General features: G+C 52.6%; 51 protein-coding genes, 1 tRNA gene and 1 pseudogene (2 of these 53 running past the window's edge). 39 read left to right on the top strand and 14 right to left on the bottom strand.

Annotated elements, in window-relative coordinates; translation table 11 throughout:
* On the bottom strand, positions 1 to 437 hold the 5' end (the start) of the coding sequence (locus tag VHE34_RS17805) for a nicotinate phosphoribosyltransferase (protein ID WP_325590204.1). It extends 982 nt beyond the left edge of the window; 437 of the gene's 1,419 nt are visible here — the first part of the coding sequence; its start codon is at positions 435 to 437; its stop codon lies off the left edge, out of view.
* A gap of 81 nt (positions 438 to 518) precedes the next feature.
* On the opposite strand from VHE34_RS17805, the gene VHE34_RS17800 reads away from it, so the two are divergent.
* Positions 519 to 1,382 (top strand): phosphatidate cytidylyltransferase, encoded by an 864-nt coding sequence (locus tag VHE34_RS17800; RefSeq protein WP_325590203.1) that lies wholly within the window; start codon positions 519 to 521, stop codon positions 1,380 to 1,382.
* Here the strand turns inward: VHE34_RS17800 and VHE34_RS17795 are convergent.
* On the bottom strand, positions 1,367 to 1,750 hold the full coding sequence (locus tag VHE34_RS17795) for a DUF2784 domain-containing protein (RefSeq protein WP_325590202.1): 384 nt from the start codon (positions 1,748 to 1,750) through the stop codon (positions 1,367 to 1,369). The genes VHE34_RS17800 and VHE34_RS17795 overlap by 16 nt on opposite strands.
* 168 nt (positions 1,751 to 1,918) lie before the next feature.
* On the opposite strand from VHE34_RS17795, the gene VHE34_RS17790 reads away from it, so the two are divergent.
* Positions 1,919 to 2,890 carry a ribose-phosphate pyrophosphokinase gene (locus tag VHE34_RS17790; RefSeq protein WP_325590201.1) on the top strand — a complete coding sequence of 324 codons (972 nt, stop codon included), beginning with the start codon at positions 1,919 to 1,921 and terminating at the stop codon, positions 2,888 to 2,890.
* 80 nt (positions 2,891 to 2,970) lie between these two features.
* Positions 2,971 to 3,942 (top strand): hypothetical protein, encoded by a 972-nt coding sequence (locus tag VHE34_RS17785; RefSeq protein WP_325590200.1) that lies wholly within the window; start codon positions 2,971 to 2,973, stop codon positions 3,940 to 3,942.
* A 68-nt stretch (positions 3,943 to 4,010) separates the two neighbouring features.
* Here VHE34_RS17785 and VHE34_RS17780 read toward each other — a convergent pair whose 3' ends face one another.
* The gene (locus tag VHE34_RS17780; protein WP_325590199.1) at positions 4,011 to 4,937 is read right to left on the bottom strand and encodes a LysR family transcriptional regulator; all 927 of its coding nucleotides are present in this window, start codon (positions 4,935 to 4,937) and stop codon (positions 4,011 to 4,013) included.
* An 84-nt stretch (positions 4,938 to 5,021) separates the two neighbouring features.
* On the opposite strand from VHE34_RS17780, the gene VHE34_RS17775 reads away from it, so the two are divergent.
* The 7 genes from VHE34_RS17775 to VHE34_RS17745 all read left to right on the top strand — a co-directional run bounded on the left by VHE34_RS17775 (position 5,022) and on the right by VHE34_RS17745 (position 11,398).
* Positions 5,022 to 6,464, top strand: coding sequence for an NADP-dependent isocitrate dehydrogenase (locus VHE34_RS17775; RefSeq protein ID WP_325590198.1), 1,443 nt, complete (start codon positions 5,022 to 5,024; stop codon positions 6,462 to 6,464).
* Positions 6,465 to 6,492: 28 nt separating this feature from the next.
* Positions 6,493 to 6,762: a hypothetical protein gene (locus VHE34_RS17770; protein ID WP_325590197.1), complete on the top strand. Its 270-nt coding sequence runs from the start codon at positions 6,493 to 6,495 to the stop codon at positions 6,760 to 6,762.
* 29 nt (positions 6,763 to 6,791) lie between these two features.
* Positions 6,792 to 7,619: a DUF6671 family protein gene (locus tag VHE34_RS17765; protein WP_325590196.1), complete on the top strand. Its 828-nt coding sequence runs from the start codon at positions 6,792 to 6,794 to the stop codon at positions 7,617 to 7,619.
* A gap of 306 nt (positions 7,620 to 7,925) precedes the next feature.
* Positions 7,926 to 8,789, top strand: coding sequence for a helix-turn-helix transcriptional regulator (locus VHE34_RS17760; RefSeq protein WP_325590195.1), 864 nt, complete (start codon positions 7,926 to 7,928; stop codon positions 8,787 to 8,789).
* A 362-nt stretch (positions 8,790 to 9,151) separates the two neighbouring features.
* Positions 9,152 to 10,060, top strand: a complete 909-nt coding sequence (locus tag VHE34_RS17755) for an NAD(P)/FAD-dependent oxidoreductase (protein ID WP_325590194.1) — start codon at positions 9,152 to 9,154, stop codon at positions 10,058 to 10,060.
* Between the two features lie 5 nt (positions 10,061 to 10,065).
* A complete protein-coding gene (locus VHE34_RS17750) occupies positions 10,066 to 10,725 on the top strand; it encodes a porin family protein (RefSeq protein ID WP_325590193.1) in 660 nt (219 codons plus the stop codon).
* A gap of 76 nt (positions 10,726 to 10,801) precedes the next feature.
* Complete coding sequence (locus tag VHE34_RS17745; protein WP_325590192.1) at positions 10,802 to 11,398, top strand: short chain dehydrogenase; 597 nt, start codon at positions 10,802 to 10,804, stop codon at positions 11,396 to 11,398.
* 117 nt (positions 11,399 to 11,515) lie between these two features.
* On the opposite strand, the gene VHE34_RS17740 is transcribed toward VHE34_RS17745, so the two are convergent.
* Together VHE34_RS17740 and VHE34_RS17735 are read right to left on the bottom strand one after the other, a co-directional pair.
* Complete coding sequence (locus tag VHE34_RS17740) at positions 11,516 to 11,938, bottom strand: hypothetical protein (RefSeq protein ID WP_325590191.1); 423 nt, start codon at positions 11,936 to 11,938, stop codon at positions 11,516 to 11,518.
* Between the two features lie 18 nt (positions 11,939 to 11,956).
* A complete protein-coding gene (locus VHE34_RS17735; RefSeq protein ID WP_325590190.1) occupies positions 11,957 to 12,100 on the bottom strand; it encodes a hypothetical protein in 144 nt (47 codons plus the stop codon).
* Between the two features lie 525 nt (positions 12,101 to 12,625).
* Here VHE34_RS17735 and VHE34_RS17730 point away from each other — a divergent pair.
* The 4 genes from VHE34_RS17730 to VHE34_RS17720 all read left to right on the top strand — a co-directional run bounded on the left by VHE34_RS17730 (position 12,626) and on the right by VHE34_RS17720 (position 17,158).
* Positions 12,626 to 14,950: a serine hydrolase gene (locus VHE34_RS17730; protein WP_325590189.1), complete on the top strand. Its 2,325-nt coding sequence runs from the start codon at positions 12,626 to 12,628 to the stop codon at positions 14,948 to 14,950.
* A gap of 429 nt (positions 14,951 to 15,379) precedes the next feature.
* Positions 15,380 to 16,534, top strand: a complete 1,155-nt coding sequence (locus VHE34_RS17725; RefSeq protein WP_325590188.1) for an ATP-binding protein — start codon at positions 15,380 to 15,382, stop codon at positions 16,532 to 16,534.
* 75 nt (positions 16,535 to 16,609) lie between these two features.
* Complete coding sequence (locus VHE34_RS31170) at positions 16,610 to 16,852, top strand: transposase domain-containing protein (protein ID WP_414709904.1); 243 nt, start codon at positions 16,610 to 16,612, stop codon at positions 16,850 to 16,852.
* A gap of 102 nt (positions 16,853 to 16,954) precedes the next feature.
* Complete coding sequence (locus VHE34_RS17720) at positions 16,955 to 17,158, top strand: Arm DNA-binding domain-containing protein (RefSeq protein ID WP_325590187.1); 204 nt, start codon at positions 16,955 to 16,957, stop codon at positions 17,156 to 17,158.
* 6 nt (positions 17,159 to 17,164) lie between these two features.
* Here VHE34_RS17720 and VHE34_RS17715 read toward each other — a convergent pair whose 3' ends face one another.
* Complete coding sequence (locus VHE34_RS17715) at positions 17,165 to 17,350, bottom strand: hypothetical protein (protein WP_325590232.1); 186 nt, start codon at positions 17,348 to 17,350, stop codon at positions 17,165 to 17,167.
* A 450-nt stretch (positions 17,351 to 17,800) separates the two neighbouring features.
* Between VHE34_RS17715 and VHE34_RS17710 the strand changes: the two genes are divergently transcribed.
* From VHE34_RS17710 to VHE34_RS31155, 10 genes and pseudogenes are all read left to right on the top strand, one after another.
* Positions 17,801 to 17,929, top strand: coding sequence for a hypothetical protein (locus tag VHE34_RS17710; RefSeq protein WP_325590186.1), 129 nt, complete (start codon positions 17,801 to 17,803; stop codon positions 17,927 to 17,929).
* A 110-nt stretch (positions 17,930 to 18,039) separates the two neighbouring features.
* Entirely contained in the window at positions 18,040 to 18,120 is an 81-nt protein-coding gene (locus VHE34_RS31165; protein ID WP_414709903.1) for a potassium-transporting ATPase subunit F, read from the top strand.
* Between the two features lie 12 nt (positions 18,121 to 18,132).
* Positions 18,133 to 19,848 carry a potassium-transporting ATPase subunit KdpA gene (kdpA, locus tag VHE34_RS17705; RefSeq protein WP_325590185.1) on the top strand — a complete coding sequence of 572 codons (1,716 nt, stop codon included), beginning with the start codon at positions 18,133 to 18,135 and terminating at the stop codon, positions 19,846 to 19,848.
* 21 nt (positions 19,849 to 19,869) lie between these two features.
* Positions 19,870 to 21,924, top strand: coding sequence for a potassium-transporting ATPase subunit KdpB (kdpB, locus tag VHE34_RS17700; RefSeq protein WP_325590184.1), 2,055 nt, complete (start codon positions 19,870 to 19,872; stop codon positions 21,922 to 21,924).
* 18 nt (positions 21,925 to 21,942) lie between these two features.
* A complete protein-coding gene (locus VHE34_RS17695; RefSeq protein WP_325590183.1) occupies positions 21,943 to 22,509 on the top strand; it encodes a K(+)-transporting ATPase subunit C in 567 nt (188 codons plus the stop codon).
* Positions 22,510 to 22,525: 16 nt separating this feature from the next.
* A complete protein-coding gene (locus tag VHE34_RS17690; RefSeq protein WP_325590182.1) occupies positions 22,526 to 23,635 on the top strand; it encodes an outer membrane beta-barrel protein in 1,110 nt (369 codons plus the stop codon).
* Positions 23,636 to 23,683: 48 nt separating this feature from the next.
* Positions 23,684 to 25,408: a sensor histidine kinase gene (locus VHE34_RS17685; RefSeq protein ID WP_325590181.1), complete on the top strand. Its 1,725-nt coding sequence runs from the start codon at positions 23,684 to 23,686 to the stop codon at positions 25,406 to 25,408.
* Complete coding sequence (locus VHE34_RS17680; RefSeq protein WP_325590180.1) at positions 25,405 to 26,757, top strand: sigma-54 dependent transcriptional regulator; 1,353 nt, start codon at positions 25,405 to 25,407, stop codon at positions 26,755 to 26,757. Before VHE34_RS17685 ends, VHE34_RS17680 begins: the two co-directional genes overlap by 4 nt.
* A 16-nt stretch (positions 26,758 to 26,773) precedes the next feature.
* Positions 26,774 to 26,909: pseudogene (locus VHE34_RS31160) on the top strand (IS66 family transposase); the annotation flags it as partial.
* Positions 26,910 to 26,929: 20 nt separating this feature from the next.
* Complete coding sequence (locus VHE34_RS31155; RefSeq protein ID WP_414709902.1) at positions 26,930 to 27,067, top strand: transposase domain-containing protein; 138 nt, start codon at positions 26,930 to 26,932, stop codon at positions 27,065 to 27,067.
* A 679-nt stretch (positions 27,068 to 27,746) separates the two neighbouring features.
* On the opposite strand, the gene VHE34_RS17670 is transcribed toward VHE34_RS31155, so the two are convergent.
* Positions 27,747 to 27,833 (bottom strand) — tRNA-Ser (locus tag VHE34_RS17670).
* A 113-nt stretch (positions 27,834 to 27,946) separates the two neighbouring features.
* On the opposite strand from VHE34_RS17670, the gene VHE34_RS17665 reads away from it, so the two are divergent.
* From VHE34_RS17665 to VHE34_RS17655, 3 genes are all read left to right on the top strand, one after another.
* On the top strand, positions 27,947 to 29,302 hold the full coding sequence (locus VHE34_RS17665) for a sigma-54 dependent transcriptional regulator (protein WP_325590179.1): 1,356 nt from the start codon (positions 27,947 to 27,949) through the stop codon (positions 29,300 to 29,302).
* A gap of 30 nt (positions 29,303 to 29,332) precedes the next feature.
* Positions 29,333 to 31,030, top strand: coding sequence for a sensor histidine kinase (locus VHE34_RS17660; protein WP_325590178.1), 1,698 nt, complete (start codon positions 29,333 to 29,335; stop codon positions 31,028 to 31,030).
* 357 nt (positions 31,031 to 31,387) lie between these two features.
* Positions 31,388 to 32,857 carry a PAS domain-containing protein gene (locus VHE34_RS17655; protein WP_325590177.1) on the top strand — a complete coding sequence of 490 codons (1,470 nt, stop codon included), beginning with the start codon at positions 31,388 to 31,390 and terminating at the stop codon, positions 32,855 to 32,857.
* Between the two features lie 567 nt (positions 32,858 to 33,424).
* Here the strand turns inward: VHE34_RS17655 and VHE34_RS17650 are convergent.
* The gene (locus VHE34_RS17650) at positions 33,425 to 34,495 is read right to left on the bottom strand and encodes a beta-galactosidase domain 4-containing protein (RefSeq protein ID WP_325590176.1); all 1,071 of its coding nucleotides are present in this window, start codon (positions 34,493 to 34,495) and stop codon (positions 33,425 to 33,427) included.
* 107 nt (positions 34,496 to 34,602) lie between these two features.
* Between VHE34_RS17650 and VHE34_RS17645 the strand changes: the two genes are divergently transcribed.
* The 10 genes from VHE34_RS17645 to VHE34_RS17600 all read left to right on the top strand — a co-directional run bounded on the left by VHE34_RS17645 (position 34,603) and on the right by VHE34_RS17600 (position 51,927).
* Entirely contained in the window at positions 34,603 to 35,631 is a 1,029-nt protein-coding gene (locus VHE34_RS17645) for a LacI family DNA-binding transcriptional regulator (RefSeq protein ID WP_325590175.1), read from the top strand.
* Positions 35,632 to 35,714: 83 nt separating this feature from the next.
* Positions 35,715 to 36,290 (top strand): RNA polymerase sigma-70 factor, encoded by a 576-nt coding sequence (locus VHE34_RS17640; RefSeq protein ID WP_325590174.1) that lies wholly within the window; start codon positions 35,715 to 35,717, stop codon positions 36,288 to 36,290.
* 83 nt (positions 36,291 to 36,373) lie between these two features.
* Positions 36,374 to 37,693 carry a FecR family protein gene (locus VHE34_RS17635; protein WP_325590173.1) on the top strand — a complete coding sequence of 440 codons (1,320 nt, stop codon included), beginning with the start codon at positions 36,374 to 36,376 and terminating at the stop codon, positions 37,691 to 37,693.
* A gap of 85 nt (positions 37,694 to 37,778) precedes the next feature.
* The gene (locus tag VHE34_RS17630; RefSeq protein ID WP_325590172.1) at positions 37,779 to 41,183 is read left to right on the top strand and encodes a SusC/RagA family TonB-linked outer membrane protein; all 3,405 of its coding nucleotides are present in this window, start codon (positions 37,779 to 37,781) and stop codon (positions 41,181 to 41,183) included.
* Positions 41,184 to 41,187: 4 nt separating this feature from the next.
* Complete coding sequence (locus VHE34_RS17625) at positions 41,188 to 42,843, top strand: SusD/RagB family nutrient-binding outer membrane lipoprotein (protein ID WP_325590171.1); 1,656 nt, start codon at positions 41,188 to 41,190, stop codon at positions 42,841 to 42,843.
* Between the two features lie 55 nt (positions 42,844 to 42,898).
* Positions 42,899 to 46,150 (top strand): VCBS repeat-containing protein, encoded by a 3,252-nt coding sequence (locus VHE34_RS17620; protein WP_325590170.1) that lies wholly within the window; start codon positions 42,899 to 42,901, stop codon positions 46,148 to 46,150.
* Positions 46,151 to 46,240: 90 nt separating this feature from the next.
* On the top strand, positions 46,241 to 47,608 hold the full coding sequence (locus VHE34_RS17615; RefSeq protein ID WP_325590169.1) for a vanadium-dependent haloperoxidase: 1,368 nt from the start codon (positions 46,241 to 46,243) through the stop codon (positions 47,606 to 47,608).
* An 81-nt stretch (positions 47,609 to 47,689) separates the two neighbouring features.
* Positions 47,690 to 48,901, top strand: coding sequence for an ADP-forming succinate--CoA ligase subunit beta (gene sucC, locus VHE34_RS17610; protein WP_325590168.1), 1,212 nt, complete (start codon positions 47,690 to 47,692; stop codon positions 48,899 to 48,901).
* A gap of 1 nt (position 48,902) precedes the next feature.
* Positions 48,903 to 49,727, top strand: coding sequence for a purine-nucleoside phosphorylase (locus tag VHE34_RS17605; protein ID WP_325590167.1), 825 nt, complete (start codon positions 48,903 to 48,905; stop codon positions 49,725 to 49,727).
* A gap of 136 nt (positions 49,728 to 49,863) precedes the next feature.
* Positions 49,864 to 51,927 (top strand): putative porin, encoded by a 2,064-nt coding sequence (locus tag VHE34_RS17600; RefSeq protein WP_325590166.1) that lies wholly within the window; start codon positions 49,864 to 49,866, stop codon positions 51,925 to 51,927.
* 27 nt (positions 51,928 to 51,954) lie between these two features.
* On the opposite strand, the gene VHE34_RS17595 is transcribed toward VHE34_RS17600, so the two are convergent.
* Together VHE34_RS17595 and VHE34_RS17590 are read right to left on the bottom strand one after the other, a co-directional pair.
* Entirely contained in the window at positions 51,955 to 52,911 is a 957-nt protein-coding gene (locus VHE34_RS17595) for a cation diffusion facilitator family transporter (protein ID WP_325590165.1), read from the bottom strand.
* Positions 52,912 to 52,922: 11 nt separating this feature from the next.
* Positions 52,923 to 53,237: a cupin domain-containing protein gene (locus VHE34_RS17590; RefSeq protein ID WP_325590164.1), complete on the bottom strand. Its 315-nt coding sequence runs from the start codon at positions 53,235 to 53,237 to the stop codon at positions 52,923 to 52,925.
* 171 nt (positions 53,238 to 53,408) lie between these two features.
* On the opposite strand from VHE34_RS17590, the gene VHE34_RS17585 reads away from it, so the two are divergent.
* Positions 53,409 to 53,978, top strand: coding sequence for a hypothetical protein (locus VHE34_RS17585; RefSeq protein WP_325590163.1), 570 nt, complete (start codon positions 53,409 to 53,411; stop codon positions 53,976 to 53,978).
* A gap of 41 nt (positions 53,979 to 54,019) precedes the next feature.
* Here VHE34_RS17585 and VHE34_RS17580 read toward each other — a convergent pair whose 3' ends face one another.
* Entirely contained in the window at positions 54,020 to 54,808 is a 789-nt protein-coding gene (locus VHE34_RS17580) for an SDR family oxidoreductase (protein ID WP_325590162.1), read from the bottom strand.
* A 23-nt stretch (positions 54,809 to 54,831) separates the two neighbouring features.
* Here VHE34_RS17580 and VHE34_RS17575 point away from each other — a divergent pair, with 23 nt between their 5' ends.
* Positions 54,832 to 55,251, top strand: coding sequence for a hypothetical protein (locus VHE34_RS17575; protein ID WP_325590161.1), 420 nt, complete (start codon positions 54,832 to 54,834; stop codon positions 55,249 to 55,251).
* Here the strand turns inward: VHE34_RS17575 and VHE34_RS17570 are convergent.
* The 3 genes in view from VHE34_RS17570 to VHE34_RS17560 are tightly spaced (at most 51 nt apart) and all read right to left on the bottom strand, a layout consistent with a single transcriptional unit that may run on beyond the window.
* The gene (locus tag VHE34_RS17570) at positions 55,194 to 56,396 is read right to left on the bottom strand and encodes a hypothetical protein (RefSeq protein ID WP_325590160.1); all 1,203 of its coding nucleotides are present in this window, start codon (positions 56,394 to 56,396) and stop codon (positions 55,194 to 55,196) included. The two genes, VHE34_RS17575 and VHE34_RS17570, sit on opposite strands and share 58 nt — an antisense overlap.
* Positions 56,397 to 56,447: 51 nt before the next feature.
* Positions 56,448 to 57,305 (bottom strand): type 1 glutamine amidotransferase, encoded by an 858-nt coding sequence (locus VHE34_RS17565; protein ID WP_325590159.1) that lies wholly within the window; start codon positions 57,303 to 57,305, stop codon positions 56,448 to 56,450.
* A 48-nt stretch (positions 57,306 to 57,353) separates the two neighbouring features.
* On the bottom strand, positions 57,354 to 57,671 hold the 3' end of the coding sequence (locus tag VHE34_RS17560; RefSeq protein WP_325590158.1) for a LytTR family DNA-binding domain-containing protein. Its footprint extends 429 nt past the window's final position; only the last 318 of its 747 coding nucleotides appear in the window; the start codon falls outside the window, past its right edge; the stop codon is at positions 57,354 to 57,356.

Genomic DNA, 57,671 nt, shown 5'->3' with positions numbered 1-57,671 from the left:
AGCCGCATACGGGAAGCTTTCGTGGCTATCAGCGATTCGAAGTTCAATAGATTGAGCAGCAAGGTTTCTACCAGTTGCGTTTCGAACAGGGTCCCTTCGACGCGAAGCAGGGGGCTGTTGGGAAATACGACTTCGCCTTCCTGAACAGAATATACGGAGCCGCGAAATCGAAAGCCTCGCAGGAAATCGATATAGGCCGGTCGGAAATGCAGCTTTTGGAGGAAGGCGATATCCGCATCGGTGAAATGCAGGGTCTCCAGAATTTCCAGGAGGTCATGCAGCCCCGAAAACAACACGTATCCGCCGCCATTGGGTATTTTCCGGAAGAAATAGTCAAAATTGGCAGGATCATCTTTTCTGCCTTCCAGGAAATACACTTCCCCCATCGTTAGCTCGTAGAGATCCGTATAGCTTCCGCTGATGGAAAATTGTACCATGTCTCAAAAGTAGCTGATTCCTTTCTTTTGTTTATGATGATTGTGGTCAACCGGTATATTGATCACCCTCATAGAGCCCGTATGAATATTCGCTTACCTTGGGGTTTTTGCAGAGGAGGCTTGAAAGCGGTTATGAATAATCTAACGCAACGGACAATCACCGGAGGCATTTTAGGGCTCCTCATTACGGCTGCAGTATGTTGGAACGCTTATAGTTTTATTTTTTTGATGCTGGTGATCGATCTGCTCAGTTTAGGGGAGTTTTACCGATTGTTTCATAATGCCGGTCTGTCGCCGAGAAAATCTTCCGGCCTTATATTGTCCACAAGCACGCTGCTTACCTGCTTCCTGGTTATGAGTAGAATATGCGGACCGAAGATCTTAATTATTAATATTCCTGCCGCTTTCGGTATTTTTATTTCTGAACTCTTCCGGCAGGGAAAGAATCCCTTTCACAATTTAGCCTTCACCTTTTTAGGCATTCTTTGTATAACCATTCCCCTGTGTTTTTTTATTGGGATAGCCTTCTTTCCGGCCGAATCCGGGATCTATCATTCCAGGATAGTTGTTGGATACTTCTTCCTTCTTTGGGCTAGTGATTCCGGAGCGTATTTCATAGGTAAGGCATTTGGCACTCATGCTTTGTTTAGACGCATTTCACCAAAAAAGACCTGGGAAGGAAGCCTTGGAGGCGCTGTCTGCGCTCTGTTTGTTGCTTACATTCTTTCCCGTTACGCAGCGATTCCGGATGCAACGGCCTGGATGATCATGGCGCTGATAATAGTTGTTATGGGAACATTCGGCGATCTCATAAAATCGATGATGAAAAGAAGCCTGAATCTCAAAGATTCAGGGACAATTCTACCGGGACATGGCGGCATGCTGGACCGTTTCGATACGTTATTGGGTTCCGCGCCGTTTGTGTTTTGTTATCTGATTTTATGACCCTTCCGCCAGTCCCTTATGTTCAGCCATATACTGAGTACGAAGCTTATCAGGAACACCAGGAGAGTCATCTGTTCCACTAAACGCGGATTGAAATTGACGCCGGTAAGTTTCAGCAGGAGGAAGTGGATGTACGATCGACTTTGATCATGGTATCCCAGGCGTCGGCGTATCATCCAATGCCAGTCTGTACATACGCAATATCCCCAGCCGTACCAGATACCCAGTATGAACCAGGAGCAGGCGGTTAACAGGAGGGTAAGAAGATGCCATTTCCTGGTTGCCCGGAATATCCATCCTGTACAATTAAACAGGGTAAAGATGGTGTGAAAGACAAAGAAAAAGATGTTCAGGAAGGGGTACCACATGCTAAACTGGTTGAAACTTAAATGTAAACAAATTTTGGTAAGGACCCCGGATCGGGTGGCATGACCACTGTCACTGTCGCCCTTGACGAATCTCAAATTAAAAGGTTGCTATTTATGCTAATTTTCATTTGTTTTCCCTTTATCGGGTAATTGGTTAAATGAACGAATATGATATTATTTGCGTTGAACAGCAGCCGTGATTTTGGGGAAGCGGTGGCCCTGGAGTTGGATATGTCCCTGGGTGAACATGAGGAAGTTGAATTTGAGGACGGCGAAAATAAGTGCAGACCTTTGGAGAATGTGCGGGGCCGGAATGTATTTGTGATCCAGTCTCTTTATAGTGATAAAACCAGAAGCGTCAATGACAAACTTTGCCGCCTGTTATTTTTTATTTCCGCCCTGAAAGATGCTTCGGCGAAGCACGTTACAGCGATAGTTCCCTATTTGTGTTATGCCCGGAAGGACCGGAAAACAAAGCCGCGGGATCCCATAACCACCCGGTATGTGGCGCAGCTGTTCGAAGCGGCCGGGACAGACCGCATTGTTACCATTGATGTTCATAATATCCAGGCTTTTCAAAACGCCTTTCGTATCCCATCTGAGCACCTGGAAGCCCAAAAAGTATTCGCCGATTTCCTAATCCCGCAAATAGAAAATGATGAGATCGTTATCATGTCGCCCGATATTGGCGGGATCAAGCGAGCCGAACAATTCCAGCGATTAGTAAGCAAACGTCTGCACAAAGACCTGCGGGTGGCATTCATGGAGAAATACCGGAGCAGCGGAGAAGTGTGGGGAGAAGCCGTTGTCGGTGATGTGAAAGGTAAAACGGTAGTCATTATCGATGACCTGGTGAGCACGGGCGGGACGCTCGCGCGTTCAGCCGCCGCCTGTAAGCGACAAGGAGCGAAAAAGGTCGTAGCCGTTGCTACCCACGGCATTTTCACGGGTCAGCCGGATAAGACCCTGGGGGAGGAGGGCCTGGATCAAATTGTAATCACGAATACGATACCGCCGTTCCGGTTGGAAAATACACAAGTGAAGCAAAAGGTGAAAATATTGAGTGTGGCGCCACTTTTTGCCGAAGCGATCAGACGACTGGATGAAGGCGGGTCCATTACCGGTTTGTTGGAAGACTAAATAGGAAGCTAAGGATGAAAAAGATCATAGCAGCTCCGCCTCCGGAAATTACTTTGCCTCTTGGCGAAAAAGTCGCTTTTTTGAAGCAATCCGTTGCTTATCCTCATCCAGTGCACAGCGTCGAAACAAAGGAGACGCATATGTCATGGGTTTTCCTGGCGGGAGAATTCGTTTATAAGTTGAAAAAGCCTGTAAAATACCGCTTCCTGGATCTCAGTATATTGAAATCAAGGCTCAGAAATTGCCGGGAGGAGGTCCGCCTGAATAAACGGCTTGCCAGGGATATTTACCTGGGCATTGTGCCTCTTACCGTCGGGGAGAACGGGAGGTTGACACTAAAGGGAAGAGGCAGGGTCGTGGATTGGCTTGTCAGGATGAAACGATTGCCGGAGGACAGCATGTTAGAGTATGGTATCCGGCATCATACGGTCACCAAAGACCGGGTGAAGCCGGCAGCGGCTTTGCTGGCTGAATTTTACAATAGCTTGCCGGGTATTCATGTAGATCCCCGCCGGTACAGGGCAAGACTCAGGGGGGAGATCTATAGCCTTTACAGAGAATTGATCGATCCTGCTTATCATCTGCCTATACCATTGGTCAGCGTGTTGATAGCCGGTCTGCTGAGATTCCTTACCGAACATGCCTCTTTGCTGGATAATCGGGTTCTGAGCGGAAAGATCAAAGAGACGCATGGCGACCTCCGGCCGGAGCATATCTGCCTTTTCCCCGTCCCCGCTATCATCGATTGCCTGGAATTCAGCCGGGATCTGAGAATACAGGATACCGCTGAAGAACTGTCCTTTTTGGCCATGGAGTGTGAAATGATGGGAGATCCCTCCATAGGGAAAGTATTTTTCGAAATGTATGCGTCGCTGACGTCAGATCGGATAGACGAATCGCTGATTACCTTCTACAAACTCCGGAAGGCCTGCCTACGGGCTTTTCTTGTTGTGAGGCATATAGCAGAGCCTGCTTACCGGAAGGACGGGCAATGGGTTGACAGGGCAAATGCCTATTTACATCTGGCCCGCCAATACTGTGACCGGCTGTAGCAATTCCTCCTCCAGCCCTGCCATTGACAATTGGCGGGATATTCATGGGTCGATGCACTATCCTGAAGTCAATACCGTTCAATCCAGGAAAAATGAGCAGCATAGATCTTTTGCTTATTTTTCTGAATATGTTCCAGGAAGGCGGTTGCCACGACTGACATTTTCTTCGAACGCCGCCATACCAGACGCCAGTGTTCAAGAAGCGGCAATTCCTTGACGGGAATAATTCTTATCTCGCCGTTCTTCAATTCATTTTTCATACTGAGGATAGATTGGATCGAATACCCCAGGCCCGCCATGACGGCCTGCTTTACGGCTTCGTTCGAGGTCAGTTCCATACGCACCTTAGGTACGATTCCCGCCTTTTGAAAGTATTGCTGCATCAGAACCCGGGTGCCCGAACCTTCTTCGCGGAAGATAAGGGGCAGCCCATCGAACACCGACTTATTTGTTCTCCGTGTAGTTTTAATATTGCTGTCTACTGCGCCGGCTAAATATAACTTATTCGGCAGCAGCACTTCCTGGTGCAAGTCCAGTGCCTGGGGCATCACCGATACGAGGGAAAAATCCACTTCGTTGTCTTCAAGGCTTTCGATGACTTTGGATTTATTGGTGACATCCATAATTAGGTCAATTGCCGGATGGGCTTTCAAGAAATCTTTAAGGTAGTAGGGCATTACGTATTTCCCGGTGGAGGCTACCGAAATCTTAAGTTTCCCCGACAATAATCCTTCAAAGCTTTGCGCGCGATAATTGATCTCATCCACCTGTTGCATGATGATACCGGCCATATGATAAAGCTCCCGGCCAAACTCCGTTACGTACAGCTGTCGCCCGATAACTTCCGTAAGCGGGATGGCGAATTGATCCTGCAGATTGCGGAGCTGGACCGATACTGCCGGCTGTGTCATGTGCAATTCCTCGGCGGCCTTGGTGACGCTCTTGTTTTCAACCACAGCCCGGTATATTCTCAGTTGATTAAACGTGTAATGCATAAAAAAATGTTATGGAATCGATGCCAAAGATATATGAATGTATATAAATAATTCCTGCATTTTTGTGATCCAAACTTTTACGAAATGACAAAAATCACCATTGCAAGGGGTGACGGCATCGGCCCCGAAATCATGGACGCCACCCTGAAAATACTACACGCTGCAGGCGCTGAACTTGACATCGAAGAAATCGAGATCGGGGAGAAAGTGTACCTCAGGGGAAATTCCGCCGGCATCGAGCCGAAGGCCTGGGACTCGCTCCGCCGGACGAAGGTGTTTCTAAAAGCGCCGATCACCACGCCCCAGGGCGGCGGTTTTAAAAGCCTGAACGTGACGACCCGGAAAGTATTGGGTCTTTATGCCAATGTCCGGCCTTGCGTATCGTATCACCCCTTTGTCAAGACAAAACATCCCGTGATGGACGTGGTCATCATCCGGGAAAATGAAGAGGATTTGTACGGGGGCATCGAACACCGTCAATCCGAGGAGGTGTACCAATGCCTGAAGCTGATCTCACGGCCAGGCACCGAAAAAATCGTTCGTTATGCCTTCGAGTATGCGAAAGCCTATGGCCGAAAGAAGGTGACCTGCTTCACGAAGGATAATATCATGAAAATGACCGACGGGTTGTTTCACCGCGTGTTTGATGAAATTGGCGCAGAATATCCCGAGATCCAAAAGGAGCATTGGATCGTGGATATCGGGGCCGCAAAACTGGCCGACACGCCGGAGGTCTTCGATGTTATCGTCATGCCGAATTTGTACGGGGACATCCTCAGCGACGTGGCGGCCCAGATAACCGGATCGGTCGGGCTCGCCGGCAGCGCCAATATCGGTGAAGGTTTTGCGATGTTCGAGGCTATCCATGGTTCCGCGCCACGCATCGCGGGGATGAATATGGCTAACCCCTCGGGATTGTTGTTGGGTGCGGTGCAAATGCTTGTCCACATAGGGCAACAAGATGTGGCCGGCCGGATTCAAAATGCCTGGCTAAAGACACTGGAAGACGGTATTCACACGTATGACATTTTTAAGGAAGGGGTTTCAACGGAAAGAAGAGGTACCGCCGATTTCGCTCAAGCGGTGATCGATCGGTTGGGCAAGACACCTTCTTTACTCAAGCCGGTGGCATTTACCAATGCCCTTTCCACCTTCGTCAACCGTCCGGCTGCCCGTCCCGCCGCCAAAAAGGAACTCGCAGGGGTGGATGTTTTCCTGCAGGCTTCCGGAATCAGCCCGGACGATTTGGCCAAAGCGGTGTCACGAGCGTCTGAACACCTGCTTCTCCAGTTGCAGATGATCACCAACCGCGGGACCAAAGTGTGGCCCGATGGCTTTCCCGAGACCTTTTGCACCGACCACTGGAGGTGCCGGTTCAAAACTGGCGAGTCCATGATCGGCTTCCCGTATCAACAGGTGGTCAAGCTTTTGCAGCAGTTGAACGTCGCCAACCTGGATATTCTGAAAACGGAAAATCTTTACCATTTCGACGGGCAACCCGGGTACACGGCCGCCCAGGGTCAATAATGCATCCCACCCAATTAAATCAAACGACATGGAAATAAAACTGATCAGCGGCACATTCACCGTAGAAGAAGCAGAGCTACTGTTAACGGCTATTGTCAACACCAAAATCGCCTTTCACGAAAACAAGATCCGGACGATTCACGAGACCGAGGAGGATATCGAGCATTCCGAAAGGCGGATCATGGCCTTACAGGCAACACTGAGGGAGGCCATCGTGAAAATGAAGCGGAGTGGCCAGACCCATACGGTATTGAATGCGCACATCGAGGTCAATACAACTCCCCGGATTGGACAATAGTCTCCTTTGTTCTTCACCAAACAGACAAGATGTTCACCGGTCGAAAACTGTTGATTGCCACCCAACATGGCAAGGAGCGTGTCATGGCGCCGCTGCTGGCGGAGGCCTTGGGCGTAGTGTGCAGCCCCACCATCGGCCTCGATACGGATCAATTGGGAACCTTTACTGGGGAGATCGAACGGAAGGATGACCCGGTGACGGCAGCGAGGAAGAAGTGTATGCTGGCGATGGACCTGTGCGGTGGCGATCTGGCGGTAGCCAGCGAAGGTTCCTTTGGGATGCACCCTGTGGTGTTTTTCAGTTATGCCGATGAAGAAATCGTTCTGATGAGAGACCGGTTGAATGACCTGGAAATTGTAGCCCGGGAGACCAGCACGGACACCAATTTTGGCGGGGCGGTGGTTTGCAACGACGAGCAATTGCTGGACTTTGCCGGGCGGCACCTGTTCCCTTCCCATGCCTTGATCCTTCGGGCGTCAAAAGACGATCGTGAAACAATCGTCAAGGGAATTACCGATGTGGACACGTTGATGCGGCATTTCCGGCAGCTATGTGCTGTAAACGACAGCGCCTTTGTGGAAACGGATATGCGGGCGATGTACAACCCCACCCGCTTGAGCTTCATCGAAAAGGTCACGAAGAAGTTAATTGAAAAAGTCAGATCTCTTTGTCCACGCTGTAGCTGTCCGGGCTTTGGCAGTACGCAGGCAATACCGGGCCTGGCTTGTGAGCGCTGTGGCTGGCCTACCCGGTCGATCCAATCCTACATTTACGATTGCCGTCGATGCGGATACCGGGAGCAGCGGGAAGTTTCCGGCAGGGAGCAGCCGCAATATTGCGACAATTGCAATCCGTGAGAGGCTGCTACATTGGAAACGAATAGACAAATGCAATGCCTATAGAAATTTCGGCGGTGTGGGAGACAGGAGGTGGCTTAAAAGGATTTGTCTTGCGGAGAGGGAGGGTGTTGAACCTACCTGTCCAAATTCTTGTCTGTAGCGGGTTTCAGTAGAATCCGATCTTTGGGTCTCTAATAGGTCCCTGGAAAAGATTTTGGCAACCTGGTTCAACTGCAGCAAACATATGTCAATTATATTTAATTTAAATTCTTATGCGTAACTTTACAAACGTCCTATAGCGAATTTTGCACAATCTCATTCTCCATGGAGCCAATCCCGATCCGGCGCATCGCCCCAACATCTAAACAACCTTCCACCCCCGGCCGCATAAGCGTAAGGGATTTGAGCGTCGTGATTAATGGTAAAGAATTGAAGCACCAACTTCACAAGCATGATTTCTATTTCATCCTTGGCATTGAACACGGCACTGGAGATCATGAGATTGATTTCAACAATTATAAAATCGAGGGCAATGCTCTTTTTATCCTACGACCCGGTCAAGTCCATCAGCTCCAGCTTTCGGCCGACAGCAAAGGATATATCCTGGAATTCGACTCCTCATTTTATCAGCCGGAAAGCACCAATGCCGAGCACAGATGGAGAAAAGCAACCCGAAAGAACCACTGCCGTGCGGACAATCCCGGTACGAAAAAGCTGCTTTCAATCCTATCACACATTCTCCATGAATATAATGAAAAGCGGGGCGGATATCTGGACGCCATCAAAGCACATTTGGACCTTTTCTTTATAGAATATCTACGTCAAAGTAAGAATGAAGGCCCGCGCCCCGACGCCGCTAGTGACTACACACAGGACCGCTATGAAGATTTTTGCAGGCTGCTGGAAGTAAACATCAAAGAGATAAAAAATGTATCCCGATATGCCAGTATGTTAAACCTCTCAACGTACCAGCTAAATGCAATCACAAAATCTTCCGTTGGAAAGACGGCAAGTGACCTGATCAATGAGCAGATCGTCCTGGAAGCTAAAAGATATTTGCTCGCTACGCCGAATCAAATCAAGGAGATAGCATGGGATTTAGGATTTGAGGACCCTTCCTATTTTATCCGGTTCTTCAAAAAACACACGGGCGATTCGCCTGATTCCTTCCGCAAAAGAGCTAAGTAAAGCCGATCTGTTTCAAAATCGTCCAGTCCTATTACACTTTTGTCCTACCAACACCCCGCAAAGGCGAAATACTTTTGTGTTGAAAAAGCACAAATTAAATGAAGACAAAAGTTCGGCTATTAGCCACCCTTAGAATTTGGGTAGCAATCTATCCGTCCATTACTGTACTACTCTATTGCTTCGGTAAGGACCTGGCCAGGTATCCGCTCCTCTTAAGGACGTTCATATTAACCATTTCTCTAGTGCCATGGATGACGTTCATAGCCATGCCTGGCCTGGAGTATTTCATTAAAATGGTTTCCCGAAGGCGATAGCCAGGGTATTATGCAATCCGGCAAATTTACAATTTTAAAAGATTTACAATGATTCTTGAAGATTTTTATGACGTCATAATCATCGGTGGCAGTTACGCTGGACTTGGTGCAGCCATGGCGCTCGGCAGAGCCTTAAGAAGCGTGTTGGTGGTAGATAATGGCGACCCTTGCAACAAGCAAACGCCCTATTCCCATAATTTTCTAACCCAGGACGGCAAGACTCCCCGGGAGATCACAGGTGTTGCAAAAAGACAGGTGCAAACATACGGCAGCGTCGCCTTTTTTAACGGCATGGCCACCGCAGCCGGAACGACGAAGGAAGGATTCGAAGTAATGGTGGAAACCGGCGAAACTTTTAAGGGAAAAAAATTAGTGCTCGCTACGGGAATAAAAGACATCCTGCCCGCAATCCCCGGGTTTGCAGAAAGCTGGGGGATATCCGTTCTTCACTGTCCCTACTGCCATGGATACGAAGTCAGGCAGCAGAAGACTGGATTGCTTGCCAATGGCGATCTGGCTTATGAAATGTCTGCTCTTTTATCCAATTGGACAGACGATCTTACAGTTTACACGAACGGGCTGTCAACGCTCCGCGAAAGCCAGCTGATAAAGTTGCGGCAAAATAACATAAAGATTGTCGAAACCCGGCTATCGAAGCTGGAGCATCTTGAAGGCTATATATATAACTTGATCTTGGAAGATGGGTCCCAGGAAGCCGCCGACGTGCTTTACGCTAAACTACCTTTCGTTCAACGCTCGACAATACCACTGATACTAGGCTGCTCTTTGACGGAAGAGGGCTACATCAAGACTGACAGTGCTCAAAAGACAACCGTCCCCGGCGTCTTTGCCTGCGGCGATAATGCGAGCAAGATCCGAACAGTGGCGAACGCCGTTGCAATGGGCACTACCACCGGAATCATGGTAAACAAACAATTAATTGAAGAAGAATTCTAATTATTATGAAACATATACTAAAAAAGCTGCTCACGTCCTTCGGACTGATGTTTTTACTTCTAACAGGAACGAGATATTCGTTTGGACAAACCAATCGTTTTTCCGATTCGATCATTTCCACGACGACAAACTTCAACTATGGAAGCCTCAATGCCGCTTTGCGCCCTTATAAATACAATTATACGGGCATTCAGGTAGGAGGATATTGCGAGTCACCGATCTCTGCCAGGTTTTCCCTTGTAAAGGGAGTAGCATTTTCCATTAAGGGCGGAAACCTTTTGGCGAAAAACCAACTTACAGATACCAAATTGACAACCCGATTATATTCCGTCGATGCTCCGGTCCTATTTCGCATGTACTTTAAGCGGGCATATGTCAATTCGGGCGTCTACGCAGGCTATATCCTTGGGGGCCGCATCAAAACGGCTGCCGGTGAGAATACTCCAGCAACATCTACCGCCATTTCATTCGGCAACTCGCCGGGGGAGTTTCACCATTGGGATTTCGGCGCGCTGATCGGAGGTGGCTATAATTTCAATCTGAAAAGGACGGTCCTGACTGCCGATGTGCGATACGGTTATGGACTAGTTTCGATTTCCAGCGATATAAAGCGATACAACAGAATGCTGGGCCTTAGCCTGATCCTTTCACGGACTCGAAATTAGGTTGAAGCATCGCTATTTATCCCTTTCTATTATTTGTTTCGCATACTTTTTACGTAATCAATAAATTAAAACAAAGATGAAGATCGTGATTATTGGTGCCGCAGGCACTATGGGAACTTACCTATCCCAGGCATTTGAGCAGGATCATGAAGTTGTACGTGCAAGCCGCAGTCGCAGCGATATCCAAGTCGATATTACATACCCTGCATCCATTGAGGATATGTATAAAAGGATCGGCTCCTTCGATGCGCTGGTCTCGACCGCTGGTCCTACGTATGTCGGGCCATGGAAGAACCTAACCGATAAGGAGTTTCGTCAGGGTGTGGATGGCAAAATGATGGGGCAGATCAATCTGGTGCTGACAGGCCAGCACTACATCAATCCGAATGGCTCATTTACCCTGATCACGGGCGCTTTGACACATGAGCCACAGAAGAATTTCGCCAACGCGTCGGCTGCAAATGCGGCGGTAGAGGGATTTGTCAGGGGCGCCGCTATCGAACTGGAGAACAGGATACGTATCAACGCTGTCAGTCCAACCGTTTTAGAAAGTTCTCCTCAATATTTTCCGTATTTTCCAGGAGAGGTGCCAGTAACTATGAAGCAGCTTGAGTTTGCGTTTCGGAAAAGCATTTTCGGTGCGGGCACCGGCCAAATTATTAAGCCGTACTAATTTTCATTCCTGAAAGACCAGGTCGTCGCCGGGTGGCGGCGGCCTTATTTTTCAGTGGCCAGTGTCCATCCAACCACGGTCTTTTCAGTAGTACCGGCAGCTCTGTTTCCATGTCTTTTATTTTTTAGCAATGAGCAGCGAATTCACCCCTGAGGTTTGGCTTTTCTCACGATAGAAAGGACAACACGTATTCCCAGTATGGCGGAAATAAAGAATCCGGCAAGGCCAAGGACTGGTATATTCCACAGTTTCGGCGGCATGTTTGCATGAACAAGTTTGGCTGGTGTAGTAGCGGTCCAGCGTAGCTGGGCAAAAATCCTTACCCGTCCGGAATAGCGCGGCCATTTGGTCGTTATGCTGTTGAAACACGTCTAACAGCATCCGCGCCGGCTCTGTTAGCCCGAGCCATTTTTCACGAAAATTTGAGAAATTTACAGCAACACCATCCATCACCATGTCACATTCCATTTGCAAGACCTTGGCCGATAGGGTGTCGAGGTAGAGATTTAGCTGGCACACTTGGTTGGTGTTTCCTTTCAACCGCCCGGCAGTGGCTGATCATTGCGATGGGTTGACGAGTCTTTGGACGCTTTGGTCCAGCCGACGGCCACTGATGGTGATCCGGATGCAGATGGGTACCAGGCCATCACTGTTCTTTTTGGATATTCTAGCGTAGAAGAGGATGCTCATACGATGTTCCATTTTCCACTGTTTATTTGGTTCGTGAATCGGTTTTTTACGTCCGTCACCGAAAGCGGTCGATTGTCGGGAATCGCGGGCTGGGAGGGCCTTTCAGGCGATTCGGCGCCTCAAAGTTGAGGTGCGGAAGAGGGCACCTAATCAGGCTCCTTGAACCTTGAATTCCTTTGATTCAACTTTGAGTGGAAAAATTCAAAAGGGCCCGTAGACCCAGCGTCTTACGAGCCCTTGAAGGCGTTTGAAAATAATCGTAGCGGAGAGGGAGGGATTCGAACTTACTCACTAAAGTTCTTATCTCTAGCGGGTTTCAGGAAACTCATCTGTTACAGGTCCCCAATAGGTCCCTCATTGGGAAAATCCCCTTTTTCGGCAGAAGCCATATTGCTTTCAGTAAACAACCTGCTGTTTGCCAAAAAATGAGAGTTCCCAACGGAAGAATTTCTGATGGCAGGAAGTGCAAAAAAGTTAAAATGTTGTAAAACTTCGCAGACAGGCAACTTACATTGCGGGAATTGCATTCCTTGTGGTATGCGTTACATTCCGTTAGTCGCTTCCGTACTGATGCTTTTATCGGCAACGACGGGTCGCTGCCAGGACCCAATGGTAATTAAAATCCGGGGAATCGTCCGTGACGCCGCTTCCGGTGAACCCATACCTTATGCTTCCATTGGTCTGACGGGAAAAGCGATCGCGACAATGACCAATGAAAAAGGGCAATTCCTATTTAGAATACCCGCTGCTGCAAAAGACGATAGCCTGTCTGTGACCCATATTGGCTTTACGCCCATAATCCTGCCGGTGCGGACTGCAGACACAGGGGAGCGGAAAATAGAACTTAAAGAATCCCCTGGTCAATTGAAAGAAGTTGAGGTAAAACCGCCAAACCCCCTGGAGTTGATCCGGAAAGCCATAGAAAAGATCCCTGCAAATTATCCTGACTCACCATTTTGCCTAACAGGCTTTTATCGACTCGACGGGACAAAAGACGCAAAGATCGTAGACCTCTCAGAGGCGGTATTCAATATCCACATCGATGGCTATCGAGGGAAGAACAACCAATTCCATCTTGTGAAATCACGAATGGATAAAGATCTCACCGCTTTTAACGGCAGCGACCAGGTCAATGTGGGATATAAGCCGAGTGGGATTATGAGTTTCGACTTCAGCCGCCATCTCGATAAATGGGAACTGTTTCAGAAGGAAGCGGCAAAGGAATATCTTTTCAAATACAAAGGGCTGGTAGACTATAACGGAAAAGATGCCTTCTTGATCACCTTCGAAGAAAAGCCGGGTGTTAAGAAGTCGCTGACTGACGGTCGCCTCTATATTGAGGCCGACGACCTTGCATTCCTGGAATTGGACCAGAAGCGGAATCTGCAAGGCTTAAAATATTATGATGAATGGAGCCGGCTCGAGCATCTGGTGTTCAACATGTTTCATATTTCGATAAAGGTATTGTCAGATACGACTAGTATCACCTACCGGAAGAACGGTTCAAGGTATTACCTGAGCCATTGCACCAAGTCCATCGATTATTATATTGCGGGCGGTGACAGGCACTATTTGCTAAATCCGTTGAGCGTTCGGACCAATTATCTGATAACCGGCGTCGATACTGTTAATGTGCAGCCGATCCCCGGGGAGGAAAGCTTGAAGGAGCAAACCAGTATCGAGGGGCAAGCCAAAATACTCAATGATACACGCGACAGCCCCGATCGATCTGATACCGCTGACCGGTTCTGGACCAACTACAATTTGATCGAAGCCGAATTCAACGTGGACTCCGCTATCCGGGTAATCCAATCCAACAATGCCACCCTGAATTATAAGAAGTTGCTCGAGCCTTTGCTGCGAAAATATAAGAGGGACAAGGGTGCTCTCATAGACACTATCATGAACTTTTATCATACAAAAGGCCAATTCAATGGATCAGCTTTGGTGCAATATGAGGGGAAGGTGATTTACGAGAAGGGGTTTGGCTTGGCCGATCCAGCGGTTAATCGTCCGAATACGACAGCCACTCAATTTCGAATCGGTTCCACCTCCAAGCAGTTCACCGCAATGCTGGTCATGCAGTTGGTGAATGAAGGAAAGCTGAGTGTAGATGATAGCGCGGGTAAGTTTCTCCCGGGTTTCAGAAACGGAAAGGTTACGATCCGGCAACTAATGACTCATCAATCCGGCATTCCCAATTATACCGATAGTGAAGAAGTTTTGGCGAAAATAGTGGCGCGCAGATACACGCCTGATGAGCTCGTTTTTCTGTTTTGCAGCGATTCGCTGGAATTCGAACCAGGTACTCGTTTCCACTATACTAATTCCGGGTTTGTCGTTCTGGCAGATATCATCGAGAAGGTAACGGGGAAAAAATATGCGCAGGCTCTGGCTGAACGTATCTTTGTTCCTTTAGGAATGAGCAGTTCCTTTTTTGTATCTGGCGACACGACCAACATTGCCAAAGCATATTCGGGTGGCCAACCCGAAAACCCTTATCCTGTTCAGAACGTGGTTGGCGCCGGCGGTATTACGTCTTCCGCTGAGGATCTTTTGCGTTGGGCCAATGCTTTGTCAGCTAACACCCTGCTGCCAAAGCAAATGATGGATGAGCTATTCAAGCCCCGTGCGGCCTGGGACGAATGGAACGCCTGGTATGGGTACGGCTGGATGATTGACCGGCATTTATTCGCGGCCTCGAATAGACATCTCATCCAATATCACCCCGGCATCGAGTTTGGTTTTCATGACATATTGCTGCGTGAGCCGGATAAAAACGTTGTCATTATTTTGCTCAGCAATATGGGTGATTTCCCACGCTTCGACATGACAGACCTCATTTTAAATGAGTTGAATTGATAGCTATCGCAGTTATGCCTTTCTCTACTTCCTCTACTTATAAATCAAGAAGGCTTTATTTCGCATATGTATACTATATAGGTTCGGAAGAAAATTGCGTCAATAAGAAGCCCCATAGCAAATTGATTGACAATTTGGTATGAGGCCAAGCGGAGAGGGAGGGATTCGAACCTACCTATGCAAACCTTTATCTGTAAAGGGCTTCAGCTGAATCCGATTTTTAGGTCTCTTAAGAGTCCCCGTATCCAGTCTGGAAATGCTGATCCGGGAAGACGAGCGGGTGTTTCGTCGAAGCCCGGTTTATGTTGAACACCGGGTTGCGGGCCGTTGCGATTTGCGGGGGGTGTGGCAACATAATGTATTGTATTGCAATGTGTATTAAATATATTTACAGTTTAGGAATTTGATTCCGAAATTGTAAATTTGCGCATGATTACTCGAATTGCGGCAAAACAAGTAAAGGAATTGAGCGAAAGCTTTAAAGCTATTGCCATTGTCGGCCCCCGACAATCCGGTAAAACAACTCTTGCCAGGGATGTTTTTAATGGCAAACGGTATGTATCGTTCGAGAATCCGGATAACAGAAGATTTATGACAGAAGATCCACGGGGATTTCTTGAAATATATCAGGAAGGCGCCATTTTTGACGAAGCACAACGCGTCCCTGAACTATTCTCTTATCTTCAACAAATATTAGATGAAAATCCCGCGAGGGGTCAATTTATTCTAACCGGCTCAAACAATTTCTTACTCCAAGAAAACATTTCTCAAAGCCTTGCCGGCAGAATTGCCTATATGTACCTTCTGCCGTTTTCTAATAAAGAAGCCGAGACCCTTATGGGAAAAAGGCAGACGTTGGAAGAGGCTATTTTCAAAGGGGGCTACCCCGCCATATACGACAACAATATACCGCCCAACAAGTGGCTGCCGAATTACATAAGTACTTATGTCGAAAGGGATGTTCGCCAAATTAAAAATATCAGCGACCTGGCTACTTTTGAAAAGGTCATCAAACTTTGCGCTGGTCGCATTGGGCAGCTATTAAACATGAGTAGTCTTGCGATTGAAGCAGGTGTAGATAGCAAGACAATTGCTTCCTGGCTAAGCATCTTACAAAGCAGCTTTATTATATACTTATTGCAGCCGCATCATCAGAATTTTCACAAAAGGCTGGTAAAAATGCCCAAGCTATACTTTTACGATACAGGCCTGGTGTGCTCCCTATTAGGAATTGCCCATGTAGACCAAATTCCTCTTCATCCACAAAAAGGAAGTCTCTTCGAAAACTTTGTCATAAATGAACTGGTAAAGGAGCGCTTTAATAATAACGAACCACACAATTTATACTTTTGGCGGGATAATACTGGTAATGAGATAGACATTGTAATTGACAAAGGAACAAGTTTGTATCCAGTAGAAATTAAATCGGGCAAAACAGTTACGTCCGACTATTTTAAGAACTTCGATTTCTGGAACAAAATTACCGGCACAACAGAAGGAACCGTTGTTTACGGTGGAGATCAAATACAAAAACGAAGCAACGGAATTACGATACTTCCCTGGAATGATATAAATACCCTGTAAAATAAAGAGAAAGGATATAGTTAGAGATCGAGCGGACTGGCAAGGAGGCTGTCGCTCCACATCACCGATGGCCGGCTGAAGATCGACAACATCCCGGTAGAGACCAGCATCCGGCCGGTCGCCCTTGGTAGAAAAAATTATCTGTTCGCCGTCTCGCACGATGCCGCCAGAAGAAGCGGCATGCTCTGCAGTCTACTCGGCACCTGCAAAATACACGGCATCGAACCCTACGCGTGGCTTAAAGACGTTCTTCAAAGAATAGCCGACCATCCCACCAACTGGATCCACGAGTTGCTCCTGCATCGGTACAAGGCTTAACTTAAATAACCGCTACAACAATTTTTGCATCCTTGCAAGATGTACTTAGCCGGCTGGATACAGAACAAGGGCAAATCATTTTTCAACCTCAAACAAACGGTTATGCGAACGACACACACTTTCAGTATTGATTTCTTCAAGCGCAGCTGCCACGGCAATAATAAAAGAGGAAAAGCACATATCTACGCCCGGATATGGGTGTTTGGCGAACCTGCGGAAATTTCACTCAAGGAAGAAATTAACGAAAACGATTGGGATTCACAAGCCGGACGAGTGAATGGCAGGTTACATTGGCTAGACCTTTAACAAACTTCAGGGCTTCTTCCGGAGTCGCATTAGGATTGTATCTCCGGATCCTTCAGCTGCCGTGCCATGCTTGCGGGCGATCGCGGGCAACCCTTCGAGCAGTTCGTGCGTCTCTTTTCGGCCATGGGTCTCTACGTATCCGATCTTCACATCGACACCATTTCGAAGCAAGATCTTTGCTTCCAGCAGCATGCGAAAGGTTTTGCCGACGCCGGCGCTCATGCCAATGTAGACCTTGAACTTTCCGCGGCGTGACTGACGGATAAACTCTAAAAAACGTTCGGCTTGTTCTTCTATTTCCGGCTCAGGCAATATGAATGGGTCCCGGCAAATGTAGTAAGACGGTTCGTAATGACTCTCCTGACATAGATCAATTCTTCCAGTGAGCAGGATCAGTGTATTGGCGTTTGATCACAGTTAATTTCAATCATTGTTGTTTTTTTTCCGAATCGGAGAGGTCATTCGGGATCAAATTGAGAGTGGTCTCTCAAATTGATAGGTTTTTCTTCCCTTTCGGCTCTACCTGTCCCCCACCCCCTGAAATTCGGATAATTGCCTGATAATCAGCGCAGGGCATAATCGTTGTCGGACGTCGCGGCCGTTAGGCATTCTTTTGGATCAATACCCCGAAAATTTACTGCCATGGACACCAGGAAAATAAAGGCAAGGGTGGCGGAGATCGTCGTCATTGTATTGGCATGGCTGATGGCACTGTCCCTGCTCTATTTGTTTCTGGTCAAACTGGCGCTGCTCAAAAACATCTTTCACTGAAAAAATGGAACATTTATGTATGCAATCATTCTGTTAGGGGTCTGCCTGGTCTGTTTTTGGATCTTCTTCAAATCGATCGGGTTCTTTGAAAAAATCTAAAAGCCACCATCATGATAACAATACTGTTCATCCTGGCTATCGCCGTTTTTTTCTACCTGTTGTATGTTTTATTGAAACCCGAAAAATTCTAACCCATCCATTATATGAGTACCGAGATCGCAGGCATTTTTGCCTCTTTCCTGATAACCCTGTTACTGGCCATTCCGCTGGGCAGGTATATCGCAAAGGTCTTCGCGGGAGAAAAGACCGTTACTGATTTTTTCATTCCACTTGAACGTTTTATTTACAGGCTCTGTAGCATCGATCCGAAGAAAGGCATGGACTGGAAGGATTTCCTGAAGGCCATGCTGACCATCAACCTGCTTTGGCTGGTCTATGCGTTTGTGCTTACCCTATTCCAGGGTCATTTGCCATTGAACCCGGACAAGAATCCCGATATGACGCCGGACCTGACATTCAATACGGCGATCAGCTTCCTGGTGAACTGCAACCTGCAGGACTATTCCGGCGAAACGGGGGCTACCTATTTAACCCAGCTGTTCGTGATCACCTTCCTGCAGTTTGTCAGCGCGGCTACGGGCATCGCCTGCCTGGTGGCCCTGTTCAATGGCCTTAAAGAGAAGACAACGAAGAACTTGGGGAATTTCTGGGTGATCTTTACCCGGACGATGACCCGTATCCTGCTGCCTATCTCGCTGATCATCGCAGTCATCCTTGCCTTCAACGGCACGCCGACGAGCTATGACGGCAGGGACACGGTCATCACAATGCAGGGAGATACTGTCCAGGTGTCGAGAGGTCCGGCTGCGGGGATGATCGCTATCAAACATTTAGGGACCAATGGCGGCGGATGGTTTGGCGCCAACTCGGCCCACCCCCTGGAAAATCCCAACTATCTCACCAATATGGTAGAGATCATTGCCCAGGTGCTGATCCCGGTGGCCATGATCTTCGCTATGGGCCATTATATCCGGCGGAAAAAATTCGCCGTGGTGGTCTTTGGGATCATGACGGCCGGTATGCTCTGCCTGATGGTGCCGACCGTGCTCGCGGAGATTCGCGGCAACCCGGAGATCGCGCGAATGGGCGTTGTACAGGCTACGGGGGCCATGGAAGGAAAGGAAGTGCGGTTCGGTCCCGCCGCCTCGGGTTATTGGAGCATTCTGACGACAGTCATCTCCACCGGGTCGGTGAATTCCATGCATGACAGCTCGATGCCGTTGTCGGGGCTCATGCAGTTACTGGGAATGCTTGTCAATGCCTTCTACGGCGGTTGCGGGGTGGGTATCCTCAACTACTTTATCTACATCATAATAGCGGTTTTTATAGCCGGGTTGATGATCGGGCGAACGCCCGAGTTCATGGGGCACAAGGTCGAGGCGCGGGAGGTGAAGATCGCCGCCCTCGTCACTATGCTGTCGGCCTTTATCATCAAAGGGTTTACGGCACTGGCTGCCTATTATTTCGTGCACCACGGCAATGCCGACTGGGCAGTGAAGCCGGCCAACTGGCTCAACAATCCGGGTTATCATGGCTTCTCCGAGATGCTGTACCAGTACACTTCCACCAACGCTAATAACGGCAGCGGCTTTGAAGGACTGGCGGACAACAATCCCTTCTGGAACGTCACGGGTGGCCTGGCCATGATCCTCGGGCGTTTCCTGCCGATCATCGGTCCGGTGGCGATCGCCGGGTTGCTGGCTGAGAAGAAATATATCCCGGAGTCCCCGGGTACACTAAAAGTAGATTCCTGGACTTTTGGGGTGATGACCCTTGCCGTGATCATTATCATCACCGCGTTGTCGTATTTCCCGCCGCTGGTGCTGGGCCCCATTGCCGAGTATTTTAGTATGCACTGAAAAATTCCATAAACTATTTATATGTCAAAAAACAATTCTCGTACACTGCTCAGCGGCCCCCTTGTCAAAGAGGCACTGAAGCAATCGGTGATCAAACTGAAACCGGCGGTGATGCTCAAGAATCCGGTCATGTTCACCGTCTACCTGGGGACGATCGTACTTGCGGCAGTCTGTGTGTGGATTCTTGCCGGGGAAAAAGCGCAAGGCAGCTTCGGGTATAATTTCGCTATCTTCCTGATCCTGCTGATAACGGTCCTGTTTGCCAATTTTGCTGAGGCGATTGCCGAAGCAAGGGGCAAAGCGCAGGCCGAAAGTCTTCGCAAAACCAGGGAGGATACACCCGCAAAGAAAATAAGCGACGCAAAAACGAACGGCCAATCCAAGTGGGAGGTCGTGCTGTCTTCGAAATTGAAAAAAGGAGACGTCTTTCTTTGCGAAGCGGGAGATGTGATTCCCATGGACGGCGAGATCATCGAAGGTATTGCGACCATCGACGAATCGGCTATCACCGGGGAGTCGGCGCCTGTCATCCGGGAGTCGGGTGGTGACAGAAATTCTGTTACGGGCGGCACCAAGGTGCTGAGCGACTGGATCAAAGTGCGGGTTACGACCAATCCGGGCGAAAGTTTCCTCGACAAGATGATCGCGTTGGTGGAAGGAGCAAGCCGGCAAAAAACGCCCAATGAGATTGCGCTGACCATTCTGCTGGCCTCGTTCACGATCATCTTCCTGCTGGTTTGCGTTACGCTGAAACCCTATGCCGACTATGCGAATACGCCTATTACGATAGCGGCCTTCATTTCCCTGTATGTGTGCCTTATACCAACCACCATCGGCGGATTGCTCAACGCCATCGGGATTGCAGGCATGGACAGGGCCCTGCGGGCGAATGTGATTGCCAAGAGCGGCAAGGCGGTGGAGACGGCCGGCGACCTGGATACCCTGCTGCTGGACAAGACCGGCACCATCACCATCGGCAACCGGAAGGCCACCAATTTCTATCCCGCTGGAAAAGTCGACGAGCCGGTATTTGTCGAGGCTTGCGTTCTCGCTTCAGTGGCCGATGAGACACCCGAAGGGAAATCCATCGTCGAGCTGGGCAATAGCAAAGGGATCAAGTCGCCCACATTGCAGGCGAATGGGGCCGTTCAGTTCGTACCGTTCTCCGCCGAGACGCGCTTCAGCGGGGTGGATGTGGATGGAATGGTCATCCGGAAGGGGGCTTTCGATGCGATCCTAAGCCAGGTGAAGAAGGCGGGAAAGACCTTCCCCGAGGATACGGAGCAGCAGGTGAAGACCATCTCTTCCAACGGCGGCACCCCGCTGGTGGTAAGCCGGAATTCGGAGGTGCTGGGAGTGATCGAACTGCAGGACATCATCAAGCCGGGCATCAGCGAACGGTTCCAGCGTTTGCGGAAAATGGGGGTCAAGACGGTGATGGTCACCGGTGACAACCCGCTCACGGCCAAATTTATCGCCAACAAGGCCGGCGTGGACGACTTTATTGCCGAGGCGAAGCCGGAGGATAAAATGAACTATATCCGCAAGGAGCAGGCCGGCGGAAAACTGGTGGCGATGATGGGAGACGGGACTAATGATGCGCCTGCGCTGGCCCAGGCTGATGTGGGCGTTGCGATGAACAGCGGAACGCAGGCGGCCAAGGAGGCAGGGAACATGGTGGACCTCGACAACGATCCTACCAAACTGATCGAGATCGTCGAGATCGGCAAGCAGTTGCTGATGACCCGCGGTACACTGACGACGTTCTCCATTGCTAATGACGTAGCCAAATATTTCGCGATCGTGCCGGCCCTGTTCATCACCACTATCCCGACCCTGCAGGCGCTGAACATCATGGGGCTTCGCAGTCCTCAAAGTGCGATCCTGTCGGCCGTGATCTTCAATGCCCTCATTATTCCGCTGCTGATACCGCTGGCCTTGAAAGGCGTGGCCTACCGACCGATCGGCGCGGGTCCGCTGCTGAGGCGAAACCTGCTGATCTATGGGCTTGGCGGCATCATCGCGCCCTTTATCGGAATTAAACTCATCGATATGATCCTTGCCCTGTTTATGTAATCAAAAATCAAGAACAACATGAAAAAGCATATACTGGTTGCTCTGAAGCTCACCGCCGTCTTTATCGTTATCTGCTCGGTGATCTATCCGCTGATCGTTGCAGCCATCGGCAGACTCACTCCCGGCGGGGGGCGCGGCCAAACGCTGTCGGTCAATGGGAAAGTCGTCGGATACGCCAATATCGGCCAGAAGTTCGACCACGATAATTATTTCTGGAGCCGCCCTTCTGCCGTGGGCTTCAATGCCGCAGGGAGCGGCGGAAGTAATAAGGGGCCGAGCAATCCCGACTATCTGAAAGACGTGCAGGCGCATATCGATACGTTCCTGTCACATAACCCGGGTGTTCGGAAAGAAGATATCCCGGCCGAACTGGTGACGTATTCCGGTAGCGGGCTGGACCCCGATCTGTCCCCGGCGGGGGCAAAAGTCCAGGTGGCCCGGATAGCCGCCGCCCGACATATCTCCGAACGGAAATTGACCGAGCTGGTCGACAAATACACAACTCACCCACTCCTGGGCCTCTTCGGACCGGCTAAGGTGAATGTGCTGCAATTGAACATCGCATTGGATGAATTAAAACAATAAAATTATTATGATACCGTTGAGAAAATTTTTGCTGGCGCAAGCCATCGGAATCGCTCTCGCTCTTCCCTTAAGCGCGCAGCAGGCGGCCGATTCGGTCAAGAATATAAATATTAAGAAAGGAAAATTGACCCTTGAAGGATATGTGGATGCCTATTATTCCTATGCTATCAGCCATCCGGTAGATGCCAACCACGCCTATTTTGTTTCGTATAACCGGGATAATGAGATCAATATCAACCTCGCCTATATCAGCCTGAAATATAACTCGGACAGGATCCGGGCCACGTTCACGCCGGGATATGGAACCTATATGAATGCCAACTATGCGTCCGAACGCCAGACTCTGCAAAACCTGCTTGAAGCGAATGTGGGTGTCAAAATCTTCGCCAAAAAGGATATCTGGCTCGACGCGGGCGTGATCAGCTCACCCTACACAAACGAGACGGCCTATTCCTTTGATCAGATCAACTATACGCGGAGCCTGGCTTCCGAGAACGTGCCCTATTATCTGACGGGCGCCAAGCTGACCGTACCCTTCGGCAAATGGACAGCTTATCTTTACGTTTTGAATGGATGGCAGGTGATCCAGGCGCAGCATGATCCGTTGGATTTTGGTTCTCAACTGGAGTTCAAGCCAAACGGCAATTGGGATATCAATTGGAACACCTATATCGGTGATGAACGGTCGGCGGCCAACCCCGGCTATGAGACCCGATGGTTTACCGACGGGTATGCTACGTATACGCCCTCCGACAAATGGAGCTTTTCGGCGGATGCCTATATAGGCTGGCAGCGGAGGATGGAGACGGGCGGATTGAATACGAGGCAGTGGTGGAATGCCAACCTTTGCGCCCGCTATACGTTTGCGCCGGGAAGCTCGTTTTCCGGCAGGGTGGAATATTTTCACGACCCTTACCAGGTGTTGCTTACGCCAGTCACCAACACCTATGGTTTCAAGTTGGGCAGCGCCAGTCTCGGGTATAACCTGGCCGTTACGGACGATGTGCTTTTCCGGCTCGAGGGGCGCTATTTCGGTTCGCCGTCTCAGCTTTATCCGATGCGGGACGGGACGACCGCGAATAAGGATTTGTGGTTGACGGCGGGTATCACGGCTCGTTTCAGGTAATAAGAACCCCGCGGGCGCATCCCGCGGGGTTGTATCTTTGCAATGGGTATGCGCACGAACATAAAGACGAAATTGACGGTGGGATTGATGGTCCTATTTGCCGTGATCCTGGCATTCGGGGGGCTTGGTATTTTTTATGTCAAACGCCTGAGCTCCGACGCCGGCATGATCCTCAAGGACAACCATATCAGTCTCGAATATTGCAACCATATGCTAAAGGCGTTGGACGACCTGCCGGATGATCTTTCGAAAGAAGAGGTTTTTGAGTCCAACCTTAAGCTGGAAGAAAACAATATTACCGAACCGGGCGAATATGAGGCGACGGCGGAAGTAAGGGGCTTGTTCGAGCAGCTAAAGAAGGACCCGAGGGGTTTCCGGGAGTATAAAAGGATGCGCAGGGCGATCCTGACAATAGAAGACGTCAACCAGGTCGCCATTGTTCATAAGAATATCGTCGCGGCCAGGACGGCCATCCAGGCCACTTTTTGGCTGACGGTGATCGTGACCGTGCTGACCGTGGCGGCTCTCGCGTTTATTCTCAACTTCCCGTCCATGATCGCCCGGCCGGTGAAGATCCTCACCGAGGGAATAAAGGAGATCGCCGGCAAGAACTACAGCAAACGGATCGACCTGAAGCGGCATGATGAGTTCGGCGAGCTGGCGGATGCCTTTAATTCGATGGCGGAGAAGCTCGACGAATATGAACACAGCAACCTCGCGGAACTGACCTTCGAGAAGAACAGGGTGGAGGCGATCATCAATAAGATGAATGACGGGATCATCGTGCTGAGCGATAAGCAGCATATCCTGTTCTTCAATACTACTGCGGAGAAGCTGTTTGAACTCCGCGGGAAGAATGTCGTCGGCCGCTATGCGCCAGATGTCGCGCTGGACAATGATCTGTTGAGGGCCCTGCTGCAAAAGGATTCCCGGAAGACATTCCGGATATTCGCCGACAACAAGGAATGTTTTTTTGCAAAGGAATCTGTTCCTATTCAGTCGGAAGATGGCGCCGGCGGCCAGGTTATTTTGCTTCGGAATGTAACCCCCTTCCAGGAACAGGATGCGGCAAAAACGAATTTCATTGCCACCATTTCTCATGAACTGAAGACGCCCCTGTTCGCGCTGAAGGTGGGAACTCAGTTGCTGGACGACAGGCGGCTAGGCGATTTGAACGCCGATCAGACGGAAATCCTGGGAACGATCAAGGGAAATACCGAACGGCTGCTAAAGATCACCGCCGAGCTGCTGAACATGTCGCAAATGGAAACGGGAAAGATGCAGATCAAACTGGAGTCAACTGATCCCGTTGCGATAGTTTTGTCGGCCATAAAAGCCATCACCCTCGAGGCCAATCAAACGGGGTTACAATTGTGTCCGGATATCGAGACGGAACTCCCTGCCGTGAAAATGGATGCGGAAAAGGTCAGTTGGGTATTGATCAATTTGTTATCCAATGCCGTCAAGTATTCGAACAAGGGCGGGCAAATCGAAGTCAAGGTGCGTCGCGGCGAAGGGAAGGTGGAGTTCCAGATCGTGGATCACGGCCGGGGAATTGAAGAAAAATATTTACCACATATCTTTGAAAAATACTTCAAAGTTCCGGGAACCGACGAAAAGACAGGAACGGGTTTAGGATTGGCTATCTCCAAGGAATTCATCGAGGCGCTGGGTGGGACCATTTGGGTTCGGAGCACTCCCGGTAAGGGGAGCACTTTTGGATTTACGCTGATGTCCGAACCCAGGCCGGAACCTGTCAATCTTTTAACATGAGTATTGCAAAAGTGCTGATCGTGGAGGACGAGAACGACGTCCGGCAGCTACTGAAAAGAGTGATCGCTCTGGAAGGGTTCACCATGTTTGAAGCCGCCAGCTGTAAAGCAGCCCTCCGCATATTGGAGACCGAAACCATCGATGTCGTGTTGTGCGATGTGAAATTACCGGATGGCGACGGGGTAGAACTGATCAAACAAATAAAGGCCTTGTTCCCTCGACTGGAGATCATTGTGCTGACCGCCTATGGGAATATTCCGGACAGTGTGCGGGCGATAAAGAATGGGGCTTTCGATTATCTGACAAAGGCGGACGATAACGAACGGATCCTGCCGTTGCTTTACCGGGCCCTGGAGCGGATAAAGCAGGAAAAAAAGGCGTTCCAACTGGAAAAGCAGACGAGTGAAAAATATGCAACGTTCGAGACGATCATCGGCAATACTCCCCGGATCGTAGAAGCGAAAGTGTTGGCACAAATGGCCGCGCCGACGGAAGTGCCGGTGCTGCTGCTGGGCGAAACGGGAAGCGGGAAGGAGATATTCGCCCAGGCGATCCATTCGGCAAGCAGGAGAAGCAAGAAGACCTTCCTTGGTCTCAATTGCAGTGCATTCTCATCCAACTTGCTGGAAAGCGAGCTTTTTGGCTATAAGAGCGGGGCCTTCACCGGAGCCACCAAAGACAAGCGGGGACTGATCGAGGAAGCCAATGGCGGAACCTTGTTCCTGGATGAGATCGGAGAAATGCCGCTGGACTTGCAGGCAAAGCTGCTGAGGCTGTTGGAGACCAGCGAGTTCATCAAGGTGGGGGACACGCATTTGCAGCGGGTGGACATCCGGATAATTGCTGCAACGAACCGCAACCTCGCACAGGACATCAGGGACGGCAAATTCAGGGAAGATCTGTTCTACCGGCTCAATCTCATTACCATCCAGTTGCCGGCATTGAGAGATCGGCAGGCAGATATCCCTTTGTTGGCGGATTATTTCCTGCGCAAGTTGACGAAAGGGGCGTATCCGCATGTTAAAGGCATGTCTGAAAGCTATCTTTCTCATTTGCTGAGGCACGACTGGCGGGGCAATATCCGGGAGTTGAAGAATGTGATCGAGCGCTCGCTCATCCTTTGTAGCGGAGACCGGTTGACCATCGAGAACCTGCCGCTGGAATTGCAGTACACCACACTGAAGACCAAGTCGCCCTCGGCCTTTGATCTGGCCAGAGTGGAACATGAACATATTCAGCGGGTGTTGAAATATACCGGGGGGAATAAGGCCCGGGCGGCCAAACTATTGAATATCGGGATTGCCACTCTGTACAGAAAGCTGGAGGAGGACAAGATGAACGAAAAATGAAGGAATTGATCTTGCCTACAGTATCGAGCGCTGGAATAAGCTGTCACTATATATTACCGATGGCGGGCTGAACATCGACAACAACCCTGTGGAAAATAGTATCCGGCCCGTCGCCCTGGGAAGAAAAAATTACCTGTTCGCCGGCTCGCACGACGCTGCCCGAAGAACCGGCATGCTGTACGGCTTACTCGGCACCTGCAAAATGCACAGCATCGAACCTTATGGCTGGCTGAAAGATGTTCTTGGACGAATAGCAGATCACCCCATCAACAGGATCAACGAGCTGCTACCTCATCGATACAAGGGCTAACATTAAAATCCGCCTACATCAATTTTGGAAACCTGCAAGGTGTACTTGACCGGTTGGATACGCTTTCGGCGTATTATTTGGCGTCTTTAGGCGAGCTGTCTTATCCTCCTTTCTTTCCAGTTCATCGGCAAGATGCTGAATAGGGTTGGCTACGAAAGAGCCGATTTGCACCGCCTCACACAAGCACCAAAATGCCGGGATAGAATTGAATTTCTTAAATTACTTCGTAAGTATGCCGCTTAGGTTCGGGAGAAAATGAATGCATGAAAAAAGCCTCATAAAATATTGAAAATGTTCGTTGCGGAGAGGGAGGGATTGGCTTCGCCGATCCCTTAGATGGGGGGCTTCAATCAAATGGATGTCCGTGAGCTACGCTCACTCCCATTTTTGTTTTGCGCTTTTGCCGGAGCAAGCTCCGCAACGCTCCAAAACAAAAATGCCCCCGGCAAAGCCGGGGGACATCCATTTGATTGGCGGAGAGGGAGGGATTAGCTGCGCCCGCTATCGCGGTGCTCGCTGATCCCTTAGGGGAGGGGCTTAAGACTTCATCATTGGACCTTCAGGCGGCTTTCAGCCGCCTTCGTTTTTTGTTCTCCGCATCCGCTGCGAGCAGAGCTCGCGCGTCTTCTCCGAACAAAAAACCCGCAGCTATCGCTGCGGGTCCAATGATGAAGTCTTGCGGAGAGGGAGGGATTCGAACCCTCGGTACGGTTGCCCGCACAACGGTTTTCGAGACCGCCACAATCGACCGCTCTGCCACCTCTCCGAAGGGGCTGACAATGAGGGTTGTCGGCCGGGTTGCAAATTTAGGTGTTTTGGGTCATTTTTTTGCATTTATCGGGGGAATCGTAGTTTTGCCCCTCAAATCCCCGCTGGAAAATGTCTACCGGAACGGTCCTGATCATCGATGACGAAGAGAAATTACGCAGTCTGCTGGCGCGGATCATCCGGCTGGAAGGGTTGACCGTGCTGGAAGCGGAGACGATCAAGGCGGGGAACCGGCTGCTGGACAAGGAAGACATCGACGTGGTCCTGTGCGACGTCAAGCTGCCGGATGGGAACGGGGTTGAATTTGTCCGGGACCTGAAGATGCGGCACCCAACCGTGGAAACGATCCTGCTGACGGCCTATGGCAATATCGCCGACGGGGTCATGGCTATGAAGAACGGGGCCTTCGACTATATTACGAAGGGTGACGATAACGACAAGATCATCCCGCTGCTGGCGCGGGCGATGGAGAAGGTGCAACTGCAGAAGCGGGTCATCCAGCTGGAACAGCAGGTGGGCAAACGCTATACTTTCGACACCATCCTGGGGCAGTCGCCCCTGATCACCGAGGCCATCGCGCTGGCCAGGAAAGTGGCGCCTACGGAGGCAACGGTGCTGCTGCTGGGCGAGACGGGCACGGGAAAGGAGGTGTTCGCACAGGCGATCCATAACGGCAGCAAACGGGCGGGGAAGCCCTTCATCGCGCTGAACATTAGCGCCTTTGGCAAGGAACTGCTGGAAAGCGAGCTTTTTGGCCATAAGGCGGGGTCCTTTACCAGCGCCACCAAGGACAAAAAGGGGCTTATCGAGGAGGCCAACCAGGGCACGCTTTTTCTGGACGAGATCGGGGAAATGCATATCGACCTTCAGGCGAAGCTGCTGCGGGTGCTGGAAACGAGCGAATTCATAAAAGTGGGCGATACCCGGCCTACGCGAGTCAACGTCCGCATCATCGCGGCGACGAACCGCGACCTGCAAAACGAGGTCAACGAGGGCCGGTTTCGGGATGACCTTTTCTACCGCCTCAACGTGTTCACCATCTCCCTGCCGGCCCTGCGTGACCGGAAGAAAGACATCCCTGCACTGGCGGAGTTCTACCTCCGGGTTTACTCGGGCAAGGGTAATAAACGCATCGACGGCATGAGCCGGGAATTTCTCGAACGCCTCCAGCAACGCGAATGGAAGGGGAATATCCGCGAGCTGCGTAATGTCATCGAACGGGCCGTCATTCTCTCCGACGGTCCGCAGCTCAATGTCGGCGATCTGCCCGCCGACATGCAGGCCGGCGGCGTGCGTACGCCAGGCGCCACTTCGTCCTTCGACCTGGCCAGCGTGGAGAAGCTACATATCCAGCATGTGCTCAACCACACCCGCGGCAATAAGACGGAGGCCGCCAGACTGCTGAATATCGGCCTGACCACGCTCTACCGCAAGATCGAAGAATACAAATTGCATGTAGAGGCATAATAGCGGTTATCCTTTCCTAAATTTAGGGCCATGAGCATTAGACTGAAAACGAAATTATCCCTGGGACTGGTCTTCCTCTTCATCGTGATCGTCCTTTTCGGCGTCCTGGGATTGTTCTATATCAATCGCCTGAGCGACGAAGGGCGGCTCGTGCTGAAGAATAACCATGAGTCGCTGGTGTATTGTAATCATATGATGCAGGCGCTGGAAGAACTGCGTACAGACAAGAATGCGATAGCCACTTTCCGGGAGAACCTGCAAAAGCAGCAGGTGAATATCACGGAGGTAGGAGAAAAGGAGGCGACGGACGAGCTGTCGACGAATTTCAACGAGATGCTGGCGGACCCGTCGGATTCCAGCAACTACACCGACATCCGCAAGAGCATCATCAAGATCGAAGATCTGAACGAGATGGCCATTGTGCGCAAGAACGCCATTGCGCAAAAGACGGCTGACGGTGCGAAGGATGTCCTGACGATCCTTTTTACGATCCTCACGCTGGTGGCCTTCACCTTTATTTTCAACCTGCCAGGGATCATCTCCGGCCCCATCAGCAGCCTGGCCGAGGGGATCCGGGCTATCGCGGCCAAAAACTACAAAAAGCGGATCTATCTGCGGCAGGGGGATGAGTTCGGGGAGCTGGCCGAAGCCTTCAACACGATGGCCCAGAAGCTGGATGAATATGAAAGCAGCAACCTGGCGCAGGTAAAATTCGAGAAGAGCCGGATCGAGACGATCATCAACCAGATGCGCGACGGCATCATCGGTCTCGATGAGAAGCGCAACATCCTTTTCCTGAATGCCGTGGCCGAGAGGCTGCTGGGGTTGAAAGAGGCCAATATTGCCGGGCAGTATGCGCCGGACGTGGCCGTTTCCAACGACCTGATGCGGACCCTTTTGCAGGAGGAGCCCGAAAAGAAGGAATTAAAAATTTACGCCGACAACAAGGAGAGCTATTTCAGCAAGGATGTGCTGGACGTCACGAATAATGAGAAGATGATCGGCCAGGTGATCGTGCTGCGGAATATTACGCTGTTCCATGAGCTGAACGAGGCGAAGACGAACTTCATCGCCACCGTGTCGCATGAGCTGAAGACGCCGATCTCTTCCATCAAGATGAGCGCCCGGCTGCTGAGTGATCTTCGGGTGGGAGCGCTGAACAGCGAGCAGCAGGAACTGATCCGGAGCATTACGGACGACAGCAACCGGTTGTTGAAGATCACAGGCGAGCTGCTCAATCTTTCGCAGGTGGAGACGGGGCAGATCCAATTGAAACTGCAGCCGGCCAGCCCGGCGGAGATCGTTGAACAGGCGATCCAGGCGGTCAGCTTCCAGGCGCAGCAAAAACATATCCGGATACATACCTCGTTCACCGAGAATCTGCCCCGCATCCAGGCGGACGTTGAAAAGACTTCATGGGTGCTGATCAATTTCCTGACCAATGCCATCAAATATTCGCCGGAGGATTCGGGCATCGAGGTCTCGGCCTGCCGTAAAAAGGATACGGTAGAGTTCGTTGTCAAGGACCAGGGGCGTGGAATCGATGAGAAATATCTTCCGCGCATCTTCGAACGCTATTTCAAGGTCCCGGGTACGCATGACCGCAATGGAACGGGACTGGGACTTTCGATATCGAAGGAGTTCATCGAGGCGCAGGGGGGGCATATCTGGGTTCATAGCCGGCTGGGAGAAGGGAGCCGGTTCGGATTTACCTTTAGCGTGTTTTAGCAAAAGATTTAGCTTGTTTTTAGCAAAAAAATTAGCGGAAAGTCCATTTTTCGGCGGTTCCCTGCTGCCGGGAGGCGTTCTCGCGGCTGGGGTAACTGGGTAGAATTAATTGAATATTAGCGGTTTACCAGCTCGTTAATTTTTGACGTATATTCATGTTTCTTTCTACATATAAAATAGGGGATTGCACTTAGGCTTTTTTATAGCTATTTAAAAATGACCACAGAAGATTTTTGTGTGTGAATGGAAAATGAAGTACATTCATATCCTAATAGGATAAGGTTTAATGGTTATGGTATTTGATTAGTGCATCCCCGCCGTCAAGCGGGGATTTTTTTTATGCCAAACCTGAAAAAGATGAATAATGGTCTCTCGATCCTGACTGTTGAGGATAACCCAAGTGATCTTTTTTTACTGGAGCATATGATCCGATCCTCAGGTCTTTCGCTCCGGCATTTTTATTCAACCGATCGCATCCGTGAGGCGTATGCTTTACTGGCGGCAAAGGAGATCGACCTGGTGCTGCTCGATCTCACGTTGCCGGATAGCTTCGGTATCCATTCTTTTATCTATCTCAAGCCGGTAGTGCAAAAGATCCCGGTGATCATCCTGACGGGGTTATCGGACACCAATGTGGCGCTGGAGGCGATCAAGGAAGGAGCGCAGGATTATCTTGTTAAGGGAGAGTTAACAGAAAGTTTGCTGGCGAAGGCGATACAATATAGTCTTGAGCGAAAGCGAACGCTCGAGCATTTGCGGTTGAGTAATGAACGATTCAATACGGTGGTCAAGGCCACCAATGATGCGATCTGGGATTGGGATCTCGTGACCAATACCGTCTTTATGGTCGGGGACACCTACAAGCAGTTGTTCGGTTATGATTGGGTGGATTCGGATATTCCGCAGGATCACTGGGAGAGCATCCTTCATCCGGATGACCGGGCGCGGGTGTTGGAAAAGCAGGCGGCGGCGATCCGGGAAGGGGTGGCCATCAAATGGGAGGATGAGTACCGGTTGCGCAAGCGCAGTGGCGAGTATGCCCACGTGCATGACCGGGGTTATATCATGTATTCGGCGGAGCACCGGCCGGTGCGGATGATCGGGGCTATCCAGGATATTACGTTGCGCAAGCGGGCCGAGGAGATCGTGCTGAAGGAGTTGGCGATCCAGCAGCGGCTGAAGCAGCAACAGATCACCGAGGTCGTGCTGGGCGCACAGGAGCGGGAGAGGTTTGAACTGGGCCAGGAGCTCCATGACAATATCAACCAGATCCTGGCCACGTGCAGGTTGTACCTGGATGTGGCGATCGAGGAGCGGGAGCCGAGGCTGGAGCTGCTGGTCAAGAGCCGGAACAATATTTCCATGGCGATCGAGGAGATCCGGCGGCTGTCCAAGGAGCTGATCACGCCCAGCCTTAACGATTTGGGGTTGGTTCAGTCGATCCAGGAGCTGGTCCGGAATATCCAGATGGTGGGGAAGATGAAGATCCGGTTGGCCATTTCCGGCCTCGACGAGAATGCTCTTTTGCCCGAGCAGAAGATCAATGTCTACCGGATCATCCAGGAGCAGTTGAACAATATCCTCAAACATGCGCAGGCTCATTCGGTGATGATCGAGCTGACCAAGGAGGAGGAGCAGATCCGCTTACTGGTGGTGGATGACGGAAGGGGGTTCGACCCGAGGATGCGCCGGGATGGGGTCGGCATCTCCAATATCATCAGCAGGGCTGAGTTGTACAATGGTAAGGTCGACATCGACTCTGCCCCGGGGAAGGGATGCCGGCTCGAAGTTATTCTGAACTCCAAGGCACTGCCTACCCAGGCATAAAGAGTGACGACAACGGGTTACAACAACGGGCTGTTACTGCCTTTGTGCAATCTGCAGAACGGGTATTGTTTGGCAAGGACATTCAGGCGCCTGAGTGTTTCTTCGTCAGGAGGAGCCGATAGGGGGCCTTCCTGTTCCACTTTAGAGCGGGGATGTCTGACAATTTTGGCGATCGGCAATGCGGTCAGCGGCGAGCTGGCGGGCGGAGTTGTAACGGAAACGACATTGGGCTTCATCTGGTGAGGTGTTAAAGTTGATGGTAATTGGTTTATAACACACTTCCTATGCAAGCTAATCTTCGGTAGGGTGCCAGACGGTTTTCGTCAGGACGAGACAGGCGAGGGGGAGAACGTTAACAGACAGGCAAGAGTCGTGGCAAGAAAATCGTGGCAGAAAATAGTTGAACGAAGGTACGGAGAAAATAGCTGGATTCGCAATGAAATCATTCCTTTTTTATTTAAAAAAAACAAAAACTTCGGTTGTACGGGTGCGTAAATCCGACACGAAGGCTAACAGTTGTTCGCAAGGGCGCAAATGCAGGAGGGGCGGCGGTTGCGGACGATGTTGTTAAATCGGTTTAGCAGGTTGATGAGGCGTTTCGGTGAGAAGTGGAGTGACTTTGAAGCTGTAGTGGAAGTGGATCGGAAGTGCAGGATGAGAGGGAAGATGGCTGTCGATATCGATGTGGGTGCGAAGCGATGAAATGTGCAATTGGAGAAAGTTGCTATCGGCTGTCAGGCGGAGTCCTTTGCCGGTGGAGTCGTAGATGTCACACCAGCGGACATTGTCGGCGGGGACCGCTGTGGGCGCCGTTGCTTTATGGATGGCGGGAATGCTATCGGTTGCGCCAAACCAGGTGAGGGAGTCGGCGCCGGTTGGAAGGGTCCAGTTGACTCCAAAGCGGTCGATGGGATGGAGTATCGAGTCCTGGCGGGTCGTGTCGGTTTCGAGCGTCGATTCGACGAGCAGGGCGCCGTTGGAGTTGACCATATAGCTGAGGTGGAGGAGACAGGAGAGGTCCGGCACGGTATATTCCGTCCGGACGATGACCATCTGGCTGCCGGTGCTGGTGGAGAACAGCTGGAGATGGGGAGGGGCGGGGAGGGCGGGGCGGAGTCCGTTGCTATCGGCGAGAAGCGTCTGTCCCTTTACCGTGTATTGCAGCAGCCAGCCTGATTCTTTGTCGAAGGACAGTTGAAGGGTGGGGGAGCCGATCGAAAAGACATTGTTGCTGTCGGTAAAGCTGAGCTCGCCTGTGGCGGGGATGCGGGTGTCGCCGCCCCAGGGCGTCAAGGGCAGGGTTTGGGTAGCGAGGGGTGGGCTGTTGCGGAGTGGTTTCCGGTATTCTACCTTGATATAGGACTCTTCGCCCGGGGCCGGTGGTTTGAGGGGGAGGCGGAGCGTCCGGGAGTGGCCCGGCAGGAGGGTCAGGCCGGGGGCCGATCCCTGCTGGCGGACGAGGCCATTGACAAGAAACTGCCAGTGAAGTGTTATATTGGTATAATTTTTTAGGAGAGAGTCGTTGGTGATCCGGAGGTTGCCATAGGTGGGGGCAAGTGCGGTCCGGATGGGTTGGCCGGAGGCAAAAAAGGGCATCCCGCAGCAATACGAAAGAAGACAAAAAATGAGGATCTTCATACGCAGGGGAGGGTTATCGGGCTTACGCCTGTAATTATAAAGAAAAAGTAGACATAATCCATGGCTAAAACGATTTAGTCCTTATCTTTATAGTCCAATAGCCCAAAATGAAGAAAGTCTCCATCAGCGATATCGCCCGCAAAGCGGGAGTATCGGTCTCCACCGTCTCCTTTGTCATGAATGACAAGGCCGTGAAAATGCGCATCAGCCGCGAGGTGATCGAGAAGGTGGAGAACGTCGCCAGGGAGATGGGTTACCGGCCGAACCAGCTGGCGCGCGGGTTACGGACGGGCAAGACGAAGACCATCGGGCTTATCGTAGAGAATATCTCCAACGCCTTTTTCGCCACTCTGGCGAAGTCCATCGAAGACGAAGCAAAACGTTATGATTACAAAGTTGTTTATTGCAGCACTGATAACGATGAGGAAAAAGCGCGCGAGCTGATCAATATGCTTTCGCAGCGCCAGGTCGACGGGTATATAATAACGCCCACCCTTAACCTCGGGGAGGAGATCCGTAAGCTACAGGGGGAGAACAAGCCTGTGATCCTTATCGATCGCTATTTCCCGCAGCATGACGAGATCCCCGCGGTGCTGGTGGACAATTATGAAGGGGTCGCTCACGGTATGGAGACGCTGATCCAAAAAGGGTACCGTAAGATCGCGCTGGTGACCATCGAAACGGAGATGGCCCATATGAAGGACCGGCTTCACGCTTATTGCGATGTGTTACGCAGACACAATATCCCCGACGAAAAGGGACTCGTCAAGATCATCCCATATAATAGCGATCATGAGAAAGCGTTAGAAGAGGTAGAAGCGCTGCTGTCGCGTGCGGGCACCGATATCGACGCCGTCTTCTTTCTGACCAACTATCTCGGCGTGCTCGGCATCGAGGTGATCAAGAAACTGCAGATCCGGGTGCCCGAGCAGCTGGCGGTGATCTGTTTCGACGATAACGATATCTTCCGTCTCTATACTCCTACTATCTCCGTGATCCGTCAGCCTATTGAAGAGATCGGAAAGAAGGCGATGTCCCAGCTCGTCGAGCGATTGCGTCATTCCGGTGAAGAGACCTATCCGATCAGCACTCCTGTTCAACTGACTGCCGACCTTGTTACGCGTGAGTCTATTTAGCAGGATTTAGCAGAAAAAACAGGAATATATTTAGGCCGCTATTCAGGCTGCTGATGTCTATAGAAAAGAAACATAACGAGCACTTGCTTTTGCAACAAATTGCGCAGCGCGATGAGAACGCGTTCAAGCTTCTTTTTGATCAGTACAAAGACCGGCTATTCCTTTATATTAATGGTATCATCAAATCCAAGGAGGTCTCCGAAGAGATCGTCATGGATGTTTTCCTGAAGATCTGGCTGGGCAAGGAGATCGTGAAGGAGATCGAGAATTTCGACGCCTTTCTTTTCCGGGTGGCCTATAATAAATCCATCGACTTTTTGCGCAGCGCTGCGCGCGATCTCAAATTGCGGGACCTGGTCTGGCACGAGATACAGGTTGCCGGCGGAATGAGCGCAGATCAGCAGGTGATCATCCGGGAATATGAAAAGAAATTGCGCGAGGCCATCGGACTATTGTCGCCGCAACGGCGGCTGGTTTATGAAATGAGCCGGGAAAAGGGATTTTCTCATGAGGACATTGCAAAGCGGCTTCAACTTTCCAAGAATACGGTTAACAATCATATTGTAGAATCCCAGAAATTTATTCGCTCCTACCTGATCCGCCACCTGGACATAGCAGTCCTTGCGCTCATATTCCTGACCGACGGCCGCAATAATTGATAAAAAAAAGTTAACACCACATAGTTGTTCGCGTTAAAATGATCGTCTTTACGGATAGCGTATAAAGCGATTGCATTAAAACAATGGGAAATCAGGATCGGAATGAGACGCGAGTGAGCTATTTGCTGGACCGGTACCGTACCAATTCCTGCACGCGGGCTGAATTGGATGAGCTCTTCGAAGGGGTAAAAAAGGATGAGGAGATCGATCTTCACCATCTTCTTCGCCGGCAATGGGAAGAGGCCGGGGAAACGATGCCTGTCGCCTCGCCTGATTGGGAGGAGCTGTTTGGAGAGATGATGGAGCGGATCCGGGACCTGGAAGAGTCGAACCAGTCGTTGGCCCGGGTGACGCATCGCCGGTCGCGACGCAGAAGACGCCTGTTGGCGGTGTCACTTTTTTCTTTATTGTTATTGGGTGGCGGAGCCTTTCTGTTGCAACGGTGGTCACGCGTGAAACCGCCTGCGCCGTTTGTCGCCACTCAGCATCCCCGGTTCAAGAACGATGTTCAGCCGGGCGGCAACAAGGCCATTCTTACGTTATCCGACGGATCATCGATCGTGCTTGACAGCGCCGTTGATGGAACGCTTTCCACACAGGGCAGTACCCGGGTGCTAAAATTAGCTAATGGCCGGCTTGCTTACCGCTCGGCGCATAGCGGCGATGCAGCATCTTACTTCAATACCATCTCCACTCCCAAGGGCGGACAGTACCAGGTCGAGTTGCCGGACGGCAGCAAGGTTTGGCTGGATGCCGGTTCTTCGTTACGTTTTCCGACCGTGTTCAGCGGTGATACGCGGGAGGTTCAGCTGAGCGGAGAAGCCTTCTTCGAGATATCGGGTGATGTCCGCCATCCTTTCCTTGTTTCCGTTTTCTCGCGCGAACCCGGCAAGAGCGAAGAGTTACAAAAGGTACGTGTCCTCGGGACGCAATTCAACGTAATGGCGTATGGGGACGAGAAATTCGTCAAGACCACGTTGCTCGACGGCGCAGTAAGAATTGACGATGCAGCGTCCGGCCCATCTCCGCGGTCTTCTAACAGCACATCTCCTACTACGCACATAAATAATGCCGGCGCTGTCAATCTGAAGCCCGGCGATCAGGCCCAGCTGACCCGTGACCATGGCGCCGGAATCCGGGTGGTCAACGATGCGGACGTCAATGCCGCCGTTGCCTGGAAGAACGGCTACTTTGATTTCAACAAGGCGGACATTGCGACCATCATGAGACAGATCTCACGGTGGTACGATGTCGATGTCAGTTTCCGTGGCGACGGTCACAGAGACCAGGTGTTCTTTGGTGGGATGCAGCGGAATCTTCCCCTGTCCTCCATATTTACGATCCTCGAGCGAAGCGGCGTTCAATTCTCGATCGACGGCAAGAAAGTCGTTGTCGATCTCTAGATCCGTCTTACCATTTTTAGATATATAAACCCGATGGAATGCTTCATTTTATAACCAAATCATGTACAAAAAAATGCATCTAGCTATGAGAGTCGTAAGACTAATTGCGATCATAGTCCTGAGCACCTGCCTGCAGGCAAGTGCCGGTGTCTTTTCCCAAAACATCACTTTTTCGGGCAAGAATGTCCCGCTCGAGAAAGTTTTTACCGTCATTAACAAACAGTCCGGCTATCTTGTCTTCTGCGATTACAGTCTGCTCCGCGAAGCCAAGAATGTCGACATCCATGTAAAGGATGCGCCGGTCGAGACCGTATTGAAAGAGTGCCTGAAGGGTCAGGCGCTTGCCTATGAGATCGTCGACAAGACGATCGTCATCGAGCGCAAAAAGCCGATCGTAGCGGAAGAGCCCGCTGCTGTTCCGCCGCCGATCGACATCCATGGCCGTGTCACCAATGAAAAGGGAGAATCGGTTCCCGGCGCCACGGTACAGGTGAAGGGAACCAGCAAGGTGGTTACGGCCAATGACAACGGGGAGTTCACGCTCAACGGTGTCGATGACCATGCGGTGTTGGTTATTACCAGCGTAGGGTACGAGAAGATCGAGGTCAATGTCGGCGGCCAGACGTCGCTGACCGTTACAATGAAGGTTGGCGCGGCGGCGATCAACGAGATCGTCGTGACTGCCCTGGGTATTTCCAAGGAAGAGCGGAAGCTGGGTTACGCGGTGACCACGGTCGGCGGTGAGCAACTGAATAAGGCCCGGGAGACCAACGTTGCGCTGTCCCTCGGCGGGCAGGTGGCCGGTTTGACGGTGCATGGCGCCAATGGCGGGCCGGGAAGCAGTGCGCGCATTCTGCTTCGCGGGATGCCGAGCATGAACTCCGGCGGCTCTCCATTATTTGTTATCAACGGCGTGCCGATGGACAACAGCCAACGGGGAGCAGCCGGGGAGTGGGGTGGTTCGGACAATGGGGATGGTATCGGCAATATCAACCCGGACGATATCGAGACGATGACCGTGCTGAAAGGCCAGGCGGCTTCTGCGCTGTATGGCGCCCGCGCCAGCAATGGGGTCATCATCATCACGACAAAGACTGCCAAGAAAGGTCAGTCCCTGATCGAATACAATGGTAATGCCCAATTCGACAGGGCTGCGAATTATACCGACTACCAATATCAATACGGGCAGGGTGACGGAGGCGTCAAGCCGTCTTCGGCGTCGGGTGCGCTGGCCACCAACCGGTTTGCCTGGGGCGGCAAGCTGGACGGATCCCAGGCCATCCAGTACAATGGCAAGAGCTATGCTTATTCCCCCTTTAAGGACAATATCAAGAACTTCTACCGGACGGGGCCTACCTGGACCAATACGGTATCCGTTGGCTCGGGTACAGACCGGGGCAATTGGCGGCTTTCGGCCTCCACGCTGGACAATACTTCAATCATTCGCAACAGTGGTATCCAGCGGCGGACCCTCAACCTGAACCTCAGTCAAAAGGTAACGGATAAGCTGACCGCCACCCTCTTCGCCAATTATATCGACGAGCAGGATCACAACCGGCCGCAGCTGAGCGATGGCCCGGGCGACCCGAACAACTTCCAGTTCCTGGCTCCAAACGTGGACGAGCGGATCTTCAAGCCGGGGCAGGACGCCAATGGCCGGGAGATAGTATTCAGTGATGATAACTACGTGACCAATCCCTGGTTCGTGGTAAATAACTGGATCAACAATACGGGCCGCAAGCGCCTTATCGGGAACACCTCCCTGAAGTACAATTTCTACGACTGGCTGTATGTCATGGGCCGTGTTGGGATCGATAAGGAAGATGACCGGATCTTCCAGGTAACACCCACCGGGACCGACTACTCCTATAATAATAAAGGCCAGTCGGGCCAGTTGAATGGATTGACTACGCTGACCACTACGGAACTTAACTGGGACGGATTGATCGGCGTGTCGCACAAGCTGACCGACGATGTTCACCTGGATGCCACCCTTGGGGGGAATGTCCGGACCAATGACTATGAATATCTCCAGCTCAACGGTAGCCAGTTCGTCGTTCCCTATCTTTATACACCCAGTAATGTGGCTACTTTCGGCAGGCAGTACTACTACTATAGCAAGGAGATCCACTCCGGCTATTACTCGGTCGATCTGAACTACAAGGACTGGCTGTTATTGAATACCACGGGCCGCTATGACGCTTTCAGCACCCTGCCCAAGGGAGACAGGGGCATCTTTACACCTTCGGTGTCCGGCGGCTTCGTCTTCTCGCATTTCCTGGAGAATACGGCGATCAATTTTGGTAAATTGCGTGCGGCTTATGCACAGACAAGCGGCGAGCCGATCGGCGGGCCGAACAATACCAATAGCGGCGCTTATCAAACCAACATCTATTATGGAGTAGGCAATCCTTTCAACGGTACGGCGATGGGAACGCTGAACGGCGTGGGCAGTGTGCATGATGATCTGCCTTCCCTGCCCAACCTGTTCCTCAAGCCCTTCACCCTGACGGAGGTAGAACTCGGCGCCGAGGTGAAGCTGTTCAACAGCCGGCTGGGCATCGATGCCGATTATTTCACGCGGAAGACGAAGCATGAGATCCAGCAGGGAACGCTGAGCCTGGCCACGGGGTACAATACCTATTATGTAGGTACGGGTTCGACCCAGAACAACGGCGTCGAGGTTCAGATCACGGGCAGCCCTGTGAAGACACGCGCTTTCACCTGGAATATTTCGTTCAACTATACGCATGTGACGAACAAGATCCTGGAAACGGATGCGGCAGGCAACCCCGTCACGCTGGGTACCTATCGTCCCTTGAATGCCAACACCGCCTTTGTGAAGGGCCTGGCGGGTCCGCAGATCATGGCGTATGATTATACCTATGACGCGAAGGGCAATGTAGTCGTGGATGGCAGCGGTCTGCCGGTAAGAGCCGGCAAGGAGACTCCGTTTGGGAATGTGCTTCCCACGGATTTTGGCGGCTTGCGCAACGATTTCACTTTTGGGAATATCAACTTTGGCTTCCTGATCGATTACAATTATGGCAACAAGATCCTTTCTGCAACCAGCTATTATACCATCTATCGCGGTTTGAACAAGCTGACGTTGAATGGCCGGGAAGCCGGGATCACCACCGGGGTTACGTCTACGGGCGCCCAGAATACCAAAACGGCCACTGCAGAACAGTACTATCAGGACATCGCTCAAATCTCGCGGAACAACGTGCTGAACGGCAACTATATCAAGTTCCGGCAGGTGACCCTGGGGTATACTTTCTCCAACAAGATGCTGGGAAATAATCCCATTTTCGAAGCCATCAATGTCAGCCTGGTTGGTCGGAACCTCTTCTATTTCATGAAGAAGTCGCCGAATATCGATCCCGAATCGAACTTTACCACTACCGTCAAGTACGCCGGTATCGAAGGCACGAGCCTGCCTTCCGCCCGGACCTTTGGCGTCAATGTCAACGTTAAATTCAAAAAATAGTCGTATGAAGATTAAAAAGAAGATATTTCTATATATGTGTTCGGCGGCTCTCCTTACGATGGGCGGCTGTACGAAGAAATTCGATTCGATCAATACCGATCCCACCAAGGCGAATGGCACTCAATTCGATCCGAACCTTTTATTGAGCTCCGAGCAAGAAGAATACATTAACGCGACCACGGGCTACAGCGGCGCACTGCTGCTGCAGAGCATGTGGGTGCAGATCCTGTCTTCGGCGGCGTATCCCAGCTATTACAGCAATGGCGATAAATACGTAGCGTCCGGTAACCTTAACAGCTATGACGCCAGTCTCTGGAACCATTGCTATAACTCCGCCAGCTATGCTTTTGAATGCCAGAACCTGATCAAGGATAAGCCTGGGCTGAGCAACCTGGGTGGTATCTCCCTGATCGTCGAGTTGATGGATTTCATGACGCTGACCGATACGTATGGCGACATTCCCTATACCCAGGCGTTGCAGGCTAAAACGGGCGGGCTTCTGCCGGTATATGATGCCCAGCAGTCGATCTATACGTCGATCCTGGCCAAGCTGGATTCCGTGCTCCCGACGCTGGACGCCACCAAGGCGATTCCGACGAATGACCTCTTCCCTTATGCGAAAGACGCCGATGCCGCAACCTATATCGCACATTGGAAAAAGTTCGGGTATTCGTTGATGCTGCGAATGGCCATGCGACTGACCAAGGCGGACGCCGCTACGGCGCAGAAGTACGCCGAGAAGGCCTATGCGGGCGGCACTTTTGCCAATACCACGGACGATGCGTACATTACCTTCGACCATACCGACAACTACAACAACAATAACACCAGCGCTTACCAGACAGCCGAGGATTTCTCCGAGGTAAAATGGAGTGCGAGTGTGATCAGCCTGTTGAAAGCTGTCGGCGATCCCAGGCTGGCCGTAATCGCCGAGGTTCCGCAAGCGGGGAAGAAGGCGGCAGCCAATGAGAGTCTTGCCGGTGACGCGACACCTGCCAACCAGTTGGGCATGCCTAACGGCTATGACCAACTTGGCGCTGCTACCGATATCAGCAAGGCTCCCGGTTATCCCGGCCCAACGGACACTGCATCGCCGCCCAATCCTTTGAGCGCGCAGTATTACGCCGTCGGTAAGTATTCCCGGCCGGCCATCGGTGAGTATATCAGCCTCAATACTCCCGCCTTTATCATCAACTATGCCGAGACCGAACTGCTTCTGGCCGAGGCCGCAGCCCGGGGTTGGAGCGTAGGGGCATCGGCTTCCGTGCATTATGCCAATGGGCTCACCGCAGCTTTGACGAGCTATGGTACGCTCAGCGCGTATGGCGTCATCAATCCGGCGACGATTGGAACCTATGTGGCCACTCATCCGCTGATCACCACTTCGCTGGATGTCGAGCTGGCGCAGATCAATACACAGTACTGGCTGACTACCGGTACCCTGTTCGATTTTGATGAAGCATGGACCAACTGGCGCCGGAGCGGCTATCCCGTCCTGACGCCCGTGAACTACGCGGGTAATTTCACCGGCGGTACGATCCCGAGACGGCAGGCTTATCCGAGTACGGAGCCGCAAACCAATCCGACCAACTACCAGTCGGCCGTGGGCAAGCTCTCCGGCGGCGATCTGTATTCCAGCCGGATATGGTGGGATAAGTAAATAATAGTTTAAATTTGAACGGCAAGACTACGATGAGTAGTCTTGCCGTCTTTTTATGAAACGATTGATCTTTTTGTTGTTGCTGCCGGCCATTCGGGCCGGGGCTCAATCCCCCCTGTTCCGGCTGCTGCCGGCGAAAGAAACGGGCATCCATTTCAGCAACGATATTGCCGAAACCGAAGAGCTGAACGTTCTTTCCTACGAATATTTTTACAATGGCGGTGGCGTTGCGGTTGGCGACATCAACAACGACGGATTGCCGGATCTTTTCTTTACGGCCAACAGCAAGCCCTGCAAGTTGTTCCTCAACCTCGGCGGGTTGAAGTTCAAAGACGTTACCCGTGAGGCGGGACTGGAAGGCCGGCCCAACAGCTGGAAGACGGGCGTTACGATGGCCGATGTCAATGGGGATGGTCTGCCCGACATCTATATTTGTTATTCGGGGAAGAATGCGGCTCAGCGGGGCAACCAGCTGTTCATCAATCACGGTAACCTTCATTTCACCGAAGAGGCGGCGGCCTATGGGTTGAACGATTCGGGGTATTGCACCCAGGCGGCCTTCTTCGATTATGACAATGACGGCGATTTGGATATGTTCCTTTTACGGCATAGTGTGAAGAAGATCGATAATATGGAGCTGGCCAGCCATCGCGACGAGCTGGACCCGCTGGCGGGCGATAAATTGTTCGAGAATGCCGGCGGACACTTCGTCGATGTCTCCAAAAAGGCGGGTCTACGGCAGAGTCCGCTTACCTATGGTCTGGGTATCGCGATCGCCGACATCAATAAAGACGGCTGGCCGGACGTATATGTGACGAATGACTATAACGAACCCGACTATCTCTATCTCAATAACCACAACGGCACGTTCACCGACGCCAGCGCCGGCTCTTTCCGTCACCTGGCGCAATTCTCCATGGGCGTCGATATCGCCGATATCAACAACGATGGCCTGCCCGACGTCCTCAACCTGGACATGCTCCCGGAAGACAACCGGCGGCAAAAATTATTACAGCTGCAGGAGAACTATGAATCCTTCCAGCTGATGACAGGCCAGGGGCTGCAGCAGCAATACATGCGCAATATGCTGCAGCTGAACAATGGCGACGGCACTTTCAGCGAGATCGGCCAACTCGCCGGCATCTTCGCCACCGACTGGAGCTGGTGTCCCTTGCTTGCCGATTTCGACAACGACGGCAATAAGGATGTGTTTATCACCAACGGTTATCTGCGGGACTACACCAATAAGGACTTTCTGCGTTACTGGGGGGATTACAAGATCCGGAAGGCCATGGACCGCGAACCGGTGAAACTGATGGACCTGGTGCAGGCTATGCCTTCTTCCACGTTGAAGAAATACATCTTCCGGAATAACGGGGATCTGACTTTTACCAATATGCAGGCCCAATGGGGGATCAACCAACCGGCCGTGTCGTCCGGGGCCATCTATGCCGACCTGGATAATGACGGCGATCTGGACCTGGTGGTCAATAATATCAATAGTGAGGCTTTTGTCTACCGGAATATGAGCAGTGAGCGGGGTGGGGCAAGCTGGTTGGGCGTTCAATTGAAGGGCAAGGGTGGCAATACAGCGGCGATCGGCGCGAAGGTGTATGCCTATGCCGGGGGAAAGGTTCAGTATGCCGAGGTGAATCCTGCGCGGGGTTATCTGAGCTGTGTGCCTGCGGAGGCGCATTTTGGATTTGGGACGTTGAAGACGGCGGATAGCTTGATCGTTGTCTGGCCGGATCAGCAGCGACAAAAGATGGAGGGTGTGGCGTTGAACCGGAAATTGGTGTTAAAGGAGGAAAGGGTGGAGGCGCAGGCGCCTCCGACGGCACTGAAGACTGTGTTTTCGGCTGCCCCCGCGCTGATCGACTATAAGCCCGAAGGATTCGGGGATAACGATTTTAAACGGCAATTGCTGATGCTGTTCATGTATTCGCGCACGGGGCCCGTTATCGCCGAGGGCGATGTCAATAAGGATGGACGGGAAGACCTGTTCATCAGCGGGGACAAGACGCGGCCGGGGATGATGTATATGCAAGGACCTGGAGGGAAGTTTGAGGGGACAGGTGCTATCGTGCATGAAGACAGTGCGACGGTGGCTGCGGCGACATTTTTTGACGCCAACGGCGACGGCTGGCCGGATTTATATGTCGCCAAGGGAGGCTATTCGTTGTGGGAGCCGCATACCTCCACTTTACAGGATGAGCTTTGGCTGAATGACGGCAAGGGTGTTTTGCACCGGGCCGAGGGAATGGTGCCCGATCTAAGCGCCAACAGCAAGTCCTGCGTCCGGCCCTGTGACTATGACGGCGACGGGGATATCGATTTGTTTGTGGGGGGCAGGGTCATCCCCGGGCAATATCCGCTGGCGCCGGAGAGCTACCTGCTGACAAACGATGGAAAGGGGCATTTTACGATCACCACCACGCCCTTTCAACATATCGGGATGGTGACGGACGCCCAGTGGATCGACCTGGATGGAGATGGGCGGAAAGACCTGATCCTTTGTGGTGAGTTCATGCCGGTGATGGTATTTTTGAACACTCCAACCGGTTTTGTCGATAAAACCAGCGATTGGTTTGGCGCCTCACAGCCCGGGTTTTGGAACACGCTGACGGTGGCCGACCTGGATGGCGACGGCAAGCCCGATGTTATCGCGGGGAATATGGGGCAGAACTGCTGTGTGAAGTTTTCCGGGAAAGAGCCGGGAGAGCTATACTTTGCGGACTTCGATCACAACGGGTCGATCGATCCGTTCTTCAATTTTTATATCCAGGGTGTCAGCTATCCTTTTGTCAGCCGGGACGAATTGAACGAACAGATATATCCTATGCGAAAGAAGTTCAATTCCTATAAGGACTATTCCAATGCGACGATGAAGGACCTTTTTTCGAAGGAAGAGCTCGCGGCCGCGGGGAAGCTGACGGTGACGCAGGACCGGACGATGTGCTGGCTCAATAAGGGTGGTCATTTTGTTCCCGCAGACCTGCCGGTACAGGCGCAGTTTGCGCCGGTGACGCGGGTGCTTGCCGGGGATTTTGACGGGGATGGACATACCGATCTGGTGCTGTTGGGGAACCATTCCGACAACCGGCTGAAGATCGGCAGCATCGACGCCAATTATGGATGTTTGTTGAAGGGCGACGGTGCGGGTGGGTTCCGGTATGTTCCGCAGCCTGTTTCGGGGCTGTCGGTGAAGGGGGATGTCAAGTCGGCGGTAAATCTGGGCGTCGACGGGAAGAAATATTTGGTTATAGGCGTAGCCGAAGGTGCGCTGCAATTTTATAGAGAGCCGTAGGCTCTCTGGCCGAAGGCCAATCATTAGCCGGTTTGGGCTCCTGGGCTATTTTTGGCAGGAGCCCAGGGGCTCAAACTCATATCTAAAGGAATGAAAAAATCGATCTGGGTCTTTTTGTTATTGACGACCGGGTTTGCCGGCGTTGCGCAGAATAACCGGGACCGGGCGCTGACGGCGTATCTGCGGCCGGCGGTGTTCTCGCTGACGATGGTGATGGTGCATGATGTAGTGAATCCGCCTGCCGCCAGCCGCTATTATGCGTATGTCATGCTGGGTGCTTATGATCTTGTCTCGCAGCACAACCGTAGCCTGATCCGGCCCAATGGTTTTGTCCGCAACTATCCCTTCGGGGCGGCGGCGGGAGATAGCGGATATGACTATCGTATTGCGGCGGCCTGGAGTATCCTGGAGACGGGGAAAGTGATGCTGCCTTCGGGATTTATGCTGCAAGAGGAAGAAAAGAAATTTCTGCAGCTGCTGAAGAAGGAGAAGTGGCCGCAGGCGGTGATCGACCGGTCGCTGGCCGCGGGAAAGCAAGCAACGGACAAGGTAGTGGCCTGGTCGAAGGGAGACAATTACAGCCTGCTGAGTGCGAAGCTGCGCTATACGCCGCTAAAAAAGGATTCGACCTGGTATCCTACGCCGCCGGGTTATATCGAAGCGGTGGAGCCCAATTGGCGCATCATCCGGCCGATGATCGTGGATTCCTCCGACCAGTTCATGCCGCCGCCGTTGGCCCATTTCAGCACGGATACGACCAGTGAATTCTGGCGCCTGGCGAAGGAAGTATATACTATCAGCAAGGATACGGGGGAACGTGCGGCCTATGAAAAAGCGATCGCGGGTTTCTGGGATTGTAATCCTTTTGCGATCCAGACCTCGGGCCATATGATGATCGGCAACAAGAAGATCAGTCCTGGCGGGCACTGGATGGATGTCGCGGCGATCGCGGCGGGGGTGCGGGGATTGGACTTCGATCACACCGTGGAGGCGCAGACCCTTGTCGCGGTGACTTTGATGGATGCGTTTATCTGCTGCTGGGATGAGAAATATCGCAGCAACCGGGTTCGGCCGGAGACTTTTATCAATCGTCATATCGATGTACGGTGGCAGCCGTATCTGCAGACGCCGCCTTTCCCCGAATATACCAGCGGGCACAGCGTCATCTCGACGGCATCGGCCGAAGTGCTCAGCTATCTTTTCGGGCCGCGGCTCGATTATACCGATAACACCGAGCAGCTGTGGGATATCCAGCCGAGAAGTTTCCACTCGTTTCGCGAGGCGGCGGAGGAAGCGGCCATTTCCCGGCTTTACGGGGGTATCCATTACCGCGACGGCGTGGTCAGCGGCCAGGTGCAGGGGAAGGCCATTGGACAATATATTGTGGAGCGGCTAAAGCGGGCGGGAGTGCAGCCGTTGGGACCTCCCCGGGGTCCGGCATCGGGTTCCGGACATTAGAGAAAAGGGAGTCCGGCCCGACTTTGAATTTATTTGAGCCGGACTCTTTTTTTGCACTATTTTTGGCAAAATTTTTTGCCCATGAACTTGCATGAATATCAGGCCAAAGAACTACTGAAAAAGTATAATGTACCCGTACAGGAAGGCATCCCGGTAGATAATGCGGGGGCTGCCGAAGAAGCCTACAAGAATTTAAAAGTACAGTTTGGGAATAATTTTGCAGTAGTGAAGGCCCAGATCCATGCGGGCGGTCGTGGGAAAGGAAAGATCGAGGGGACGGAACAGCGTGGGGTGGCCGTGGGTAAGAGTGCGGAGGATATTGCGAAGATCGCCTCCAATATCCTGGGCGGAACGCTGGTGACGATCCAGACCGGGCCTGCCGGCAAGAAGGTCAACAAGGTGCTGATCGCGCAGGACGTTTACTATCCGGGCGCCAACCCGGTGAAGGAGTTGTACATCTCCGTGCTGCTGGACCGCGCCAAGGGGCAGAATGTGATCATGTACAGTACCGAGGGAGGGATGGACATCGAGGAAGTGGCGCACAGCACGCCTGAAAAGATTTTTAAAGAGTGGGTGCACCCGGGTGGCGGTCTTCAGCCGTTCCAGGCCCGGAAGATCGCTTTCAACTTCGGCCTTAGCGGCGAGGCGTTCAAGAATTGCGTCAAATTTGTTACGAATCTTTATAATGCGTATGTAGGGTTGGATTGTTCGATGCTCGAGATCAACCCGCTGTTCAAGACCAGCGACGAGAAGATCATCGCGGTCGACTGTAAGATGAACCTCGATGACAATTCCCTGATGCGTCACCCGGACCTGGAGGCGCTGCGGGATATCAGCGAGGAAGATCCTACGGAAGTCGAAGCCGGCAAATACAATCTGAATTTTGTCAAGCTGGATGGGAACGTAGGTTGTATGGTCAACGGGGCCGGTCTGGCCATGGCGACTATGGATATGATCAAGCTGAGCGGTGGCGAACCCGCCAACTTCCTGGACGTCGGGGGGACCGCCAATGCAACGACGGTTGAAGCCGGTTTCCGGATCATCCTCAAGGATCCGAAGGTAAAAGCGATCCTCATCAACATCTTTGGAGGTATTGTGCGTTGCGACCGGGTTGCCCAGGGGGTCATCGATGCTTATAAGTCCATCGGCACCATAAAAGTTCCTATCATCGTAAGACTGCAGGGCACCAACGCCGAAGAGGCCCAGCAGCTGATCGCGCAAAGTGGCCTCAAGGTTCAGTCCGCCATCCTGCTGAGCGAAGCGGCGGCGCTGGTCAATAAAGCGGTTTCCTGATATGGGGCAAACCATTTTACAGCAGATAGAGGAGACGGTCACGGCGATCCGGGCGGTGTGCGATCAGGAGCCGGCCGTCGGCATTGTTTTGGGCAGTGGTCTTGGTAATCTCTCTACGGAGATCCTGATCGACAAGGAGATCTCGTATGCGGATATCCCCCATTTCCCGGTTTCGACGGTCGAGGGGCATCATGGCAAGCTCATCTTCGGGACCCTGAACGGCCGGCCGGTGGTGACGCTTTCCGGAAGGTTTCATTATTATGAGGGCTACACTCCACAGCAGGTGGTCTACCCGATCCGGGTGTTGAAATTCCTGGGAGTAAAGACACTGCTTCTTTCCAATGCTGCGGGCGGGATGAACAAAGCCTTCCGGGTCGGCGACCTGATGATCATCCACGATCATATCAGCTTCTTTGTCGTCAACCCACTGCTGGGCAAGAACGAACCTCTGCTGGGGCCGCGATTCCCGGATATGAGCGAGCCTTACGACCGCGGGCTGATCCAGAAGGCCCGGGAGATCGCAGCCGGCCTGGGGATCCCGGTTCATCAGGGTGTGTATGCGGGAGTTACGGGACCTACCTTTGAGACGCGGGCGGAATACCGGTTCCTGCATATTGCCGGCGGCGATGCCGTCGGGATGAGCACGGTGCAGGAGGTGATCGCGGCGCGGCATCTGGGAATGGCGGTGTTTGCGATGAGTGTCATTACTGATCTGGGCATCCGTGAGGAGGATAATATCATCACCCATCAGGAGGTGCTGGAGGCGGCTGCCGCGGCCGAGCCAAAGCTGACGGCCCTTTTTAAGGGACTGATAGGAGTGGTCTGATGGACGACGGGTCCATCGGCCGAAGGCCAATCATCAGCGTTCGCCGGCGGAAGGGCATATTTCCCCGGGGACCCATCCGCCGGCGAATTAACGTTTCTTATGCCATTGAATGAGTAAATTGTCCGCAATTTCAGCAGTGAATCTACGCCGTTTTATAACCATCGCGCTTGTTTTTTTATTGTCGCTGCCGGGGTCGAGGCTGCTGGCGCAGTTGCCCATCGGCGGCCGGTTTGGCAATATCGGCTCGATAGGCGGCGGCGGCGGGAAGGACAGTCTGCAGCACCGGCATGAAGATACCATCACCATCAATTTTCGTTATCTCGACTCCAGCAAGCTTTACCGGTTTGACTCATCGATCTTCGACATCGGCCGGCGGTTGCCGGTACGCTCTACCTGGATCAACCTCGGCAATAATGGGACGGCGAGCCGGTCGCTGATCTTTTCGCCGCGGATGCAATCGGGGTGGGACCCGGGGTGGCATGCTTATGATATCTACCGGTTCACCGCGGATGAGACGCGTTTTTTCCATACGACGAAACCGTATACCGAGCTTGGGTTCTTTCTTGGCACGCGCGGGGAGCAGTATATCGATATCCTGCACACGCGGAATATCCGGCCCAACTGGAACTATTCTTTTCAATACCGGCTGATCAACTCGCCCGGCACGTTCGGGAACCAGAACACCAATCACAACAATTACCGGTTCACCTCCTGGTACCAGTCGAGGAATAAGCGGTATCAGAACTTTTTTGTGCTGGCAGCCAGCGTGCTGGGATCCTCGGAGAATGGGGGGCTACGGAATCCGAAGGACCTGGACTCCGTGCAGTACAGCAACCAGGCGACGCTGCCGGTGAACCTCGGGCAGAACCTGGTACAGCCTACCGGCAACTTCTTTTCCTCGAAGATCTCCGTCGGTACGAAATATTCGTCGGCTACTTTTTTGATGCGGCATCAATACGATCTTGGGCAAAAGGATTCGATCGTGACCGATTCTTCGGTGATCCCCTTGTTCTACCCGCGGGTGCGGCTGGAGCAGACGACGGCCTACAGCACTTATCACTACCGGTTCTTCGACCTGGCGCAGCCCTCATCGGGCTATACGCTGGATTCCTCGTATTATGCCGCCGATCTCGGGGTGGTTGGATTGAGTGCCGTCAACGACAGCTTCTGGCGGCAGGATAACTGGCGGAATTTCTCCAACGACTTCAGCATCTACACGTTCCCCGACGCCAAGAACCCGCAACAGTTCCTCAAGCTGGGTGCGACGTTGGAACTGCTGACGGGGAACTTCGATACCACGACGACGGGCGTTGTTACGACGGCGCACAAGTTGAATACACAAAATGCCTTTGCGCATGGGGAATACCGTAATCGGACGCGGAACCAGAAATGGGATATCGAGGCGATGGGCCGGTTGTATCTGAATGGGCTGGATGCCGGCGACTACAATGCCAGTATCAGTCTGAAGCGGCTGGTCAGCCGGCAGGTGGGTTATTTCCAGGCGGGATTCGAGAATGCGAACCGGACACCGGGCTTTGTTTTCGACCGGGCCAGCAGCTTCAACTGGGACACGGCATCGACGCATTCGAGCTTCAGCAAGGAAAATACCACCCATCTTTTTGCCTCGCTGGAGCAACCCCAGCATCAGCTGGTGCTGAGCGCCTCGTATTACCTGCTGACCAACTACTCCTATTTTCACGACTATTACAAGGTGGCGCAGGCCCCGGTCTTCAACCTACTGCAGGTGACGCTGCAGAAGCAGTTTACCCTCTACCGGCATTGGAAATGGCGGACGCTTACGACGATCCAGCAGGTGGCCGGTTCGTCCCCGGTGCATGTCCCCCTTATCGTTTCGGCTAACCAGGTGGGTTATGACGGGAACCTTGGGTTCCGAAACCTGACGATCAGTTTCGGTACCGAGCTGCGGTATATCAGTCCTTACAAGGCCGATGGGTATTCGCCGGCGAACGGCCAGTTCTTCAGCCAGAGTCAGACGGTGACGCAGCATCTTCCGGACATCAACCTTTACCTGCATTTTCGCATCCGCAGCTTTACCGCGTATATCCGTGGGGAGAATTTGAATGCGATGGCGTTCAGCCCACGCGGGTTCGGGTTCTATCACAACAACTTTGTTGCGCCTTACTATGCGTCGCCGGGGCTGATCATCCGGTATGGGTTTTACTGGAATTTCATTAATTAGCGGCTTCGCGCCCCGGTTGGGACCGGCCTAGCAGTCCGCCTGGTCGCAGGGCGCGTCTTCCATCTCTACTTCGAGCGTTGCGTGCTGGATGTTGAGGTGCAGCAGCTCATGCTTGATGTCGTGCTTGAGCTGATCGACGTACTCCATGGTGCAGTTGCGGTCGACGACCACATGGGCCGTCAGGGCGTTCTCGGTGGTGCTGATGGCCCAGACATGGATATGGTGAAAGTCTTTTACTCCCTTCATTTTTGCGATACCCTCGCGGATCTTGCGGATCTCGATGCCGGCGGGCACGCCATCCAGTGAGAGCCGGAGGCTGTCGCGCAGCAGTTGCCAGGTGCTGAAGAGGATGACGAGTGCGACGAGGAGGCTAAGGGCCGCGTCGATCCAGAACAGGTTCGTATAGAAGATGATGAGGCCGCCCACGACGAGGGCCGCCGAGACGATTGCGTCGGAGAGCAGGTGGAGAAAGGCGCTGCGGATATTCAGGTCGTTTTCCTTGCTCCGGAGGAAGAGCATGGCGGTGAGGGCGTTGATGACGATGCCGATGGCGGCGACGATGGAGATCGTTTTGCCGGGGAGCGGTTCGGGGCTGATGAGCCGGTGGATGGCTTCATAGCCGATCGCGCCGAGGGAGAGCAGGAGGATCGCGGCGTTTAGCAGGGCGACGAGAATGGTCGTCTTCTTGAGGCCGTAAGTGTATCGCTCGGTCGGCCGCACTTTCAACAGCCTGATGGCGATGAGCGACATGGCCAGTGAGGCCACGTCGGCGAGGTTATGACCGGCGTCGGAGAGCAGGGAAAGGGAGTGGATGCTGAGACCGACGACGACCTCGATGATGACAAAGGCGAAGTTGAGCACGATGCCGATCATGAAAGCCTGGTTCACCTCTTTTAAATTGACCGGATGGTGGTGGTGACCCAGGCCATGGGAATGGGAGTGATCGTGGCCGTGGGCAGGGGCATGATCGTGCGTGTGTGCCATTGAGGGTATTTTTAGCGATAATCGTCGCGGGCTGGGGCGAAGGAGTCGATGACCTTGCAGTCGGTGACGGCGTAGGCGGAGTGCCGGACATTGGATGGAATGACATGGACGTCGCCTGCTTTCATCAGGTACTTCTGGCCGCCAATGACCATTTCCAGTTCGCCCTCGGCGATATAAGTGATCTGTTCGTTAATGTGGTGGTGTTCGGGGGAGGTATGTCCTTTTTTGATATCCCAGAAGACGAGGGAGCTGCTGTCGCCGTGAACCATTTTTCCGAAAAAGCCCGGAAGTGTTTGTTTTACAGGGATATCGCTGAGATTCTGCATTATGGGATTTTTGCCGAAGGTACCGATTTGTGGCGGAAGGCGCCTCAATTTGGTGGAAAAGTCGGCTCGCAATGTGGATAAGTGGATAACCTTCGCTATGACGCGCGCAGGCTTCGCCGTATCCTTGCGTCGAAGGTGCGGGCCGTTGTCCGCATATTAAAATCCATTCTAATGAAAGCGATCGTAACCCTAACCATGGCCGTAGTGGCCTCATTTGCGTCTGTTCCTGTTTTTTCCCAAAGTTTTCACGGTGTTATCGATTCGGTCCTGCAGGACTTCCCTTACAATCTCCGGCATATTTCCGGCGACCTTGTGCTGGCGCAGGGTGAGTTCGAGAATTATGCTTCGACGGTGGAGTTGCCGGGAGCGCAGAGCTGTATCATTACCCGCTGGCATTCCATCGAAGACACGACTGCCAGCTGGCAGGCCCGGATGTACAAGGGAGAGGATTTTTCGGAAGCTTCGAAGCAGTATGGCGAGCTTTTCCGGCGGCTGAAGGGCTGTTACCTGAGGCTGGTGGATGGCAGTAAGTTCTTCCTGACGGGAGACTGGGAACCTGCGACCCAGGAAGCGCCTTTTACGACCTCGACCTTACGGATACAGACCGGTGACGAACGGTACCGGGAGGTAAAGGTGGAGGTGGAGCTGGTCTTCCTCGTGACGGATTGGGCGGTGAATGTCAACATCGTCAGCAAGAAGCGCGATGACCAGGTGGGTGGCGGCGACGAAGTGAGCCGCTAGCGTTTTAACGTAAGAGCCGCCGGACGGTGGTCTGGCGAATGTCAGACGGTAGCCTTTATGGCGCCGCCGTCGACCGGGATAGTGGCGCCGGTGATGTAACCGGCCAGGGGGCTGGCGAGAAACGCGACCAGCGCCGCCAGCTCCTCTGGTTTCCCGATCCTGCCGAGGGGTATACCCTTTGCATGTTCGGCGAGCTGTTCTTCGAAGGAGGGCGCGCCGGGCGCGGTGGAGGTCATGGAATGCCGGAGGCGATCGGTGAGGATCGATCCGGGTGCGACGTTATTGACGGTTATATTGTCCGGGCCCAGTTCGTTTGCCAGCATTTTTGCCATTCCGACAACACCCAGACGGAGGCTGGTCGAAAGGACCGAGCCGGGTAAATAGGTTTTGGTGGAGAGGCTGGTGATGTTGATGATGCGGCCGCTGCCGGTAGGGCGCATGTGCGGAACGACGAGCCGGCTGAAGCGAACCGTGCTGAGCAGGGTAAGCTCGAAGGCCGACTGCCAGGCGGCGTCGTCGAAAGATTCGAACTTGCCGAAGGGCGGGCCGCCGGCATTATTGACGAGGATATCGATCTTCCCGAATTCGGCGGCGGCGGTATCGATCATTGCTGCTACCGAGGCTGCGTCGGTCACGTCGACCCGGATGGCGCGAACGCGGCCTTTTCCGAGGGCGGCGATGTGTTTTGCCGCAGCGTCGAGATTGGTCTGTTCGCGGGCGCCGATGATCACGTCGGCGCCTTCGGCCGCAAGGGCGAGGGCGCAGGCTTTTCCAAGACCTTTGCTGGCGGCGAGGACAAGAGCGGTCTTCCCGGTGAGTTGTAAATCCATGAGAGTGGGTTAGATTTGTAAAGATGGAGAAAGTATTACAGATACTCGCGGTTTTTGTTTTGCTGGCGCTGGTGGTCCACCGGTTTATTCGCGGACGGGAGCCGGTGTACCAGCCTTTTGATTATCTCACCCGGCTGAAGCCGCCGCTCGCGGCAGCGATCAGCGACCGGCTTTTGCGGGCTGTAATGGGGAGTGCGGAAGGGGATGTGATCCTGACAGATGAGGCGAGGCAACTGGAATTTTTGTATAGTGCTGCCGGAAGCCTGACCATTTATTGGCGAACAAAAGAAATGCAATGGCTGGCTGCACCGCTGAATTGCACGGCGATGGGGATCGATCCGGAGGAGGGGAGGTTGTACCTGGAAGCGGAAGGTTATTGGTTTGTCTACGGCCGTTCGAAGAGCCCTACGCTGCCGCCGACCCATTCTTTGTCTTTATTGTAGTTGACACCTATCATTTTCCCTTTGCTGAGCCGTGCCAGGTTGATCGCCAGGGTAGGCCGGGTATCGCCGTCCTTCCAAAGATACATCATCCGGATCTCCGCCTTGGCGGGTACATCGGGTGTGGCGATGACTTCGGCATATTTCACCTTGCGCTGGAGGATCCAGTTAGCGGGATCGGGGACGTCGAGGTCTTCGGGCCGGACGTCGATGATGACCCCCTGGCCGGCGAAAGAGAACAGGGGTTTGAGGACATAGTTGTCGAGGTCGGCGGGTGGTTGGGTCAGCTCGTCGAGGAAGAAGGTGGGAGGGACGAAGGGGTGCCGGAGGAAGGGGAGGGTGAACTTACTTACGCGATAGAACCAATTGGGATGAGCGACCCATTCTACATCGAGCTCTTGCCGGATATCGACATAGCCGGGAGGGAGCTTGGCGGCGGCTGCGTGGAGCTCGTCGAATATCAGCCGGTTGTAGATCCGGCGGATCGGGGTCTTTCTGCCGGTTGCCGGGTGAAGATAGTACAGCTTTTTGCCTTCCTGGATGAGTTCGGTAAGGCATACAGGGGAGATACCAAGATAGTCCCGGGTGCAGTAGAAGTCGACGCGCGTCTTTTGCTCGTGGGGGCGTATTTCCAGCAGGATCACTTCTTCGGGGGCGCAGTCGCCGAGGATCGTCGCGCGGAGCAGGTCGAGGTAGCTATCTTTGTCGAGCCCGTTGAGGAACTGGCTGTAGTGGGTGGGGATATCGAAATGGCGCCGCAGCACTTCCGGGTAATACACCTGGAAGCCATAGAGGCTGGCAAAGCCTTGCATTTCGACGAGTTGCGGCTGCAAGCCGCCGTCGCCGTCCTCGCACACGCCGAAGTCGAAGACGAGGAAATGCGGGTGGTCGTTCTCGCGGGCGACGCGGTCGTGCGCGGGTATGGCGCGTTCGGTCCATTCTTTGAACTTTGGCTCGAGGATGAGGTCGATGATGTGCTCACAGGCGTCGGTGAGCGAGGCGGCCAAAGCGGCCGGGACGAAAACGGGGGTTTCGGCGACGCGAAATTCGATGGCGCCGGGGTAGCGGCTATGCAGGTCGGTAAGGAAATGTTCGTAGCGTTGCCGGGTGAAGGCATCGTTGTAGGCTTTCCGCAGTGCAGGTACCATGGGCGGCTTTTGGGGGAAGTTACGCTCTTTTTCCCAGCTAACGTCGGCCTTTCAGGCGACGGACCGGTGGTCCGTTTGGACTTTTGGATGAAATGTCCTCGCATAGTCCAGGAAATTCGGGATGATATGCGAGTAGGTGTACCGGATCTTATCGGGGTCGTCGAGCTGTTCGATCATGCTCTTCCATTTTTCTTCGCCGTGTTCGGCGATGACGGTGGCCTTTCGGTCTTCGCGCCGGAGGTACATGCTCATGCCCGCGGCGTCGGCCTCGGGGTGGAACTGGGTGCCGATCATGTATTCGTTGAACCGGACGGCCATGATCGCCCGTTCAAGGGGAACATGGGGACGTTCTTTCTCGATGGCGAGCACCTGGCCGCCCATTGCGGCGAGCCGCTGCGGTTCGGGTTGGATCACCTGGTAGCTGCGGCTGTCGACGGCATAGAAGGGATCGCGCAGGCCCTGGAAGACGGGATCTTCCGCGGCGCCTTCGAGCATGTGTACCGGGAAGACGCCAAAGGCGGTGGACTTTCGATTGGTGACGCGGGCGATGGAGTAGTGGCGACAGGCCAGCTGGAAGGAGTGGCAGATGAAGAGCACCTGTTTGGGCGCGGCATTGTCGCGACGGGCGTTGAAGGTTTCTATTTTTTGCAGCCAGGACCAGTAGACTTTCTCCCATTCGCTGCCTTCGCTGTCGAGGGGGCTGCCGGGGCCGCCGCTGGAGATATAGATATCGTAGGAGAGATCGGGTGTTTGCTTTTGGAGGCGCACTTCGTACTCGTCGAACCGGAGATCGAGATGGTGGGACCGGCCGTATTCCGTGAGGATCTCGCGGATACAGCGCATGCCCTGATTGGCCTGGCCTTCATAGAGATCCAGGATGGCCACTTTGACCTTGTTCTGGTTTTCCATCCGGCAAAATTACGATTTTTTTTGCTGTCTGAAAGACGGCGGGCCGGTCTAGGAATTCATCTCGATGATCTGGTAGAAATCGTCCTTGAAGCTATCCCCGATGGGGATGATCTTCTTGCCGATATAGATCTCGTTGCGGGCGATGGAATCGATATGGGTGAGGGAGACGATAAAGCTCCGGTGGACCCGGATGAACTCGTCGGGCGGCAGCTTGTAGGAGAAGGATTTGAGATTGCTGAGGGTGAGGATGGGTTCGGCCCTGCCACGGACGTAGATCTGGGTATAATCCTTCATCCCTTCGCAGAACAGGATGTCTTCGAACTTCACCTTGATGATCTTGTACTCCGACTTGATAAAGACGAAGCG

Origin of the sequence: Puia sp., assembly GCF_035546395.1 — a bacterium.
Classification (GTDB): Bacteria; Bacteroidota; Bacteroidia; order Chitinophagales; family Chitinophagaceae; genus Puia.
The sequence above is the reverse complement of the archived record's forward strand: the minus strand, read 5'-3'. Positions and strand labels throughout refer to the sequence as shown.

Excerpts from the sequence above, each read along its gene's own strand:
- VHE34_RS17800 (WP_325590203.1), top strand. The coding sequence starts at position 519 with ATGAATATTCGCTTACCTTGGGGTTTTTGCAGAGGAGGCTTGAAAGCG.
- VHE34_RS17795 (WP_325590202.1), bottom strand. The coding sequence starts at position 1,750 with ATGTGGTACCCCTTCCTGAACATCTTTTTCTTTGTCTTTCACACCATC.
- VHE34_RS17790 (WP_325590201.1), top strand. The coding sequence starts at position 1,919 with ATGATATTATTTGCGTTGAACAGCAGCCGTGATTTTGGGGAAGCGGTG.
- VHE34_RS17780 (WP_325590199.1), bottom strand. The coding sequence starts at position 4,937 with ATGCATTACACGTTTAATCAACTGAGAATATACCGGGCTGTGGTTGAA.
- VHE34_RS17775 (WP_325590198.1), top strand. The coding sequence starts at position 5,022 with ATGACAAAAATCACCATTGCAAGGGGTGACGGCATCGGCCCCGAAATC.
- VHE34_RS17770 (WP_325590197.1), top strand. The coding sequence starts at position 6,493 with ATGGAAATAAAACTGATCAGCGGCACATTCACCGTAGAAGAAGCAGAG.
- VHE34_RS17765 (WP_325590196.1), top strand. The coding sequence starts at position 6,792 with ATGTTCACCGGTCGAAAACTGTTGATTGCCACCCAACATGGCAAGGAG.
- VHE34_RS17760 (WP_325590195.1), top strand. The coding sequence starts at position 7,926 with ATGGAGCCAATCCCGATCCGGCGCATCGCCCCAACATCTAAACAACCT.
- VHE34_RS17755 (WP_325590194.1), top strand. The coding sequence starts at position 9,152 with ATGATTCTTGAAGATTTTTATGACGTCATAATCATCGGTGGCAGTTAC.
- VHE34_RS17750 (WP_325590193.1), top strand. The coding sequence starts at position 10,066 with ATGAAACATATACTAAAAAAGCTGCTCACGTCCTTCGGACTGATGTTT.
- VHE34_RS17745 (WP_325590192.1), top strand. The coding sequence starts at position 10,802 with ATGAAGATCGTGATTATTGGTGCCGCAGGCACTATGGGAACTTACCTA.
- VHE34_RS17735 (WP_325590190.1), bottom strand. The coding sequence starts at position 12,100 with ATGGAACATCGTATGAGCATCCTCTTCTACGCTAGAATATCCAAAAAG.
- VHE34_RS17730 (WP_325590189.1), top strand. The coding sequence starts at position 12,626 with ATGCGTTACATTCCGTTAGTCGCTTCCGTACTGATGCTTTTATCGGCA.
- VHE34_RS17725 (WP_325590188.1), top strand. The coding sequence starts at position 15,380 with ATGATTACTCGAATTGCGGCAAAACAAGTAAAGGAATTGAGCGAAAGC.
- VHE34_RS17720 (WP_325590187.1), top strand. The coding sequence starts at position 16,955 with ATGCGAACGACACACACTTTCAGTATTGATTTCTTCAAGCGCAGCTGC.
- VHE34_RS17715 (WP_325590232.1), bottom strand. The coding sequence starts at position 17,350 with ATGCTGCTGGAAGCAAAGATCTTGCTTCGAAATGGTGTCGATGTGAAG.
- VHE34_RS17710 (WP_325590186.1), top strand. The coding sequence starts at position 17,801 with ATGGACACCAGGAAAATAAAGGCAAGGGTGGCGGAGATCGTCGTCATT.
- VHE34_RS31165 (WP_414709903.1), top strand. The coding sequence starts at position 18,040 with ATGATAACAATACTGTTCATCCTGGCTATCGCCGTTTTTTTCTACCTG.
- kdpA (WP_325590185.1), top strand. The coding sequence starts at position 18,133 with ATGAGTACCGAGATCGCAGGCATTTTTGCCTCTTTCCTGATAACCCTG.
- kdpB (WP_325590184.1), top strand. The coding sequence starts at position 19,870 with ATGTCAAAAAACAATTCTCGTACACTGCTCAGCGGCCCCCTTGTCAAA.
- VHE34_RS17695 (WP_325590183.1), top strand. The coding sequence starts at position 21,943 with ATGAAAAAGCATATACTGGTTGCTCTGAAGCTCACCGCCGTCTTTATC.
- VHE34_RS17685 (WP_325590181.1), top strand. The coding sequence starts at position 23,684 with ATGCGCACGAACATAAAGACGAAATTGACGGTGGGATTGATGGTCCTA.
- VHE34_RS17680 (WP_325590180.1), top strand. The coding sequence starts at position 25,405 with ATGAGTATTGCAAAAGTGCTGATCGTGGAGGACGAGAACGACGTCCGG.
- VHE34_RS31155 (WP_414709902.1), top strand. The coding sequence starts at position 26,930 with ATGCTGTACGGCTTACTCGGCACCTGCAAAATGCACAGCATCGAACCT.
- VHE34_RS17665 (WP_325590179.1), top strand. The coding sequence starts at position 27,947 with ATGTCTACCGGAACGGTCCTGATCATCGATGACGAAGAGAAATTACGC.
- VHE34_RS17660 (WP_325590178.1), top strand. The coding sequence starts at position 29,333 with ATGAGCATTAGACTGAAAACGAAATTATCCCTGGGACTGGTCTTCCTC.
- VHE34_RS17655 (WP_325590177.1), top strand. The coding sequence starts at position 31,388 with ATGAATAATGGTCTCTCGATCCTGACTGTTGAGGATAACCCAAGTGAT.
- VHE34_RS17650 (WP_325590176.1), bottom strand. The coding sequence starts at position 34,495 with ATGAAGATCCTCATTTTTTGTCTTCTTTCGTATTGCTGCGGGATGCCC.
- VHE34_RS17645 (WP_325590175.1), top strand. The coding sequence starts at position 34,603 with ATGAAGAAAGTCTCCATCAGCGATATCGCCCGCAAAGCGGGAGTATCG.
- VHE34_RS17635 (WP_325590173.1), top strand. The coding sequence starts at position 36,374 with ATGGGAAATCAGGATCGGAATGAGACGCGAGTGAGCTATTTGCTGGAC.
- VHE34_RS17630 (WP_325590172.1), top strand. The coding sequence starts at position 37,779 with ATGAGAGTCGTAAGACTAATTGCGATCATAGTCCTGAGCACCTGCCTG.
- VHE34_RS17625 (WP_325590171.1), top strand. The coding sequence starts at position 41,188 with ATGAAGATTAAAAAGAAGATATTTCTATATATGTGTTCGGCGGCTCTC.
- VHE34_RS17620 (WP_325590170.1), top strand. The coding sequence starts at position 42,899 with ATGAAACGATTGATCTTTTTGTTGTTGCTGCCGGCCATTCGGGCCGGG.
- VHE34_RS17615 (WP_325590169.1), top strand. The coding sequence starts at position 46,241 with ATGAAAAAATCGATCTGGGTCTTTTTGTTATTGACGACCGGGTTTGCC.
- sucC (WP_325590168.1), top strand. The coding sequence starts at position 47,690 with ATGAACTTGCATGAATATCAGGCCAAAGAACTACTGAAAAAGTATAAT.
- VHE34_RS17605 (WP_325590167.1), top strand. The coding sequence starts at position 48,903 with ATGGGGCAAACCATTTTACAGCAGATAGAGGAGACGGTCACGGCGATC.
- VHE34_RS17595 (WP_325590165.1), bottom strand. The coding sequence starts at position 52,911 with ATGGCACACACGCACGATCATGCCCCTGCCCACGGCCACGATCACTCC.
- VHE34_RS17590 (WP_325590164.1), bottom strand. The coding sequence starts at position 53,237 with ATGCAGAATCTCAGCGATATCCCTGTAAAACAAACACTTCCGGGCTTT.
- VHE34_RS17585 (WP_325590163.1), top strand. The coding sequence starts at position 53,409 with ATGAAAGCGATCGTAACCCTAACCATGGCCGTAGTGGCCTCATTTGCG.
- VHE34_RS17580 (WP_325590162.1), bottom strand. The coding sequence starts at position 54,808 with ATGGATTTACAACTCACCGGGAAGACCGCTCTTGTCCTCGCCGCCAGC.
- VHE34_RS17575 (WP_325590161.1), top strand. The coding sequence starts at position 54,832 with ATGGAGAAAGTATTACAGATACTCGCGGTTTTTGTTTTGCTGGCGCTG.
- VHE34_RS17570 (WP_325590160.1), bottom strand. The coding sequence starts at position 56,396 with ATGGTACCTGCACTGCGGAAAGCCTACAACGATGCCTTCACCCGGCAA.
- VHE34_RS17565 (WP_325590159.1), bottom strand. The coding sequence starts at position 57,305 with ATGGAAAACCAGAACAAGGTCAAAGTGGCCATCCTGGATCTCTATGAA.